At 68.1% G+C, this 57494-nt stretch carries 48 protein-coding genes and 1 pseudogene (1 of these 49 running past the window's edge); 27 read left to right on the top strand and 22 right to left on the bottom strand.

Features of this window, described 5'->3' with window-relative positions; all coding sequences use genetic code 11:
• Positions 1 to 487, bottom strand: the 5' portion of a protein-coding gene (locus tag LGM56_RS06335) for a Crp/Fnr family transcriptional regulator (protein ID WP_179254903.1). It extends 296 nt beyond the left edge of the window; the window shows 487 of its 783 coding nt (coding positions 1-487); the start codon lies at positions 485 to 487; its stop codon lies off the left edge, out of view.
• Positions 488 to 1409: 922 nt separating this feature from the next.
• Between LGM56_RS06335 and LGM56_RS06330 the strand changes: the two genes are divergently transcribed.
• From LGM56_RS06330 to polX, 4 genes are all read left to right on the top strand, one after another.
• Positions 1410 to 2198 (top strand): Crp/Fnr family transcriptional regulator, encoded by a 789-nt coding sequence (locus tag LGM56_RS06330; RefSeq protein ID WP_089497114.1) that lies wholly within the window; start codon positions 1410 to 1412, stop codon positions 2196 to 2198.
• 2 nt (positions 2199 to 2200) lie between these two features.
• Positions 2201 to 3616 (top strand): undecaprenyl-phosphate glucose phosphotransferase, encoded by a 1416-nt coding sequence (locus tag LGM56_RS06325; protein WP_226203600.1) that lies wholly within the window; start codon positions 2201 to 2203, stop codon positions 3614 to 3616.
• Between the two features lie 384 nt (positions 3617 to 4000).
• Positions 4001 to 4393, top strand: a complete 393-nt coding sequence (locus LGM56_RS06320) for a TraR/DksA family transcriptional regulator (RefSeq protein WP_089458062.1) — start codon at positions 4001 to 4003, stop codon at positions 4391 to 4393.
• A gap of 153 nt (positions 4394 to 4546) precedes the next feature.
• Positions 4547 to 6316: a DNA polymerase/3'-5' exonuclease PolX gene (polX, locus tag LGM56_RS06315; protein ID WP_226203598.1), complete on the top strand. Its 1770-nt coding sequence runs from the start codon at positions 4547 to 4549 to the stop codon at positions 6314 to 6316.
• Between the two features lie 54 nt (positions 6317 to 6370).
• Here the strand turns inward: polX and ald are convergent, their stop codons facing one another.
• On the bottom strand, positions 6371 to 7486 hold the full coding sequence (gene ald / locus LGM56_RS06310) for an alanine dehydrogenase (RefSeq protein WP_226203596.1): 1116 nt from the start codon (positions 7484 to 7486) through the stop codon (positions 6371 to 6373).
• Between the two features lie 338 nt (positions 7487 to 7824).
• Between ald and LGM56_RS06305 the strand changes: the two genes are divergently transcribed.
• On the top strand, positions 7825 to 8241 hold the full coding sequence (locus LGM56_RS06305; protein WP_226203594.1) for a DUF3995 domain-containing protein: 417 nt from the start codon (positions 7825 to 7827) through the stop codon (positions 8239 to 8241).
• Between the two features lie 9 nt (positions 8242 to 8250).
• Here LGM56_RS06305 and LGM56_RS06300 read toward each other — a convergent pair whose 3' ends face one another.
• Positions 8251 to 8838: an RNA 2'-phosphotransferase gene (locus LGM56_RS06300; protein WP_226203592.1), complete on the bottom strand. Its 588-nt coding sequence runs from the start codon at positions 8836 to 8838 to the stop codon at positions 8251 to 8253.
• 603 nt (positions 8839 to 9441) lie between these two features.
• Between LGM56_RS06300 and LGM56_RS06295 the strand changes: the two genes are divergently transcribed.
• The 4 genes from LGM56_RS06295 to LGM56_RS06280 all read left to right on the top strand — a co-directional run bounded on the left by LGM56_RS06295 (position 9442) and on the right by LGM56_RS06280 (position 15294).
• Positions 9442 to 10179, top strand: a complete 738-nt coding sequence (locus LGM56_RS06295) for a gluconate 2-dehydrogenase subunit 3 family protein (protein WP_089427651.1) — start codon at positions 9442 to 9444, stop codon at positions 10177 to 10179.
• Positions 10179 to 11957: a GMC family oxidoreductase gene (locus tag LGM56_RS06290; RefSeq protein ID WP_089427650.1), complete on the top strand. Its 1779-nt coding sequence runs from the start codon at positions 10179 to 10181 to the stop codon at positions 11955 to 11957. The genes LGM56_RS06295 and LGM56_RS06290 overlap by 1 nt, the downstream gene beginning before the upstream one ends.
• Entirely contained in the window at positions 11954 to 13366 is a 1413-nt protein-coding gene (locus LGM56_RS06285) for a c-type cytochrome (RefSeq protein ID WP_226203590.1), read from the top strand. The genes LGM56_RS06290 and LGM56_RS06285 overlap by 4 nt, the downstream gene beginning before the upstream one ends.
• A gap of 209 nt (positions 13367 to 13575) precedes the next feature.
• Complete coding sequence (locus LGM56_RS06280) at positions 13576 to 15294, top strand: cation:proton antiporter (RefSeq protein WP_226203588.1); 1719 nt, start codon at positions 13576 to 13578, stop codon at positions 15292 to 15294.
• Between the two features lie 211 nt (positions 15295 to 15505).
• On the opposite strand, the gene LGM56_RS06275 is transcribed toward LGM56_RS06280, so the two are convergent.
• Positions 15506 to 17404 carry a peptidoglycan D,D-transpeptidase FtsI family protein gene (locus tag LGM56_RS06275; protein WP_226203586.1) on the bottom strand — a complete coding sequence of 633 codons (1899 nt, stop codon included), beginning with the start codon at positions 17402 to 17404 and terminating at the stop codon, positions 15506 to 15508.
• Between the two features lie 409 nt (positions 17405 to 17813).
• A complete protein-coding gene (locus tag LGM56_RS06270; protein WP_089474731.1) occupies positions 17814 to 18158 on the bottom strand; it encodes a DUF3564 family protein in 345 nt (114 codons plus the stop codon).
• A 651-nt stretch (positions 18159 to 18809) separates the two neighbouring features.
• Between LGM56_RS06270 and LGM56_RS06265 the strand changes: the two genes are divergently transcribed.
• A complete protein-coding gene (locus LGM56_RS06265; RefSeq protein WP_226203584.1) occupies positions 18810 to 20021 on the top strand; it encodes an SDR family oxidoreductase in 1212 nt (403 codons plus the stop codon).
• 55 nt (positions 20022 to 20076) lie between these two features.
• Here LGM56_RS06265 and hpaR read toward each other — a convergent pair whose 3' ends face one another.
• Positions 20077 to 20517 carry a homoprotocatechuate degradation operon regulator HpaR gene (gene hpaR / locus LGM56_RS06260; protein WP_039356885.1) on the bottom strand — a complete coding sequence of 147 codons (441 nt, stop codon included), beginning with the start codon at positions 20515 to 20517 and terminating at the stop codon, positions 20077 to 20079.
• Between the two features lie 152 nt (positions 20518 to 20669).
• Between hpaR and LGM56_RS06255 the strand changes: the two genes are divergently transcribed.
• From LGM56_RS06255 to hpaI, 7 genes are read left to right on the top strand one after another with little or no spacing between them, the layout of a single operon-like run.
• Entirely contained in the window at positions 20670 to 21359 is a 690-nt protein-coding gene (locus tag LGM56_RS06255; RefSeq protein ID WP_226203582.1) for a fumarylacetoacetate hydrolase family protein, read from the top strand.
• On the top strand, positions 21356 to 22120 hold the full coding sequence (locus LGM56_RS06250) for a fumarylacetoacetate hydrolase family protein (protein WP_226203579.1): 765 nt from the start codon (positions 21356 to 21358) through the stop codon (positions 22118 to 22120). Before LGM56_RS06255 ends, LGM56_RS06250 begins: the two co-directional genes overlap by 4 nt.
• A gap of 22 nt (positions 22121 to 22142) precedes the next feature.
• On the top strand, positions 22143 to 23606 hold the full coding sequence (gene hpaE, locus LGM56_RS06245) for a 5-carboxymethyl-2-hydroxymuconate semialdehyde dehydrogenase (RefSeq protein ID WP_226203577.1): 1464 nt from the start codon (positions 22143 to 22145) through the stop codon (positions 23604 to 23606).
• 42 nt (positions 23607 to 23648) lie between these two features.
• Complete coding sequence (hpaD, locus tag LGM56_RS06240) at positions 23649 to 24497, top strand: 3,4-dihydroxyphenylacetate 2,3-dioxygenase (RefSeq protein ID WP_226203575.1); 849 nt, start codon at positions 23649 to 23651, stop codon at positions 24495 to 24497.
• Positions 24498 to 24530: 33 nt separating this feature from the next.
• Positions 24531 to 24923 (top strand): 5-carboxymethyl-2-hydroxymuconate Delta-isomerase, encoded by a 393-nt coding sequence (locus LGM56_RS06235; protein WP_226203573.1) that lies wholly within the window; start codon positions 24531 to 24533, stop codon positions 24921 to 24923.
• Positions 24924 to 24943: 20 nt separating this feature from the next.
• Positions 24944 to 25747 carry a 2-oxo-hept-4-ene-1,7-dioate hydratase gene (gene hpaH, locus LGM56_RS06230; RefSeq protein ID WP_089427639.1) on the top strand — a complete coding sequence of 268 codons (804 nt, stop codon included), beginning with the start codon at positions 24944 to 24946 and terminating at the stop codon, positions 25745 to 25747.
• A gap of 12 nt (positions 25748 to 25759) precedes the next feature.
• A complete protein-coding gene (hpaI, locus tag LGM56_RS06225; protein WP_226203571.1) occupies positions 25760 to 26566 on the top strand; it encodes a 4-hydroxy-2-oxoheptanedioate aldolase in 807 nt (268 codons plus the stop codon).
• Positions 26567 to 26647: 81 nt separating this feature from the next.
• On the opposite strand, the gene LGM56_RS06220 is transcribed toward hpaI, so the two are convergent.
• The gene (locus tag LGM56_RS06220) at positions 26648 to 27439 is read right to left on the bottom strand and encodes an AraC family transcriptional regulator (RefSeq protein WP_226203569.1); all 792 of its coding nucleotides are present in this window, start codon (positions 27437 to 27439) and stop codon (positions 26648 to 26650) included.
• Positions 27440 to 27534: 95 nt separating this feature from the next.
• Between LGM56_RS06220 and LGM56_RS06215 the strand changes: the two genes are divergently transcribed.
• Both LGM56_RS06215 and LGM56_RS06210 read left to right on the top strand, forming a co-directional pair.
• Entirely contained in the window at positions 27535 to 27786 is a 252-nt protein-coding gene (locus LGM56_RS06215) for a hypothetical protein (RefSeq protein WP_089497096.1), read from the top strand.
• 46 nt (positions 27787 to 27832) lie between these two features.
• Entirely contained in the window at positions 27833 to 28798 is a 966-nt protein-coding gene (locus LGM56_RS06210; protein WP_226203567.1) for a quinone oxidoreductase family protein, read from the top strand.
• A gap of 175 nt (positions 28799 to 28973) precedes the next feature.
• Here the strand turns inward: LGM56_RS06210 and LGM56_RS06205 are convergent, their stop codons facing one another.
• The 5 genes from LGM56_RS06205 to LGM56_RS06185 form a co-directional block, all read right to left on the bottom strand.
• Positions 28974 to 30065, bottom strand: a complete 1092-nt coding sequence (locus tag LGM56_RS06205; protein ID WP_226203565.1) for a porin — start codon at positions 30063 to 30065, stop codon at positions 28974 to 28976.
• Between the two features lie 129 nt (positions 30066 to 30194).
• Positions 30195 to 31262 (bottom strand): ABC transporter ATP-binding protein, encoded by a 1068-nt coding sequence (locus tag LGM56_RS06200; protein WP_089458085.1) that lies wholly within the window; start codon positions 31260 to 31262, stop codon positions 30195 to 30197.
• On the bottom strand, positions 31255 to 33027 hold the full coding sequence (locus LGM56_RS06195) for an ABC transporter permease (protein WP_226203563.1): 1773 nt from the start codon (positions 33025 to 33027) through the stop codon (positions 31255 to 31257). The genes LGM56_RS06200 and LGM56_RS06195 overlap by 8 nt, the downstream gene beginning before the upstream one ends.
• 120 nt (positions 33028 to 33147) lie before the next feature.
• Positions 33148 to 34248, bottom strand: a complete 1101-nt coding sequence (locus LGM56_RS06190) for an ABC transporter substrate-binding protein (protein ID WP_226203561.1) — start codon at positions 34246 to 34248, stop codon at positions 33148 to 33150.
• A 219-nt stretch (positions 34249 to 34467) separates the two neighbouring features.
• Positions 34468 to 35958, bottom strand: coding sequence for a PLP-dependent aminotransferase family protein (locus LGM56_RS06185; RefSeq protein ID WP_226203559.1), 1491 nt, complete (start codon positions 35956 to 35958; stop codon positions 34468 to 34470).
• Positions 35959 to 36060: 102 nt separating this feature from the next.
• On the opposite strand from LGM56_RS06185, the pseudogene LGM56_RS06180 reads away from it, so the two are divergent.
• The 3 genes and pseudogenes from LGM56_RS06180 to LGM56_RS06170 all read left to right on the top strand — a co-directional run bounded on the left by LGM56_RS06180 (position 36061) and on the right by LGM56_RS06170 (position 39702).
• Positions 36061 to 37298 (top strand): annotated as a pseudogene (locus tag LGM56_RS06180) (multidrug effflux MFS transporter).
• A gap of 123 nt (positions 37299 to 37421) precedes the next feature.
• A complete protein-coding gene (locus tag LGM56_RS06175) occupies positions 37422 to 38102 on the top strand; it encodes a response regulator (protein ID WP_089497090.1) in 681 nt (226 codons plus the stop codon).
• Positions 38103 to 38283: 181 nt separating this feature from the next.
• Complete coding sequence (locus tag LGM56_RS06170) at positions 38284 to 39702, top strand: sensor histidine kinase (RefSeq protein ID WP_226203557.1); 1419 nt, start codon at positions 38284 to 38286, stop codon at positions 39700 to 39702.
• 84 nt (positions 39703 to 39786) lie between these two features.
• On the opposite strand, the gene LGM56_RS06165 is transcribed toward LGM56_RS06170, so the two are convergent.
• From LGM56_RS06165 to LGM56_RS06130, 8 genes are all read right to left on the bottom strand, one after another.
• A complete protein-coding gene (locus LGM56_RS06165; RefSeq protein WP_226203555.1) occupies positions 39787 to 40653 on the bottom strand; it encodes an MOSC domain-containing protein in 867 nt (288 codons plus the stop codon).
• An 83-nt stretch (positions 40654 to 40736) separates the two neighbouring features.
• Positions 40737 to 41690, bottom strand: coding sequence for an ABC transporter substrate-binding protein (locus tag LGM56_RS06160; RefSeq protein WP_226203552.1), 954 nt, complete (start codon positions 41688 to 41690; stop codon positions 40737 to 40739).
• Positions 41691 to 41727: 37 nt separating this feature from the next.
• On the bottom strand, positions 41728 to 42912 hold the full coding sequence (locus LGM56_RS06155) for a c-type cytochrome (protein WP_226203550.1): 1185 nt from the start codon (positions 42910 to 42912) through the stop codon (positions 41728 to 41730).
• A gap of 50 nt (positions 42913 to 42962) precedes the next feature.
• Positions 42963 to 43790, bottom strand: coding sequence for an ABC transporter ATP-binding protein (locus LGM56_RS06150; RefSeq protein ID WP_226203548.1), 828 nt, complete (start codon positions 43788 to 43790; stop codon positions 42963 to 42965).
• Positions 43784 to 44890: an ABC transporter permease gene (locus LGM56_RS06145; protein ID WP_226203546.1), complete on the bottom strand. Its 1107-nt coding sequence runs from the start codon at positions 44888 to 44890 to the stop codon at positions 43784 to 43786. Before LGM56_RS06145 ends, LGM56_RS06150 begins: the two co-directional genes overlap by 7 nt.
• Before the next feature lie 4 nt (positions 44891 to 44894).
• Positions 44895 to 45929 (bottom strand): ABC transporter substrate-binding protein, encoded by a 1035-nt coding sequence (locus LGM56_RS06140; protein WP_226203544.1) that lies wholly within the window; start codon positions 45927 to 45929, stop codon positions 44895 to 44897.
• A gap of 32 nt (positions 45930 to 45961) precedes the next feature.
• Positions 45962 to 46801, bottom strand: a complete 840-nt coding sequence (locus LGM56_RS06135; RefSeq protein ID WP_226203542.1) for a class II aldolase/adducin family protein — start codon at positions 46799 to 46801, stop codon at positions 45962 to 45964.
• A gap of 33 nt (positions 46802 to 46834) precedes the next feature.
• Entirely contained in the window at positions 46835 to 47920 is a 1086-nt protein-coding gene (locus LGM56_RS06130; protein WP_089442602.1) for an LLM class flavin-dependent oxidoreductase, read from the bottom strand.
• Positions 47921 to 48226: 306 nt separating this feature from the next.
• Between LGM56_RS06130 and LGM56_RS06125 the strand changes: the two genes are divergently transcribed.
• Positions 48227 to 49579 carry an acyl-CoA dehydrogenase family protein gene (locus LGM56_RS06125; RefSeq protein ID WP_226203539.1) on the top strand — a complete coding sequence of 451 codons (1353 nt, stop codon included), beginning with the start codon at positions 48227 to 48229 and terminating at the stop codon, positions 49577 to 49579.
• A gap of 73 nt (positions 49580 to 49652) precedes the next feature.
• Here the strand turns inward: LGM56_RS06125 and LGM56_RS06120 are convergent, their stop codons facing one another.
• Positions 49653 to 50627: a LysR family transcriptional regulator gene (locus tag LGM56_RS06120; protein WP_226203537.1), complete on the bottom strand. Its 975-nt coding sequence runs from the start codon at positions 50625 to 50627 to the stop codon at positions 49653 to 49655.
• Positions 50628 to 50644: 17 nt separating this feature from the next.
• Between LGM56_RS06120 and LGM56_RS06115 the strand changes: the two genes are divergently transcribed.
• A complete protein-coding gene (locus tag LGM56_RS06115) occupies positions 50645 to 51211 on the top strand; it encodes a cysteine dioxygenase (RefSeq protein WP_089497081.1) in 567 nt (188 codons plus the stop codon).
• 116 nt (positions 51212 to 51327) lie between these two features.
• Complete coding sequence (locus LGM56_RS06110) at positions 51328 to 52956, top strand: rhodanese-related sulfurtransferase (RefSeq protein WP_226203535.1); 1629 nt, start codon at positions 51328 to 51330, stop codon at positions 52954 to 52956.
• A 57-nt stretch (positions 52957 to 53013) separates the two neighbouring features.
• Here the strand turns inward: LGM56_RS06110 and LGM56_RS06105 are convergent, their stop codons facing one another.
• The gene (locus LGM56_RS06105) at positions 53014 to 54159 is read right to left on the bottom strand and encodes a glycerophosphodiester phosphodiesterase (RefSeq protein WP_226203533.1); all 1146 of its coding nucleotides are present in this window, start codon (positions 54157 to 54159) and stop codon (positions 53014 to 53016) included.
• A gap of 375 nt (positions 54160 to 54534) precedes the next feature.
• On the opposite strand from LGM56_RS06105, the gene LGM56_RS06100 reads away from it, so the two are divergent.
• Complete coding sequence (locus LGM56_RS06100; RefSeq protein ID WP_226203531.1) at positions 54535 to 55599, top strand: phytoene/squalene synthase family protein; 1065 nt, start codon at positions 54535 to 54537, stop codon at positions 55597 to 55599.
• 490 nt (positions 55600 to 56089) lie between these two features.
• Positions 56090 to 57304 carry a porin gene (locus LGM56_RS06095; RefSeq protein ID WP_226203529.1) on the top strand — a complete coding sequence of 405 codons (1215 nt, stop codon included), beginning with the start codon at positions 56090 to 56092 and terminating at the stop codon, positions 57302 to 57304.
• Positions 57305 to 57494: the final 190 nt, after the last annotated feature.

Here is a 57494-nt window from a genome sequence, read left to right as displayed (position 1 = left end):
GCACGTGATGACGGCTGCAGAACGTGATCTGCGAGACCTGCGCCATCAGCAGCCGCACGCAGATGAACACGAGATGACGGATTACCGGCGAGGCGTCGAACGCCGCGGCGAACATGCGCCGGTCGAGCCGGTAGACGAAACCGTCGCGGCAGGCCACGGCGCGACAGGGCATCCGGCCGCTGCCGCCGATCACGTCGTCGCACACCACGCTCTCGCTGCCGATCTCCGCGACTTCCAGCGTCATGCCGCCGGACGACACGTACTGCAGCGAAATCGCGGTCGTGACGGGCAGGTAGACCGCGGTGAGCATTTCGCCGGGCTCGCAGAGCACTTGCCCCGATTTCAGGTGGACGAGTTGAAGGTGCGGGGCCAGCGTCGCGAGTTCGTCGCGGTCGATGGCCGCGAGAAAGCGGTTCGCGTCGAAGCTGTGGGAAAGCTCGATCATGCCGTTCGCGTATGCGACGGCGTCAGGGGCCTGGTGAGTCACGGCGCATCCTCGTAGGGTGGCGGTCACGCGTCGTCGCGGCGATATCCCGGGAATGGGGAATTCGCACGATCGTGCGGACTTGTGTTCGTCAAAAATGGAGTGACGATACTGGCAAAAAGGCTAGCACGCCATTGAAATCGATCAATTGCATATTGCGTCATTTCACAAAGTTTGACGATTTAGGCCGGCTGCAGACGTTATCCGGATTTAGTGAATCATTACGGTGGAATTAATCATCCGGAAATGGAATGGGGCGCCTGTCATTCATTCGATGTCAACCGGGAATCAATTCTTCGGCGATGTGCGTCGTGTAACGAAACTGGTTGTCGGGCATTGAACACTCTTTGACAAATAAATGGTTCCAGCAATATTACTCATGGAAATCAATGGTTTGACGACGGAGTGTGCGGTGGCGTACAAAGCGGAAAATTAGTGCGTCGATTCAGATTTGAGACAGTTTCAAACGACCGTGTGAGGCGTGGTGCCGCAGCGGAGCGGTGTCCGGTACATCACGGAAACAATTGAAAATCGACTGTAAGTATATGAGCGGCAAGCCAGGTAGCCCGGTCGCACCGGCCTTGGGTCAACGCGAGGGAATTGATCAGTCAAATGGCGCGCAGTGTCCGCCGCCGGGAAGAGTGTCCGGAAATGAGACGCTTTTTTTGTCTTTTTGCCGGTAATTCGGTCGATCTAATTCCGGCGTGATTCATATATTAAGGACGGGCATGGTTTGGCACGTAAATCGCTTATTCGGGCTGGCGCGTTGAAACGGGACGGTCGACTCGATCCGGCGGCGAGAAGCCGATGGTCGGTTGGAATCAGGGTTGTGGCCGCAACTCCAGTCAACGTCCGGGCGCGCATCGCGATAACGAATTCCGTGCACGCGGCTGCAGGCGGTGCGGACGATAAAAGGGATACAGACATGCTTCATCTTCACTCGAGCTACTCGGCGAATGCCATCCTCGATGCCCTCCCCGAGGACAGCATCCGCACCATCGCACCGCATCTCGAACTGGTCAGGATCAAGGCCGGGATGCTCGACCGGGTCGGCGAGCCGATGCGCCACGTGCATTTCCCGACGACGTCGATGATGTCGGTGCAGCATTTGATGGAGGACGGTGCGATGGTCGAGGTGGCACAGGTCGGCCGCGAAGGCGTGGTCGGGCTGGCGACGATGGTCGGTGGCGCCGCGGCGTCGCAACGGGTCGAGGTCCGCATCGGCGGGATGGCCTATCGCGTGCCGAGCTGCGTGGTGCGTGCCGAATTCGAGCGCTCGCCGGAAACCTACCGGCTGCTGCTCAACTACTGCCAGGCGGCGATGGCACAGATCTCGCGCAGCGCGCTGTGCAACCGGCATCATTCGGTCAGCGAGCAGCTCAGCCGCTGGCTGCTGCTTGCACATGACCGCATCGACGGCGACGAACTGGCCGTCACGCAGCAGACGATCGCGAACATGCTCGGCGTGCGGCGCGAAGGCGTGACGGAAGCGGCAGGCAACCTGCAGGAAGCCGGGCTGATCCGGCAGCGCCGCGGCCGCATCACGGTGCTCGACCGCGACGGCCTCGAACATCACGCGTGCGAATGCTACAACCTGATTCGCGCGGACTATCGCAGGCTGCTCGGCACGCGCGGGACGGCGAGGCCGACACCGACACCGGTTCGGCCCCGCATGCCGGACGCGCATCGCGGGTTCCCGGCACATGGTGCGTGACGATGCTATCGAAGTCCGGTGGGACGAATTCGCTGCGGCGTTCTGTGATCGCAGTTACCGACGCCGTGCTCGTGCTGACAGGCGCGCTTGCCGCGCAGGCGGCATCGGGCCTTGCGTGGCGCGAGCTGTCCGACGCGCAGCGCGGCGCGATTGCGCTGCTGTGCGTGCTGACCGTGGCCTTGCTGCCGCGCTATCTGCGCACGGTGCGTGGCGGCATGGCGCCGCAAGGCGGCACGCATGCACTGACGCAGACGATGGTGGCGCTCGTCTGCGCGAGCGTGCTGACGGTGACCGCCGCGATGTGGATCATGAATCGCGGCGGCACGATCACGACACCCTGGATCGTGCGCACGGTGCTGGCCGGCGACGTTGCGTTGCTGCTCGGCCGCGCCGCGCTGCTGGCGCTTGCGCTGACGCGTGACGACCCGCGCGCGCGGCAGCGCCGCGTCGCGGTGGTCGGCGCAACGGCGTACGGGCGTGTCGCGGTCGAGCGGATGCAGCTGGCGCCGCAGGGGCCTTTCGTGGCGGCGTGCGTATTCGACGACGATGCCCAGGCTGCCTCCGGCGGCATCGGTGGCGTGCCGGTGATCGACGACTGGAACGCGTTGCGCGACCTGATTCGCGGCGGCGACATCGACGAGGTCTGGCTCACGCTGCCGATGTCGCACGAGTGGCGGATCCAGCGCATCGTCCGCGAGTTGCGCGACGAGTTCGTGGAACTGCGGCTGTTGCCCGACGTGCGGCAGATGGCGGTGGTCGATCGCTCGGCGACCGACGTGCTCGGCATGCCGGCCATCAACCTCGCGACCACGCCGCGTTCGGCGCCGGAGCTGTGGGCGAAGTTCGCGTTCGACCGGCTGTTCGCATTCGGCGTGCTGATTCCGTTGCTGCCGCTGCTGTCGCTGCTGGCGATCGCGGTCAAGCTGTCGTCGCCGGGGCCCGTGTTGTTCAGGCAGCGCCGCAAGGGTGTCGACGGCCGGGAGTTCGACATTCTCAAGTTCCGGACGATGCGCGTGCATCGCGCCCAGCCGGGCGTGCTGCAGCAGGCGTCGCGCAACGATTCGCGCATCACGCGCGTCGGCGCGTTCCTGCGACGTACGTCGCTCGATGAACTGCCGCAGTTCTTCAACGTGCTGTTCGGGCAGATGTCGGTGGTCGGCCCGCGCCCGCACGCGATCGAACACGACGACCTCTATCGACAATTGATCGACTGCTACATGTATCGCTACCGCGTGCGGCCCGGCATCACCGGATGGGCCCAGGTGAACGGCTATCGCGGTGAAACGCGCAAAGTCGAGGCGATGGAGGCACGTGTGAAGTTCGATCTGTTCTACATGCAGCACTGGAGCTTTTGGTTCGACATGAAGATCATCCTGCTGACGGTCGTGCGCGGCTTCATCGGACGCAATGCATTCTGAGGATCACGAATGATTGAGGAGGCGCCGCGCGAGCGATCGTCCCGACAGAGTCATGCCGGTTCGTGCGCGCGGCCGAAGTGTTGTGGTCGTGCCGGAATTTGCTGCGCTGCGGTCGTGCCGGCGCGCGTCCGAGCGTGCACCGCAGGTCCGGATTACGCGTCCGGCCCCAGTTTCCGCACGGCTGCCGCTGCCTGACCGGCACGCTGATTCCGGTCAACACACGCGTGTTCAATGGGTTTATCCTGCGTCGAATGCGTCCGGCGCTTCGTGTCGCCGGGTGCACATTCGGACACGGTGGCAGGCGGTGACGCCGGCTCGCCGTGCACCGGTGCGACACCGCGTGCCGCCATGCGCCGCGCGGAACCCGGAACAGGAGAGACGGCCATGGCGCTCGACCCACAACAACGGCAGACGCTGAAACAGCGGCTGAACGAGAGCGAGCAGACGTTGCGTGCGGAGATCCGCGCCAGCGAAGACCAGCGTGCGTCGGAATCCTACGCAGACCTCGCCGGCGCGGCGCCGGACGAGGGCGACGAGGCCAATGCGGATCTGTTCGTCGACGTCGATCATGCGTTGATCGGCATGAAACTGACCGAGCTGCGCGCGATCGGCCGCGCCCAGCAGCGGATGCGTGACGGCAGCTACGGCGAGTGCATCGACTGCGACGGCTCGGTCGGCTACGAGCGCCTGCTGGCGCGCCCGGCCGCCGAACGCTGCACGCATTGCCAGTCGATCTACGAGCGGCACTACGCCACCACGCCGCGCGCCTCCCTCTGACGCCGACGTCGTCGCCATCACGGCGCCGCGCACGCGGCGCGGCCGGCGTACGATGATGAACGGGCGCCCGGCGGCGTCAGCATGCGGCGCCGGGCGGGCAGACGCCGTCGCGTATGCGCGGCGCCATCCACGTGGAAGGGAGCCACGCCGATCATGCCGATCCACAATGCCGAGTGTGCGACCGTGTTCGCCGAGATCGCCGACATGCTCGAAATCCAGGGCGCCAATCCGTTCCGGGTGCGTGCCTATCGCAACGCAGCACGGACGATTGCCGACTACGGGCGCGATATCCCGACGATGATCGCAAACGGCGACGATCTCGGGAAGATTCCGTCGATCGGGCCCGATCTCGCGTCGAAGCTGCGCGAGATCGCCGCGACCGGCACCTGCGAACTGCAGCAAACGCTGCGTCACGCGCTGCCGGGCGCGATCGTCGAGCTGCTCGACGTGCCGGGGCTCGGCGCGAAGCGCGTGAAGGCGCTCCATGACGCACTGCACGTCGATTCGCTCGAGCAGCTTCGCGCGGAAGCGAAGAGCGGGCACGTGCGCGAGTTGCCGGGCTTCGGCGCGAAAACCGAAGCGCATCTGCTCGAAGCGATCGACGACCGGCTGAAACGCGAACCTCAACGTTTCCTGCTGCCGGATGCGACGCACGCGCTGCAGCCGCTGCTCGAACGCCTGCGCGCGATCGCGGGCGTCGGCAAGGCCGTGCCGGCCGGCAGCTTTCGCCGCCGCCGCGAGACGGTCGGCGATCTCGACATCCTCGTCACCGCACGTGATCCGGTGGCCGTCGCCGACGCGTTCGTCGCCTATGGCGAGGTCGTGCGCGTGCTCGCGCACGGCAAGACGAAGTCGAGCGTCGTGCTCGCCGGCGGGTTGCAGGTCGACCTGCGCGTCGTCGATGCCGATGCGTTCGGCGCGGCGCTCGTCTACTTCACCGGATCGAAGGCGCACAACATCGCGTTGCGCAGGATCGCGCAGGCCGGCGGGCTGAAGATCAACGAATACGGCGTGTTTCGCGGCGAAGAACGGATTGCCGGCGCGACCGAGGCGTCGGTCTATGCGGCGATCGGGTTGCACGACGTGCCGCCCGAGTTGCGCGAGGATCGCGGCGAGATCGACGCCGCGCGCGCGGGCACGCTGCCGGCACTGGTCGAGCGCAAGCACGTGCGCGGCGACCTGCACGCGCATACCGACGCGTCGGCCGGCCGCGACAGCCTGCGTGCGATGGCCGATGCGGCCCGCGCACGCGGGTTCGCGTACCTGGCCATCACCGACCGGGCGCCGCAGGCCGGCGGCAGCCGCAGCGACTTCGACTGGCTTGCCCGGCAGCTCGACGAGATCGATCGTCTCAACGCGTCGTTCGACGATCTCGTGCTGCTCAAGGGCGTTGAGGCCGGCATTCGCGAGGATGGCAGCCTCGATGTGCCCGATGCGATGCTCGGCCGGCTCGATCTCGTGGTCGGCGCGGTACGCGACGGCTTCGAACTGTCGCGCGACGCACAGACCGCGCGCATGCTGCGCGCGATGGACCATCCGTATTTCTCGATTCTCGCGCACCCGACGGGCCGCGTGCTCGGCGAGCGCGATGCTTGCGAACTCGACGTGCCGCGCGTGATCACTCACGCCGCGGCGCGCGGTTGCTTCGTCGAACTCGATGCGCAGCCGCGGCGGCTCGACCTGTCGGACGTCTGGTGCCGCGAGGCCGCGAAGGCCGGCGTGCCCGTGGCGATCGGCTCGGATGCGTGCAGCGCGGACGAACTCGACCATCTTGCGTACGGCGTCGATCAGGCGCGACGGGGCTGGCTCACGCGGCCCGACGTGCTCAACACGCGCACGCTCGCGCAATTGAGGCCGCTGCTGGCACGCACGATGGGAGCGGGCGGCGCGTCGAAGCGCAGCGGCGGCGCGAAGGGCGCGTGAACGCAGCCGCCGGCGCGTGCCGTCAGCGGCCGGCCGGTCATGATTGCGGTCGCGTCATGCCAGTACGCCGGCCGCCGGCACATAGGGCAGGCCGAGCGCCAGTGCTACGGCTTCGTACGTGATGTGTCCGTCGCACACGTTCAGGCCCGCGCGCAGATGCGGATCGTCGATCATCGCCTGCTTCCAGCCCTTGTCGGCGAGCGCGAGCGCATGGGTGAGGGTCGCGTTGTTCAGCGCGAAGGTCGACGTGCGCGCGACTGCGCCGGGCATGTTCGCGACGCAGTAGTGCACGATGCCGTCGACGACGAAGGTCGGGTCCGCGTGCGTCGTCGCATGCGAGGTCTCGAAGCATCCGCCCTGGTCGATCGCGACGTCGACGACGACCGCTCCCGTGCGCATCGTCGCGATCATGTCGCGCGTGACGAGCCGCGGCGCCGATGCGCCCGGCACGAGCACGGCGCCGATCACGACGTCGGCATCGCGCACGGCTTCGTCGATCGTGTGTGCATTCGAGCAGACGGTCGCGATCCGGTTGGCGAAGACGAGGTCGAGCTGGCGCAGCCGGTTCACGTTGGTATCGAGCACGGTGACGCGTGCGCCGAGGCCGACCGCCATCTGCAGGGCGCCGGTGCCCACCACGCCCGCGCCGAGCACGACGACATGCGCGGCCGGCACGCCGGGCACCCCGGCCATCAGCAGGCCACGCCCGCCGCGCGGGCTTTCGAGATGGGTCGCCGCGACCTGGATCGACATGCGCCCGGCCACCTCGCTCATCGGTGCGAGCAGCGGCAGGCCGCCACCCGGGCCCGTCACGGTTTCGTACGCGATGCAGACGGCGCCGGACTTCACGAGTGCGGCCGCCTGGTCGGGATCGGGCGCGAGATGCAGGTACGTGTAGAGGATCTGGCCGCGTCGCAGCATCGCGCATTCCGCCGGCTGCGGCTCCTTGACCTTGATGATCATGTCGGCGCGCGCGAAGACTTCGTCGGCGCCGTCGCAGAGCGATGCGCCCGCGGCCGTATAGTCGCGGTCGAGCAGGCCGATCGCCGTGCCCGCGCCGCGCTGCACCAATACGCGATGGCCGTGCCGCGTCAGTTCGCGCGCGCCGGCCGGCGTGAGGCCCACGCGATATTCGTGGTTCTTGATCTCTTTCGGCACACCGATCAGCATGAGTCGCCTCCATGGCCTTCGTTATCGTTTTCGTGCAGGTGTGCAACGCGGCGAACGATGCACGTGCGGCCGATCGCGCAGAGGCGTATCGACCGCAGTACTGGAATATCAGGGTAGTAGTGCGCGGAGGGAAGTCAAGCGGCCGGACCGCGTGCAGCGGCGCGCGCCCTGCATCGCAACATGCGCGGTTCCGGGTGGCGCGTTGCGACCGGAGGTCGCAATGCACGTGGTGCCGGGTTTCGGTATCGTCACGTGTGGCGCGGATCGAGGCCGCGCGCCGGAACGTTGCCGGCAACCCATCGCGATAACGAGACAACGACACGAGGACATTGACTCACATGACCGGAGCGTATTTCAGCGTGCCGACGCTTTGCGCAATCGCGCTCGTTCACGTCTACTGGGCGTTGGGCGGGCGGCGCGGCAAGGGGGCGGCCATTCCGGAGCAGGACGGCGAGCCGCTGTTGCGGCCGACCGCCGTCGGCACGCTCGCGGTCGCGGTGGCGTTGCTGGGCGGCGCGTGCGTGGTTGCCGCGCGTGCCGGCTGGCTGGGGCCGAATGCCTATCCCGGCACGATCTCGTTCGCGGTCGTTGCGTTCGCACTGATCTTCGCGGTGCGGGCCGTCGGCGATTTCCGTTACGTCGGCTTCTTCAAGCGGATTCGCGGGTCGCGTTTCGCACGCATGGACACGCTGTATTACTCGCCGCTTTGCGCGGCGCTGGCGCTGTCCATCGCGTCGATGTTCTGGCCGTGGTGAGCGCGCGTCTCAGCGCGCGGGCCCGTCGATCTCTTTAAGGCATTCCGCCGGCACGGTGTCGGTCAGCCATACGCCGTTTTCCGCGACGAAGAACGTGTGGTCTTGCCGATGCATGCGCAGCGCATCGACTTCGAGTATCACGGGCACGCCGTAGCGTGTGCCGACGGCCAGCGCCGTCCGGATGTCCGGCGACAGATGCACGTGATGACGGGCGCCGGGTTTCAGCCCTTGCACCCGAATCGAATCCAGGAAGCGCGTCGCCGTGCCGTGATACAGGCGCTCGGGCGGCTGCGCGGTGGGATAGCGGCGCTGCACGACGGGCGTCGAATGGCCTTGGACCGCACGGATGCGACGGCCGTCGTCGGAAAGGGCGAAGCGCTGCTTGTCGTTGGTCGCGCAGACGGTTTCGAGCGTTGCACGATCGAGGTGGAGCCCGCGGCGGGCAGCGCCGGTAAGCAGTGCGTCGATATCGGCCCAGCCTTCCGGGTCGAGTTGCAGCCCGATCGACTGCGGTGCGTGGCGCAGCAGGTAGCTGAGATATCGGCTGATGCCGGTCGCGTCGGTCGCCGGCAGTTCATTGTTCTGGTGTGGTTTCATCAGACGCGGAGGCTACCAGAGCACCCCGCAAAAGGGCACGCCCGGTACCCCGCGTAGCTGGAAAGAGACAACCTTTGGCGCCGCTCGCCACACAACAATCGTCTACCTGACGCCCCTCATCAGTCGGCGTTCACGCGATCCTTGCCGATTCCGACTCCCCGATTTTTCAATTGTTGCGATTTTCGATGCATTGAATTGCACTGATACGACACTCAATGGAACCGGTTCCATTTATAATTCGCGGCACTTGTCGCCGGGCCCGAAAGAGGGTCGTGCACGTTGCGCTTGCTGTCGGCAAACGCGGCGTCTAAGTTGAATGAGGGTCATGAGCGATGAGGGGCAGATGCGGGCAATTGCCGGCATTTGTCAGACGATAAGGCTCGTGAAGAAGCCGATCCGTGCAGCGCAACCTGAATTGGCGCGATGCGCGGCTGCATGAAGGCGCTGCCGTGCATGGCATGGCCGGCGCCTGCAGCGAGGTTGTTCGCAACACAGACGAAAGAACAGGACGGCCAGCCGCATGCGGCATGGCTGCCATGCCGGACATGCCGCATGCGGAGTGCGCGCGTCCGGGTCCCGATCCCCAACGATCAACATCCGACCATGTCCACGCCACCTGACAAACCCAACTCGCGCCGCCGTTTCCTGCGCACGTCGGTCGCGCTCGTGCCGATCGCGTCGGTCGCCGGCTGCGACCTGCGTTCGTCGTCGCCTTCCGCGACGACCGGCAACGCGCCCGGTGCATCGGCCAGTGCCGAACGCGCGCCGTACAAGCCGACCTTCTTCGATGCGAAGGAATGGGCGTTCGTCCAGGCCGCCGTCGACCGGCTGATTCCGGCCGACGCCGAAGGGCCCGGCGCGCTCGAATCGGGCGTGCCCGAATTCATCGACCGCCAGATGGAGACGCCGTATGCGCACGGCGCCACCTGGTACATGCAGGGGCCGTTCCAGCAAGGCGTGCCCGAGCTCGGCTACCAGCTGAAGCTGGTGCCGCGCGACATCTACCGGCTCGGTATCGCGGCGGTCAACCGTTATTGCGAGAAGACCCACGGCAAGGCGTTCGCGGATCTCGACGCGCCGACGCGCGACACCGTGCTCGGCGCGCTGGAGAAGGGCGGCGCGCAGATCGACGACGTGCCGCCCGGCGTGTTCTTCGGCCAGTTGCTGCAGAACACGCGCGAAGGTTACTTCTGCGATCCGGTGCATGGCGGCAATCACGACATGGCCGCGTGGAAGATGATCGGCTTTCCGGGCGCGCGCGCGGACTTCATGGATTTCGTCAACCAGAACGGCAAGTCGTATCCGTACGGCCCCGTCTCGATCAACGGGGAGCGCAGCTGATGGCCGCAGAGAAAAAACCGCATGTCGATGCGGTGATCGTCGGCTTCGGCTGGACCGGCGCGATTCTCGCGAAGGAACTGACCGAAGCGGGCCTGAACGTGGTCGCGCTCGAGCGTGGCGAGTATCGCGACACCTATCCGGACGGCGCGTATCCGAACACGATCGACGAGCTGACCTACAACATCCGCAAGAAGCTGTTCCTCGACCTGTCGAAGACGACCGTGTCGATCCGCCACGGCCTGCAGGACACCGCGCTGCCGTACCGGCAGCTCGCCGCGTTCCTGCCGGGCGAAGGCGTGGGCGGCGCGGGGCTGCACTGGTCGGGCGTGCATTTCCGGATCACGCCGGAAGAGTTGCGCCTGCGCAGCCACTATGAAGAGCGCTACGGCAAGAAGTTCATTCCCGAAGGGATGACGATCCAGGACACGGGCGTGACCTACGAGGAGCTCGAGCCGCATTTCGACTTCGCCGAGAAGGTGTTCGGCACGTCGGGGCAGGCGTACAAGGTCGGCGGCAAGGTGGTCGGCGACGGCAACGTGTTCGAAGCGAACCGTAGCGACAACTTCCCGCTGCCCGCGCAGCTCAATACCTATTCGGCGCAGCGCTTCTCCGATGCCGCCAAGTCGCTCGGCCTGCATCCGTACCGGCTGCCGTCGGCGAACACGTCGGGGCCGTACACGAACCCGTACGGCGTGCAGATGGGCCCGTGCAACTTCTGCGGCTATTGCAGCGGCTACGCGTGCTACATGTACTCGAAGGCGTCGCCGAACCTGAACATCCTGCCCGCGCTGAAGCAGGCGCCAAACTTCGAGCTGCGCTCGAAGTGCCACGTGCTGCGCGTCGACCTCGACGATACGAAGAAGCGCGCGACGGGCGTGACCTACGTCGATCCGGCCGGGCGTGAAGTGCACCAGCCGGCGGATCTCGTGATCGTGGCCGCGTTCCAGTACCACAACGTGCACCTGCTGCTGCTGTCGGGCATCGGCAAACCGTACGACCCGATCTCGGGCGAAGGCGTCGTGGGCCGCAATTTCGCGTACCAGAACCTGTCGACGATCAAGGCGTTCTTCGACAAGGACACCTACACGAATCCGTTCATCGGCGCAGGCGGCAACGGCGTCGCGGTGGACGATTTCAACGCGGACAACTTCGACCACGGCCCGCTCGGTTTCGTCGGCGGCTCGCCGCTGTGGGTGAACCAGGCCGGCGTGAAGCCGATCAGCGGCATCGCGACGCCGCCCGGCACGCCGCAGTGGGGTTCGGCGTGGAAGAAGGCGGTGAAGGACAACTACGCGCACACGATCTCGATGGACGCGCACGGCACCAACATGTCGTATCGCGACGTGTATCTCGACCTCGATCCGACCTATCGCGATTCGTACGGCCAGCCGCTGCTGCGGATGACGTTCGACTGGAAGGACAACGACATCAAGATGGCGCAGTACGTGACCGGGCAGATGAAGAAGATCGCGGAGGCGATGGGGCCGAAGGCGATCAGCGTGTCGACGCGCGAGTTCGGCAAGCACTTCGATTCGCGCGCGTACCAGACGACCCACCTCGTCGGCGGCGCGATCATGGGCACCGACCCGAAGACGAGCGTGCTGAACCGCTACCTGCAGTGCTGGGACGTGCACAACGTGTTCGTGATGGGCGCATCGGCGCTGCCGCAGGGCATCGGCTACAACCCGACCGGGATCATCGCGGCGCTGGCCTACTGGTCGGCACGTGCGATCCGCGAGCAATACCTGAAAAACCCCGCCCCGCTGGTGACCGCATGAAGAGGACGATGAACCACAACGTCGCGCGCCGGATGTCGCGCGCGCTGGCGGCCGGTGCGGCCTGGGCCGCGTTCGGCTTCGCGGGCACGGCGGCGTTCGCGCAGCCGGCAACTCCCGCGGCGGCTTCCGGCCCGGCGGCCGCACCCGCGGCCCAATCCGCCGACGCGGCGCTCATCAAGCGCGGCGAATATCTCGCGCGGGCAGGCGACTGTATCGCGTGCCACACCGCGAGCGGCGGCAAGCCGTTCGCGGGCGGGCTGAAATTCGACACGCCGATCGGCGGGATCTACTCGACGAACATCACGCCGGACCCGAAAACGGGCCTGGGCGGCTGGACCGTCGAGGACTTCACGCGCGCCGTGCGCGAAGGCGTGCGCAAGAACGGCGACACGATGTATCCGGCCATGCCGTTCCCGTCCTACGCGCGCCTGACCGACGACGACATGAAGGCGCTGTACGTGTACTTCATGCACGGCGTCGCACCCGTCGAGCACGAGAACCGCGCGGTCGACATCGTGTGGCCGCTGTCGATGCGCTGGCCGCTCGGGATCTGGCGCAAGATGTTCGCGCCGACCCCGAAGCCGTTCGACGCGGCGCCGTACACCGATCCGGTGGTCGCGCGCGGTGCGTATCTCGTGCAGGGTCTCGGCCACTGCGGCGCGTGCCATACGCCGCGCGCGCCGACCATGCAGGAGCGCGGGCTGACCGACGCGGACGGCCCGGACTTCCTGGCCGGCGGCGCGGCGATCGACGGCTGGGTGCCGACGAGCCTGCGCGGCGAGCCGCGCACGGGCCTCGGCACGTGGACGGAAACCGAGATCGTGCAGTTCCTGAAGACGGGCCGCACGCTGCGCACGGCCGCGTTCGGCGGAATGACGGACGTGGTCGGCCACAGCATGCAGCACATGACCGACGACGACCTGAACGCGATCGCGCGCTACCTGAAGACGCTGCCGCCGCGCGTGCAGGGCGAGCAGCCGCACGTGTACGACGCGGCCGCCGCGAAGGCGCTGCAGACCGGTGACGCGAGTAAGCCGGGCGCGGCCGTCTATCGCGACAACTGTATGGCCTGCCACCGCAGCGACGGCCACGGCTACACGCGGGTGTTCCCGGCGCTGGCCGGCAACCCGGTCGTGCAGGGCGACGATCCGACCTCGCTGATCCACGTCGTGCTGGAAGGCAGCGCACTGCAGGGTACGCGCACCGCGCCGTCGACGTTCACGATGCCGCCGTTCGGCTGGCGCCTGTCGGATCAGGAAGTCGCGGACGTGTCCAACTTCGTGCGCACGAGCTGGGGCAACACGGGGGCTGCCGTGACGGCCGCGCAGGTCGCGAAGGTGCGCAAGAGCGTGCCGTCGACCCGGCCCGAACCGCCGCCGGGCGCGCGGTTCCCGCAGGCGTCGCGCTGACGGGGCGGCGGGGCGCCAGCCCCGCCTGTCCGATGTGCTTCAAGGCGCCGCCGTATCCGCGCGGCGCCTTTTGTTTCGCCGGGGGTTGCACCCCGCAAAGGCGCGCCAATGCGTGAATTTTTCGCGGCGGCGCGCCATTTTTCCGCCTCATCCCTTATCCTTTCGTTCTTGAACCTTACTAAATAGTTACAAGAACTTCGGGAGGGGGGATGCCTCATGACGTCAGCCTGATTGCGTTGCTCGCGGCCGGTTTCGGTCTCGCGATGGTCTTCGGTTATTTCGCGTCGCTGTTGAAAATGCCGCCGCTCGTCGGCTATCTGCTCGCCGGGATCGTGATCGGCCCCGGCACGCCCGGCTTCGTCGGCGACCTGTCGCTCGCGCAGCAGCTCGCCGAAGTCGGCGTGATGCTGCTGATGTTCGGCGTCGGCCTGCATTTCTCGCTCGGCGATCTGCTCGCGGTGCGCAAGATCGCGCTGCCGGGCGCGATCGTCCAGATTACGGTGGCCACGCTGCTCGGCGGCGGGCTCGCGCTCACGTGGGGCTGGAGCATCGGCGCGGCGCTCGTGTTCGGGCTCGCGCTGTCGGTCGCGAGCACGGTGGTGCTGCTGCGTGCGCTCGAAGGGCGCGGGCTGGTCGAGACGGTCAACGGGCGCATCGCGGTCGGCTGGCTCGTCGTCGAGGATCTCGTGATGGTGCTCGTGCTGGTGCTGCTGCCGCCCGTCGCGGGGCTGCTCGGCGGCACGCCGCCCGGCGACGCGCAGGCGGCCGGCGGCAGCGTGTGGGGCACGCTCGGCGTCACGATGCTGAAGGTCGCGGCGTTCATCGCATTGATGCTGGTGGTCGGCAAGCGCGTGTTTCCGCGCATTCTGTGGCTCGTCGCGCGCACCGGCTCGCGCGAGCTGTTCACGCTGTGCATGATCGCGGCCGCGGTCGGCATCGCGTTCGGCGCGGCGAAGCTGTTCGACGTGTCGTTCGCGCTCGGCGCGTTCTTCGCCGGGATGATGATGCGCGAGTCGGAATTCAGCCGGCGCGCGGCCGACGAGACGCTGCCGCTGCGCGATGCGTTCTCGGTGCTGTTCTTCATCTCGGTCGGGATGCTGTTCGACCCGAAGATCCTGCTCGCGGAGCCGCTGCACGTGATCGAGGTCGCGGCGATCGTGGTGATCGGCAAGACGCTCGCGGCGGTCGCGCTCGTGATCGCGTTCCGCTATCCGCTGAATACCGCGCTGACGGTCGGCGCGGGGCTCGCGCAGATCGGCGAGTTCTCGTTCATCCTCGCCGGGCTCGGCCGCGCGCTCGGGCTGCTGTCGGCCGAGGGGCAGAGCCTGATTCTGGCCGTCGCGCTGATCTCGATCGCGATGAACACGCTGCTGTTCGCGATGATCGATCCGGCGCTCGCGTGGATCCGCAAGCATTCGGCGTTCGCGCGCAAGCTCGAGGCCCGCGACGATCCGCTCGCCGCGCTGCCGATGTCGACGCCGCAGACGCACCTGACCGGGCAGGTCGTGATCGTCGGCTACGGCAAGGTCGGTACCCGAATCGCGCACGCGCTGGACGAGCGCGGCATCGCGTATGTCGTCGTCGAGCAGAATCGCGAGCTCGTCGAGAAACTGCGTGAGGACGGTGTCGCGGCCGTGTCGGGCGACGCGATCGAGCCGATCGTGCTCGTGCAGGCGCATATCGCGCGCGCCGGGATGCTGGTCGTCACGCTGCCCGACGTGTTCGACGTGCGGCAGATCGTCGAGATCTCGCGCACCTTGAATCCGGCGCTCGAGGTCGTGCTGTGCACGAACAGCGGCGACGAGGCGTCGCTGCTGTCGAACGAGGGGATCGGCACCGTGTTCATGGGCGAGACCGAACTCGCGCGCGGGATGACCGAGCATGTGCTCGGCAGGATGACGAAGCCGGCGGTCGCAGCTTCGCATTGACGGCGCGCGGCATCGTGGGCAGGGCGCGGCGGCCCGGGTGGGCCGAGGCGCGTAAAAATGGCAGGAGGCGACGGCGGGAACGCTCAAATGATGCGCTGCGTTCCTGGATCGAATGACGGTGCCCGATGACGGGGAAGTCCGAGGCGGCGACGAGGCCGTCGGAGCGTGACGCGCGCGCCGGGACGGCGGCACGTCGCGCGGGCTGCGCCGATCAACCCGCCGCCGGGTTTGCCTGCGCCGGCGCGCTCGATGGCGAGGCAGTCTTCAGGGATGCGGCGGTTTTCGGCGCTGCGGCTGTCTTGGCCTGCGTCGCCGCCGCTTTCGGTGCAGCCACCGTCTTTTGCGGCGCAACGGCCTTCGCCGGCGGCGTCTTCTCGGGCTCGACCGGCGCGTCGGGCGGCACGCCGAGCAGTTGCAGCGAGCCGCTCGTGACCGACGCGAACACCGGGCCGGCCACCGTGCCGCCGTAGTAGCCCTTGCCGCGCGGCTCGTCGATCATCACCGCGACGATCAGGCGCGGGTTGCTCATCGGCGCCATCCCGGCGAACAGCGCGCGGTACTTGCCCTTCGCATAGGTCGCGCCGACCTGCTTGCGCGCGGTACCCGTCTTGCCGCCGATCCGGTAGCCGTCGACGCGCGCGCGGCGCCCCGTGCCGCCTTCGCCGACCGCCATCTCGAGCATCGAGCGGATCGCCGCGGCTGTTTGCGGCGACGTCACGCGGTGGCCGCGATGCGCGTCGATCGTCTGCTGGTCGGTACCGTTCTTCAGCAGCGACACCGGGTGCAGCGTGCCGTCGCCGGCATAGGCCGTGTAGGTTTGCGCGATCTGCAGCAGCGACATCGACAGGCCGTAGCCGTACGCCATCGTCGCCTGCTCGATCGGCCGCCAGCGCTTGTAGCCGCGCAGCCGGCCCGACGCGACGCCCGGGAACGTGAGTTCCGGCGCGCGGCCGATTCCGTATTCCTGGTATTTGTTCCAGATCGTTTCGGCAGGCAGGTTCAGCGCGAGCTTCGCGAGCGCGACGTTGCTCGACTTCTGCAGCGCCTGCGACACCGTCAGCGACCCGTGATTCGACGTGTCGTGGATCACGGCCGGGCCGATCTTGTAGGTGCCCGGCGACGTGTTGATGATCGTGTTCGGCGTGACCTTGCGCTCGTCGATCGACAGCGCGACGACGAGCGGCTTGATCGTCGAGCCCGGCTCGAACGTGTCGATCACCGCGCGGTTGCGCAACTGCTGGCCGGTGAGGCGCGCGCGGTCGTTCGGGTCGAAGGTCGGATAGTTCGCGAGCGCGAGGATTTCGCCGTTCTGCGCGTCGAGCACCACGACGCTGCCGGCCACCGCGTTGTTCTCGACCACGGCCGCCTTGAGCTGGCTGAACGCGAGCTGCTGGATGCGGCGGTCGATCGTCAGTTCGATCGTTGCGCCGTGCTGCGCCGGGACGAGCGGGCGCGTGTCCGACACGATACGGCCGAGCCGGTCGCGGATCACCTCGCGCTGCCCGGACGTGCCCACCAGGCGCGCATTCGCCGCGAGCTCGACGCCTTCCTGCCCCTTGTCCTCGACGTTCGTGAAGCCGACCACGTGCGCGGCCGATTCGCCTTCCGGGTAGAAACGCTTCGAATCGGCGATCTGCGTGATGCCGTCGATCGCGAGCTTGTCGAGCTTGCCCGCTGTTTCCGCGTCGACCTGCCGCTTGAGCAGCACGAACGTCTTGTCGTTGCCGAGGCGCCGCTTGACCTCGACGAGCGGCATGTCGAGCAGCTTCGAGATCTGCGGGTAATCGGTGTCGGCGACCTGCTTCGGGTTCGCCCAGATTTCATAGGTCGACAGGCTGACGGCAAGCATCGCGCCGTTGCGGTCGACGATGCGCCCGCGCGTCGCATCGAGCTCGATCGTGCGCTGGTAGCGTTTCTGACCCTGGCCGACGTAGAACTCCTTGTTCGCGACCTGCACCCAGAAGGCGCGGCCGATCAGCGCGGCGAACGCGAGGAACACGATGATCACGATCAGCTTCGAGCGCCACATCGGCAGGCGTGACGCAAGCATCGGATGCTTGGTCGCGGCCGCGTACGGATCGGCGGGGTGGGTCTTCTTTTTCACGCTCATGCAATGGCCGGGTCGGGCCGCCCGGGGGCGGCGAGTCAGTCTGAATAATGCGATTGTAATAAATGAGTAATCGCCGTGTGGGGAAAGTATGTTCCGGCCCCGAGAAAACGCGGGTATCGGCGCGCTGACACCGGGTGAAAAAGGGGGAGTGAGCGACATTTTCCCGAAGCAGGTGACGATGAAACTCGGGTGACTTGCGACGTGCAGAACGGGGGGCGGCCGGGGATTTCAGGTATGGATCGAGGCCGGTCCCCCGGTGTGCGATCAATTGACCGGCCCGCGGTTATTTCTTTAAACCGGAAAATGAAAAACGCCCCGAAGTGGGGCGCCGTTAATGCTGAATATCGAAATGAATATCGCTGAAACCGGAATAAACCCGAAAACCGCAGACGAATTACATCGATAATTTCTATCGGGCGACGGAAATGAATTCCCGGTATTCCGGCTCGCTCGTGCAACGATCGACAGCCTGCAGTCGCCACGCGCCGGGGTGATTGCCGGCGAGCACCGCGGGGCCCTGTTCGCGCTGGGTCGCATCGAACGACAGTCCCTTCAACTGGCACACGGCATTCCCGCTGTCGGCCGCGCAGAGCGCCATTGCGCCCTCGACGTCGCGGACCTTGCCCCAGGTCGGAAGATCCATGCCCTGATGTGCCTCGCGCGACCACAGGCCCTCGTCGGTATCGACCCACAGTACCGCGAAGGCATGCCGGGTTGCCGATTCGCTGCCATTAATCCGAATGGTGAGGCGCATTGTGATCGTCTCCTAAAAAAATGACACATTCGACCGTTTTGACTTGATCAGTCTAGATAGACTGGTGTGAAACGCAAGTGATAATCCGCAATAAATTCATAGCGAGTCCATTGCGATTTCAGATGGAACGACGTCTGACGATTCATGGTTATTCCGGCCGGGCACGCGCAAACACATGCGTACCGGCGATCGCGGTGCCGATGGGGGGCGGCCGATCATCGAGACATGGGATGACAGGGCCGCGAGGCGCGTCGATCTGTCGCGCAGGACCCGCCGGGGAAACCGGGCCGACCGGGGCGGCACCGCACCGTCGAAACGCGGGCCGGTCGGATGTTGGGGCAGGTTGACGGCGCGCCCGGTACGACACACTCCGACAATCCCATACAAATCGGCACACTTTCACGAAACTTTCGGGACAGACTTGCCTGCGGTCGGGCCCCACACTGGAATCTTCCCGATCCAGTGCCGCGGACGCCCGTCCTCGGCGGCTGCCGCCGCCTCGTGCCAGAGACGCGATCGACGCGATCGCGGGCCGCACGCCCGATCGGGACGGCCGGGGCGCGCGTCAGGCCCCGGCCCGGCCGGTGAGCCGTGCGCAGCCCGCAACCGCGGGCGTCGCGCCGCCCGGCCGACTCTTCGAAGGAGAATATCGTGCTGATCTGGAAAACCGCGTTGTCGCTCAACTGGCGGACGAGCCTCGTGTCGCCGGCCAGCGCACCGGTCGCGGCGGCGAACGTCGGGCGGCTGGTGCTGACCGGCGCAACCGGCTTCATCGGCAGTACCGTGCTGACGGCGCTCGTCAATGCGGGGCTGCTCGAGCGCATCGTCTGCGTCGTGCGGGCGCAGGATCGCGGCCACGCCGTCGCGCGGCTGCGCGAAGCGGCGCTGCGCGCGGGGCTGGCGCCGTACTGGGCGTCGCGCCTGACCGATGCGAACGTGATCGTCGGTGCGCTCGGCGACGTGTGGCAGGGCGCCGACGCGCCGCGCCTCGCCGCCGCGACGCACGTGATTCATTGCGCAGGCCATGCGTCGCCGGCCGACGGCGCGCACCTGCGCGCCGACATCGCCGATGCGGTGCGCTTCGCCGAGCGCTTCGCCCGGGCGCCGCGCCTGCAGCGCTTCGTGTACGTCGGCACGGCCTATGCGCATGCGGGCCGCGGCGGCATCGTGCAGGAAGAAGCCGCGGCCGCTGCGGCGAACGACGGCGCGCGCGACGCAGAAGGCCTGCCGGGCGCGGTGCTCGCGGCGGACTACCTGCATGCGAAGGCCGAGACCGAGCAGCGGCTGCGGGCGCTCGGGCTGCCGCTCGTCGTGGTGCGGCCGTCGCATGTGGTCGGCCACACGGTGCTCGGCACGCGGCCCGCGCCGAATTCGTTCTGGATGTTCCGGCTCGCGCATGCCGCGCGCCGCTTCACCGCGCGGCCGATGACCCGCATCGACATCGTGTCGGTGGACGACGTGGCGCGTGCGACGATGCTGCTGGCCGTCAAGCCGACGCTCGCGCACGACCTGTATCACGTGTCGGCCGGCGACGAGGCGCCGCAGGTCGCGCAGATCGTGCGTGCGATGGACGAGGCGGCGGGGATGACGGGCGCGCCGCGCTACGCGGCGTGTGCGCCGGCCGAGTTGCCGCTCGTGGTGCGCGATGTGCTGGGGCGGACCGATCCGGCACTCGAACGGGTGATCGGCCGGGCACTGCAGCGCTGCGGGGAATTCGCGACGGTCGATCGCGTGTTCGACAACCGCCGCGTGCGCGACGAAATCGATTTCGAGCCGCTGCCGTTCATCGACTACGTCGAGGAATGCATGCGCACGTCGCGCGGCGTGGCCGTGACCGAGCTGATCCGCGGCACGGTGCACTGATCGCCCGCGCCGCACCGGCGCCCGTTCCCGCGGTTGGCGGAAACGGGCGCCGTTTTCACGTGTTGCCGCCGAGCTCGATGAGCCGGTCGAGCGCGCGGTAGATGTCTTCGAGGCCGTCCTGGCCGAACCGCGATTCGAGCTGCCGGTACTGCTCGTCGATCCGCGGACCGATTTCCGTGACCAGTTTCCTGCTTTGCGGTGTCAGGCTGACCAGCAGCCGGCGCTGATCTTCCTGCGCGCGCGTGCGCGTGATCAGGCCGTCGCGCTCCATCCGTTCCAGCACGCCGGTCAGGCTCGGGCTCAGGATGCAGCAGCGCCGCGCGATCTGTCCCGCTTCGAGCGCCTGCGCCGGTTCGCCGTCGAGCACGCGGATGATCCGCCATTGCTGTTCGGTCAGCGCGAATTCCTTGAGAATGGGGCGAAACAGACCCATCAGCGTTTCGCGGGCCTCGAGCAGCAGCATGGCCAGGTTGCGGTGGTCGAGCGTACGGTTCATCGGGGAGAGCGGAGGACGGGGACGCATCAATCTTAACAGCCGCGGGTAGTGAATTTCGCGTATCAGGGTAATCGAGGTTGCCAGCGTTCGATTGTTTACTTAAGATATTAACTATTGACGATGCGCCGCGACGCGCGGCAGGGGAATGACGCATGGAGCTGTCTTGCACGACCGCCGCGGCGCCGCCGTTGCCGGTCGCCATCGGTACGGTCTACGGTGCGCTGCTCAACGAGCGCGCGGCGCTCGACGCGCTCGGCGATGCCGTTAACGCACCGCCTTACGGCCGCCCGCCGCAGGCGCCGATCCTGTACATCAAGCCCGCCAACACGCATGCGAGCGACGGCGCGGCCGTCGTCGTGCCGGCCGGCGTCGACGCGCTGGAGATCGGTGCGTCGGTGGCCGTCGTGTTTGCTCGCCGCGCGACGCGCGTGCCGGCCGAACGCGCGCTCGACTATGTGCACGGCTTCACGCTCGCAAGCGATGTGTCGGTGCCGCACCCGGATTACTACCGTCCGGCCGTGCGCTTCAAGTGCCGCGACGGTTTCTGCCCGCTGGGCCCGGCCATCGTGCCGGCGTCTGCGCTGGGCGAGGTCGACGCGATCGGCCTGACCGTGCGGATCGATGGCGAGGTGGCCGTGTCTGCCTCGACGGCCACGCTGATTCGGCCCGTGCGTGAGCTGATCGCCGACGTGACGGCGTTCATGTCCTTCGACGCGGGCGATGTCCTGCTGCTCGGCGTTGCCGGCGGCGCACCGCGCGCCCGCGCGGGCAGCACGATCGAGATTTCGGCCGCCGGCATCGGCACGTTGCGGCACACGCTGATCGCGGAGGAAGCACGATGAAGACGGCGCGCGTGATCTACAACGGCGCACTGCATGCGGCCGAACCGGCCGGCGACGGTGCGATCCGCCTCGATACGGGGCGCGTCGTCGCGGAAGAGGCGGTCGAATGGCTGCCGCCCGTCGCACCGCGCACGACGTTCGCGCTCGGCCTCAACTACGCCGACCACGCGAAGGAACTCGCGTTCAAGGCGCCGAGCGAGCCGCTGATCTTCCTGAAGGGGCCGAACACGTTCATCGGCCACCGGTCGCGCACCGTGCGCCCGGCGGATGCCGCCCACATGCATTACGAGTGCGAACTGGCCGTCGTGATCGGCCGGCCCGCGCGCAACGTGAGCCGCGCGCAGGCGCTCGACTACGTGGCCGGCTATACGGTCGCGAACGACTACGCGATCCGCGACTATCTCGAGAACTACTACCGCCCGAACCTGCGCGTGAAGAACCGCGACACCTGCACGCCGCTCGGCCCGTGGTTCGTCAGCCGCGACGAGATCGGCGATGCGGGCGACCTGACGCTGCGCACGACGGTGAACGGCCAGGAGACCCAACGCGGCAGCACGCGCGACATGATTTTCGACGTGCCCGCGCTGATCGAGCACATCAGCGGCTTCATGACGCTCTCGCCGGGCGACCTGATCCTGACCGGCACACCCGAGGGGCTGGCGGACACGAAACCGGGCGACGAGGTCGTGACCGAGATCGAAGGGATTGGCCGGCTCGTGAACACGATCGTCGGCGAAGCAGACTACTATCGCGCCGGCTGAGCCCGTCGCCCAAGGAGAGAGCATGACCATCAAGCACTGGATCGACGGCCGCGAAGTCGAGAGCCGCGAGACGTTCACGACGCTGAATCCCGCGACGGGCGAGGTCATCACCGACGTCGCGTCGGGCGGCGAGGCCGAAGTCGATGCGGCTGTGCGCGCCGCGAAGGAAGCGTTCCCGAAATGGGCGAACATGCCCGCCAAGGAGCGCGCGAAGCTGATGCGCAAGCTCGGCGAGCTGATCGAGAAGAACGTGCCGATGCTCGCGGCGCTGGAGACGCAGGACACCGGCCTGCCGATCGCGCAGACGAGCAAGCAGCTGATTCCGCGCGCGTCCGAGAACTTCAACTTCTTCGCGGAAGTGTGCGTGCAGATGAACGGCCGCACTTATCCGGTCGACGACCAGATGCTGAACTACACGCTGTACCAGCCGGTCGGCGTGTGTGCGCTGGTGTCGCCGTGGAACGTGCCGTTCATGACCGCGACGTGGAAGACGGCGCCGTGTCTCGCGCTCGGCAACACGGCCGTGCTGAAGATGTCGGAACTGTCGCCGCTGACGGCCGACCAGCTCGGCCGCCTCGCGCTCGAAGCCGGCATTCCGCCCGGCGTGCTCAACGTCGTGCAGGGTTATGGCGCGACGGCCGGCGATGCACTCGTGCGCCATCCGGACGTGCGTGCGGTGTCGTTTACCGGCGGCACGGTGACCGGCAAGCGGATCATGGAGCGTGCCGGTCTCAAGAAGTATTCGATGGAGCTCGGCGGCAAGTCGCCGGTGCTGATCTTCGACGACGCCGATTTCGATCGCGCGCTCGACGCGTCGCTGTTCACGATCTTCTCGATCAACGGCGAACGCTGCACGGCCGGCTCGCGGATTTTCGTGCAGCGCACGATCTACGACCGCTTCGTGCAGGAATTCGCGCGCCGCGCGAACAACCTGGTGGTCGGCGATCCGTCCGATCCCGCCACGAATCTCGGCGCGATGATCACGCGCCAGCACTGGGAGAAGGTGACGGGCTATATCCGCATCGGCGAGCAGGAAGGCGCGCGCGTGGTCGCGGGCGGCGCGGACAAGCCGGCGGGCCTGCCCGACCATCTGCGCAACGGCAACTTCGTGCGGCCGACCGTGCTGGCCGACGTCGACAACCGGATGCGTGTCGCGCAGGAAGAGATCTTCGGGCCGGTCGCGTGCCTGATCCCGTTCGAGGACGAGGAAGAAGGGCTGCGGCTCGCGAACGATACGTCGTACGGGCTTGCCTCGTACATCTGGACGCAGGATGTCGGCAAGGTGCATCGCCTCGCACGCGGCATCGAGGCCGGGATGGTGTTCGTGAACAGCCAGAACGTGCGGGATCTGCGCCAGCCGTTCGGCGGCGTGAAGGAGTCGGGCACCGGGCGCGAGGGCGGCGAATACAGCTTCGAGGTGTTCGCGGAAATCAAGAACGTGTGCATCTCGATGGGTTCGCACCACATTCCGCGCTGGGGCGTGTAACGGGCGACGGCAGCACGAAAGAACCATACGGAGACTTGAACGATGGGCAAACTGTCCCTCGCCGCGAAAATCACGCACGTGCCGTCGATGTACCTGTCGGAACTGCCCGGCAGGCATCACGGCTGCCGCGAAGCGGCGATCCGCGGCCATCAACTGATCGGCGAGCGCTGCCGCGCGCTCGGCGTCGACACGATCGTCGTGTCGGACGTGCACTGGCTCGTCAACGCCGGCTATCACGTGAACTGCAATGCGCAGTTCTCGGGCACGTACACGAGCAACGAGCTGCCGCATTTCATCCGCGACATGCAGTACGCCTATCCGGGCAACCCGGCGCTCGGCCGGCTGATCGCCGAGACGGCCACCGAGCGCGGGATCGCGACCCGCGCGCACGAGATCGACAGCCTCGAACTCGAATACGGCACGCTGGTGCCGATGCGCTACATGAACGCCGACCAGCACTTCAAGGTCGTGTCGATCGCCGGCTGGTGCATGTGGCATCAGCTCGACGAAAGCCGCCGCTTCGGCGAGGCGCTGCTCGAAGCGATCGAGAAGAGCGACTCGAACGTCGCGTTCCTCGCGAGCGGGTCGCTGTCGCACCGATTCAACGACAACGGCAGTCCCGAGGAATCGATCCACGAGATCAGCCGCGAATTCTTCCGGCAGGTCGACCTGCGCGTGGTCGAGCTGTGGAAGCAGGGGGACTTCAAGACCTTCTGCGCGATGCTGCCCGAGTACAACACGAATTGCCACGGCGAAGGCGGGATGCACGACACCGCGATGCTGCTCGGCTTGCTCGGCTGGGATCGCTACGACAAGCCCGTCGAGATCGTCACCGACTATTTCGCGAGTTCGGGCACCGGGCAGATCAATGCGATCTTTCCGCTCGCCTGAGCGCTGCGCCACGCCTTCGACAGGAGACCCGCCATGCCCCATATCGTCGTCGAATACACCGCGAACATCCGCGACGACGCGCGCATTCCCGCGCTGCTGCGCACGATCAACGCCACGCTGATCGCGCAGGGCGGCGTGTTCCCGACGGGCGGCATCCGCTCGCGCGCGATCGAGCTGCAGGACTATTGCGTGGCCGACGGCACGGAGGACGATGCGTTCGTCCACGTGACGCTCAAGATCGGCTCGGGCCGTACCGACGAGCAGAAAAAGGCCGCGTGCGACGCCCTGTTCGACGCGATCAACGCGCATTTCGCGGAGTTGTACGCAAATCGCTATCTGGCGCTGTCGATGGAACTGACCGAGTTCAGCGAAAGCGGCTCGTACAAGCACAACAACATCCATGCCCGCTACAAGCGGGCCGGCTGAACCCCATTCCCGATCCGACCATGCTCGAACCCGCCATCATCGACCAGCTCGCGCAGCGTCTGCACGACGCCGAGCGCGAGCGCAAGCAGATCCGCCAGATCTCGCTCGACCATCCCGACATCACGATCGACGACGCGTACGCGATCCAGCGCACGTGGGTCGCCCTCAAGCTCGCGGAAGGCCGCACGCTGAAGGGCCATAAGATCGGCTTGACGTCGAAGGCGATGCAGAACACGTCGCAGATCGACGAGCCGGACTACGGCGCGCTGCTCGACGACATGTTCTTCGCCGACGGCGGCACGATTCCCACCGGCCGCTTCATCGTGCCGCGCGTCGAGGTCGAGCTCGCGTTCGTGCTCGGCAAGCGGCTCACCGGCCCGGACTGCACGATCTTCGACGTGTACGACGCAGTCGACTACGTGGTGCCGGCGCTCGAGATCATCGACGCGCGCAGCCAGTCGATCGACCCCGACACGAAGCGGCCGCGCAAGGTGTTCGACACGATCGCCGACAACGCGGCGAACGCGGGCGTCGTGATCGGCGGGCGGCCGGTGAAACCGCAGGACGTCGACCTGCGCTGGGTCGCGGCGATCATGTCGCGTAATGGCGTGGTCGAGGAAACGGGCGTTGCGGCTGGTGTGCTGAACCATCCGGCGAACGGCGTTGCGTGGCTCGCGAACCGGCTGGCGCGCTTCGATGTCGCGCTGGAGCCTGGGCAGATCGTGCTCGGCGGTTCGTTCACGCGGCCGTGCGCGGCGCGGCCGGGCGACACGTTCAGCGTCGACTACGGCCCGCTCGGGACGATCCAGTGCTACTTCGAATGAGGTGAGCGAGCGATGCAGATTCCTTCGAATGTATTCAAGGCCGCGCTCGCGTGTGGCGACGCGCAGATCGGGCTGTGGCTCGGGCTCGCGAATCCGTACAGCGCCGAGGTGGTTGCGGGCGCCGGTTTCGACTGGCTGCTGATCGACGGCGAGCATGCGCCGAACACGGTGCCGACGATTCTCGCGCAACTTCAGGCGATCGCGCCGTATCCATCGCATCCGGTCGTGCGCGTGCCGTGGAACGATCCGGTGATCGTCAAGCAGGTGCTCGACCTCGGCGCGCAGACGTTGCTGGTGCCGATGGTGCAGAGCGCCGACGAGGCGCGCGCGGCGGTGGCGGCGACGCGTTATCCGCCGCATGGCATTCGAGGTGTCGGCAGCGCGCTGGCGCGTGCGTCGCGGTGGAATCGCGTCGGTGACTACCTGCATCGCGCGAACGACGAGATGGCCGTGCTCGTGCAGGTCGAGACGCGGGCGGGACTCGACGCGATCGATGCGATTGCGCGGGTCGAAGGTGTGGACGGCGTGTTCATCGGGCCGGCGGATCTCGCTGCTGATCTCGGGCATCTCGGCAATCCGGGGCATCCGGATGTGCAGGCGGCAATTGACGGCGCGATCCGGACGATCAAGGCGGCCGGCAAGGCGCCGGGGATTTTGAGCGCCGATGAGGCGGCTGCGCGGCGCTATCTGGAGGCGGGGGCGTTGTTCGTCGCGGTCGGGGTGGATACGACACTGCTGGCAAGGGGCGCGGAGCGGTTGGCTGCGCTGTTCAAGGGGGAGGGGGAAGCGGCCGTGAAGAAGGGCGACGGGACGTATTGACCCGATGGCAGAGGCTGGCGTGTTCCGTCTACCGGGCGCGAGCCTTCCGCACGGCGGATTCGCATCTGCAGGTCGCCACGCTCATTCCTCTCCACGGCGCCCTGTTTCCATATACCTCCCCGGCGTCGTCCCCAACGCGCGCCGGAACATGTCGATGAACGCGCTCACGTTGTCGTACCCGAGATCGAGCGCGATCGTCGTCACCGGCACGCCGTCGGCAATGCGCTCCAGCGCCCGCAGCAGCCTGGCCTGCTGACGCCACTGCGCGAACGTCAGCCCTGTCTCCGCGACGAAGCGGCGGCTCATCGTCCTCGCGCTGATGCCGGCCCATTCGGCCCATTCCTCCAGCCGCCGGTTGTCCGCTAGATCGGCGGCAAGCGCATCGGTGATCTTCATCAGCCGCGGATCTTGCGGCCGCACCAGCCCCAGCGCCTCGATTTCCGATGACGCGATTTCATCGAGGATCACGTCGGCGATCCGCGTCCGAGCGGCATCCAGCGCCGAACCCTCCCAACTCGCCGCCCGCTGCACGGCCTCGCGCAGCAGCGGCGTCGTGCGGATCGCGCGCGGCGTATCCGGCAGCGCCGCGCAGCGTGCTTCGGCAACGAACGCCGACCAGCCGGAAATCGGTCCGAACGAGCGCAGCGAATGCCGGCAATGCGGCGGAATCCAGATTGCATGGATCGCCGGCACGACCCAGTCCTGATCGTCGAGACCGATCGTCAGCAGCCCGCTCAGCGCGCCGACGAGCTGGCCGCGCGCGTGCGAGTGGGGTGGCGTCACGCGAGGATCGCGTTGCGACAGGACAGCCGCGACGACGAACGGACCGTCGTCGGACGTGACGAATCGGGCGGGCAGGAGGGGATCGGACATGGCCGGATAGCGGTATCGAATGGCCGTTATACCGGAGATCGGCCGAATTCGCACGCCTACACTGCATCCATCGATGACAACCGGAGTACGACACGATGCGAGCCGAACAGATGCTTCCCGACCATGCCGACCGGATCGAGGCCGACGGAACGACGATCCGCAAGGGCACCGTCGGCGCGTTCCTGGTCAACGCGCGAGTGCTGACCGACCCGAACGCCGCGCCTGCCGACCGGGCGCGCGCGGAAGCCGACACGATCGACGCGTTGCCCGCGTTGCGCGCACTTGGCCTGTTCGACGTGCTGGACGTACGCGATCCCGCGCTGCGCGCGTGGCTCGAAGCGCATTGACACGCGCCGGAACTGTCGATCGAGTATCCCGATTCAAGGAGTCACCATGAAAGCAGCAGTCGTAACGGGCGCCGGCGAGCGTCCCGTCCATATGGATTTCGAAGCACCGCGCGCGATGCCGGGCCATCGCCTGATCGACGTGACGGCGTCCGCGCTGAGCCGGATCGCGCAGGGGCGGGCGTCCGGCACGCATTACTCGTCGGACGGGCGTTATCCGTTCGTAGTCGGCGTCGACGGCGTGGGCCGCCTCGACGACGGTCAGCGCGTCTATTTCTTCGGCGCGCCCGCACCGTTCGGCGCGATGGCCGAGCGCACGATCGTGCCCGATGCGCGGTGCGTGCCGTTGCCCGACGCGCTCGACGACTTCACGGCCGCGGCGATCGCGATTCCCGGGATGTCGTCGTGGGCCGCGCTGACCGAGCGCGCCCGGCTCGTCGCGGGCGAGACGGTGCTCGTCAACGGCGCGACGGGTACGTCGGGGCGGCTGGCGGTGCGGATCGCGAAGCATCTCGGCGCCGCGAAGGTGATCGCGACTGGCCGCAACGCGGCCGCGTTGCAGGCATTGCTGAACGCGGGCGCGGATGCCGTCGTGTCGCTGCAGCAGGACGACGCGCATTTGGCGCGTGCGCTCGAGCCACACTTCCGCGCAGGCGTCGACGTTGTGCTCGACTATTTGTGGGGTGCCAGCGCGCAGACGCTGCTGGTTGCTGCGGCGAAGGCAACGCCCGAAGGCCGCCGGCTGCGCTTCGTGCAGATCGGCTCGATCGGCGGCGCGGATGTGCTGTTGCCGGGCGCGGTGCTGCGCGCGACCGCGATCGAGCTGATGGGTAGCGGCCTCGGCAGTGTGTCGCTGCCGCGCCTGCTGGCGTCGGTGCGCGGCGTGTTCGACGCGGCCGGGCCAGCTGGCCTGACAATCGAGACGCGGGCGGTGCCGCTGGCGGACGTCGGCGTGCATTGGGGCGATACGAGCAGCCTCGTGCGATCGGTGTTCACGATGGGCGAGGGCAGATGAAGAAGCGGCGGTGCACCGCGTGGCCGAACGCACGGCGGGCACCGCGTACGCACGTGATCTCTTCACGATACCGATGGGTCCGGCGAGCACGCTTCGTGCAACAGCCAAGCGTACGGTGGCCCGTCGCGAGCGAACGGGCGGCGCAACGCGCGCGCCGCCACCCGCCGTATCAGCCTCAGAACCGCTGCTGAATCCCGGCCGTCACTCCGACCTGCGTGGTGCCGTACCCGTTGACATCGCGCGATACACCGACCTTCTGCCCATGCTGCCCGATCGCAAACGCACCGGCTGCGTACAGCACCGTGCGCTTCGACAGCGCGTATTGCGCGCGCATCGACACGAGCGTCGGATCGGCATCGGTGCCGCCCTTGATGTTCTGGTGATACACGGCGCCGATCAGCGAGAACGTCGGCGTGAACTGATACGAGCCGCCGACCCAGTACATGTCGCTCAACTGGTTCGCGGCGCTCGTGCGATACGTGCGCTTGTAGTTGCGATAGCCGGCCATCGTCTTCAGGTTGCCGAAGTCGTAGCTCAGGCCGGCATGAATCCCCTGGATATAGTTGACCGCATCGGCCGGCGTGACGCTGTCGGCCGCGCCGTTCTGCCGGTCGAACGCGACCACCGCGGCGAACGGGCCTGTTTCGTAGCCGGCCGCGAAGTCGTATTTCGAGCTGGTCTTCATGCTGCCCGGCACGTTGCCGAAGCCGTACAACGCGCCGAACTTGAAGCCGCTGAATTCACCGTCGTAGCGCACCGCATTCGACGAGCGCGTGAACATGCCGTCCTTGCGACCGCCGGTCGCCATCGACGACGAGGCCCACGAGTAGTTCTGCGAATAACCCATCGGGTCGAACGGCATCATGTAGTCGTACGTGACGGTGAAGTTGCGGCCGAGCGTCAGTTCGCCCCATTTGCTTTTCAGGCCGACCGTCGCGCGGCGCGCGAAGATCGAGTCGGGGCCGTCGTCGGACGCGCCGTTTGCGAGGTCGATCCCGCTTTCCAGCCGGAACACCGCCTTCAGCCCGCCGCCGAGATCCTCGACGCCGCGCAAGCCCCAGCGCGACGTGTTCTTGTTGCCCGACTTGAGCTTGACGGAATTGCCGCCTTCCGGCGCCGCGTGATTGGCGAACTCGATGCCGGCGTCCATGATCCCGTAGATCGTGACCGACGACTGCGCGTGCGCGGCCGGCACGGCGATACAGACTGCCGCGGCCGAACCGGTGAGGACTACTGTTCGAATCGAACGTTCTGCGCGTGACTTCATTTTGACGGTGTCTCCTTGGTTTTTGTGGGCGGGTTGAAACAGAAAACGGGTACGCGTCGCGCCGATGCGGTCGCGAAGGGATGTGTGCGCGAATGCATGCGCGGCGGCGCGTGGGCCGCCGCGACGGGGTCAGCCCGCTTTCGCGAACGCCCAGCAGTCGTTGGCCGGGAATTCGATCCAGTGCTTGCCCGCTGCACGCGGCACGTGACCGAATGCGCGCAGGCGCATTTCGCCGCAATGGAACAGGTATTCCCAGCGGTCGCCGAGATACATCGACGTGACGAGGTCGGCCTGCAGCCGGTTCGCACCCGGGCCGTCAGCGACCTGCACACGCTCGAGGCGGATCACGGCCTGCGCGTCCTGGCCCGGCGCGAAGGTGTCGCGGGCGAGCGCCTGCAGTTCCCAGCCGTCGCCGGCGAGCGTCACGCGTTCGCCGTCAATGGCCGCGACGCGCGCGTCGATCCGGTTGTTGCTGCCCATGAACTCGGCCGTGTACAGCGAGCGCGGCGCGCCGTACAGCTCGGCCGGCGTGCCTTCCTGCTCGATGCGGCCGTTGCGCAGCAGCAGGATGCGGTCGGACATCGCCATCGCTTCGGTCTGGTCGTGCGTCACGCACAGGGCCGACAGCCCGAGCGATACGATCAGCTCGCGCAGCCATGCGCGCGCTTCCTCGCGCAGCTTCGCGTCGAGGTTCGACAGCGGCTCGTCGAGCAGGATCACCGGCGGGTTGTAGACGAGCGCGCGCGCAATCGCGACGCGCTGCTGCTGGCCGCCCGACAGCTGATGCGGAAAGCGTTCCGCGAGATGGCCGAGGCCGAGCTGGTCGAGCGCGCTCTGCACGCGGCGCTTCTGTTCGGCCGGGGCGACGCGGCGCAGCTTCAGCCCGTAGCCGACGTTGTCGGCGACGGTGCGGTGCGGCCACAGCGCATACGACTGGAACACGAGGCCGAGCGAGCGCTGCTCGACGGGCAGGTCGACACGCTGCGCGCCGTCGAAGAACACGCGGTCGTCGAGCTGGATGCGGCCGTCGGACGGCTGTTCGAGGCCGGCCACCGCGCGCAGCAGCGTGGTCTTGCCGCTGCCCGACGCGCCGAGCAGGCACACGACTTCGCCGGCCTTCAGTTCGAACGACACGCCCTTGAGGATCGGATTGGTGCCGTAGCTGAGGTGCAGGTCGTCGACGATGAGCTTATCCATGAAGTTTCACTCCGAAACGCAGGGCCACGCCGAGACCGGCGCCGACCATCGCAATGTTGATGACAGAAAGCGCGGCGACCTGGTCGACGGCGCCGGTCGCCCACAGCGACACGAGCAGCGCGCCGATCACTTCGGTGCCGGGCGACAGCAGGTAGACGGCCGTCGAGTATTCGCGCTCGAAGATCATGAAGATCAGGAGCCACGCGGCGAGCAGGCCGAAACGCACGAGCGGCAGCGTCACGTCGAGCGACACGCGGCTGCGCGTCGCGCCGACGCTGCGGCCGGCTTCCTCGAGCTCGGGGCCCACCTGCAGCAGCGCGCTCTGGATGAGCCGCATCCCGTACGCGAGCCACACGACCGTGTACGCGATCCAGATGCTCCACATCGAGTTCTTCAGCTCGCGCAGGCCCGGGACGAACAGGAAGATCCACAGGAACGCGAGACCGGCGAGCAGGCCAGGCACCGCGCGCGGCAGCAGCACGAGGTAGTCGAGCAGCTTGGTCGCCCAATCGGGGCGGCGGTGGCCGGCGAACGCGACCAGCGAGTAGAAGCCGATCGCGAGCGCGCCGCCGATCACGCCGATGCCGAGCGTATTGACGATCGCGCGCACCAGGTTGTCCTGCTCGAACAGTTCGATGAAGTTCGACAGCGTGAGCACCTCGGCGAGCGCGACGCCTTCGCCCCAGTTGGTCACGAACGCGCGCAGCACGATGCCCGAGATCGGCACGATCACGGTCAGCATCAGCCACAGCGCGACGATCGCGAGCGCGACCCAGCGCCATACGCCGAGCGGCAGCACGGTCGCGCGGCCGGCCTTGCCCTTCACGGTGACGAAGCGGTTCGCGGTCTTCAGCAGGCGGCGCTGCAGCAGCACGAGCGGGAACGTGATCGCGACGATGCACACCGCGACCGCGGCCATCAGGTGATACGACGGCACGCCGAGCTTGTTGGTCAGCTTGTACAGGTAGGTCGCGAGCACGAGATGGCCTTCCGGATCGCCGAGCACGAGCGGCAGCCCGAACACCTCGAAGCCGAGGAAGAACACCAGCACGCCGGCGAACAGCAGCGCGGGCATCGTCATCGGCAGGCTCACGTCGAGCGCGACGCGGAACGGGCGGGCGCCCGTCACGCGCGCGGCTTCCTCGACGTCCGAGCCGAGGTTGCGCAGCGCGGCCGACGAGTACAGGTACACGTGCGGCACGTGCGTGAGGCCGACGATCATAGTGATCGCGAAGACGGAGTACACGTTCCAGGGCACGCTTTGCACCCCGAACAGTGCCTTGAACCACACCGAGTAGAAGCCGACCGGGCCGGCCGCGACCACGTAGCCGAACGCGAGCACCATCGGCGACACGAACACCGGCGTGAGCAGCAGCGGTTCGAGCCAGCGGCGGCCGGGCAAGTCGGTGCGCACCATCAGGAACGCGAGGATGCCGCCGAGCGGGATCGAGATGAACAGCATCCCGCCGGCGATGATGAACGAGTTCTTCACGGCCGACCAGAAATCGGGGTCGCTGAAGACGAAACGGAAGCCTTCGATGCCGAGCGTCTTGTTCGCATCGAAGAACGGTGCGGACAGCAGGCTCTGGAACAGGATGAAGCCGAGCGGCAGCGCGACCGCGATGGTCAGTACCGCGACGACGATCCAGCGCAGCATGCCGGCGAGCGGCTGCAGGCTGCTGACCGGTAGCGCGGGAATCGCGTCGCGCGGGCCGGTGGCGTGCGGAACGGCAGGCACCGATCCGCGTGTGCTGGTTGAAAGCATGAGTTCGCCCCTGCGGCCATCCGGATGGCCGCCTCTAGGAAGTCGGTATGGGGAAGGGGCCGCCCGCGCGACGTGGCGGGCGGCCATTGGCCGGCCGAAGCCGGTCAGTGGATCAGCGGATCAGCCCTTGATCGCCTGCTGCCATTGCTTCAGGAACGCGAGCCGCTTCGACTGGTCCAGATAGACGAGCAGGCCGGTGCCGATCTGGATCGGCTTCAGCGAATCGCCGAGTTCCTTCGTGAGGCCCGCGGCCGACGTTTCGCCGGTCACGTCCGTGCGGATCGCGTACAGGTTGGCCTGGTTCGCGATCAGCGTCTGGCCGCGTTTCGACAGCAGGTAGTCGACCCACAGCTTCGCGGCGTTCGGATTCTTCGCCTTCTTCGAGATGGTGGTGAGGCGGCTCACGATCTGTGTGTAGTCCTTCGGAAACACGTAGCCGATCGACTTGTCCTTCTTTGCCTTCGCGTACGCGTACGATCCGAAGATGTTGTAGCCGATCAGGTTCTCGCCCGACGAGATGCGCTCCATCATCGCGCCGGTGCTCGACTGCAGCTTCGGGCCGGTCGCGCCGATCGCCTTCACGAGTTCCCACGTGACCTTCTCGTTCAGGTGCGCGTCCTGCGTCAGCGCGTTGAAGCCGACGCCGGATTTCTCGACGTCGTACGTCGTGAGCTTGCCCTTGAACTTGTCCGGTTGCGACGCGAGCAGCTTGATCAGCTCGGCGCGCGTCTTCGGCACTTCGTTCTCGGGGATCAGGCGCTTGTTGTAGACGATCGCGAGCGGCTCGAACGTCGTGCCGTAGGCCTGCTTCTGGTACTGCGCCCATTGCGGCAGGTTCGCGCTTTCGGGGGAATCGTACGACGCCATCAGGCCGTCGTTGACGAGCTTGACCTGCAGGTCCATCGCCGAGCTCCACAGCACGTCGGCGCTGGTGCTGCTCGCCGCGTTCTCGCTGATGTAGCGGTTGTACAGCTCGGTGCTGTTCATGTCGTTGTACTCGACCTTCACGCCGTACAGGCTTTCGAAGTCCTTGATCAGCGGGCGCACGAGGCCCGTGTCGGTCGTCGAGTAGACGATCAGCTTGCCTTCCTTCTTCGCGGCGTCGATGACGCTCTGGTAGCTCCCCGGATACCCGGCCGGAACCTGCGCGGCGGCGCTGCCGGCGGCAGTGCCCAGAACGACCGCCAGCGCGGCGGCGAGGTGCTTCGGTGCAAACGGCATGTCTTCCTCCAGTTACGTCTAGGTGTTGTTCGAGTGGAGCGGATGTTAATTGCGGCGCACTTTCAGCCCGCTTTCATTTCTGTTCACAATCGTGTCGTTCGTGTCATGGATTTCCCGAGGTCGAAGCGGCGGCGGCAGCGCGTTTCGCAGCGCGCGGCACGGCTGGACAAGGGAGAGCGGCGGGTTGCCGCGGGGCGCGGCAACGATGACAGGCGAGGACTATGCGGGTTGCGCGAGCAGCTTGCCGAGCAGCCGGCCGCCATGCCGCGCGTGCGCGGCCGTCAGCGCGGAATACCCGACGACCACGCCCGCTTCGCACCGGGCGCTTCGACAGAATCCGCGGATCGGCTGCAATTCGACGCCGTCCGCCTGGGCTTGCGCGACGTACGTCGCGTCGTCCATCCCGGGCGGCAGCCACAGCACGAAATGAAAGCCCGCGTGCTCGCCGGACACCGTGTACCGCCCGCCCGCGTGTTTCGCCAGCTGGTCGAGCACGAGGTCGCGCCGCTGGCGGTACGCGTGACGCGCGGCGCGCAGGTGCTTCGCAAAATCGCCGTGCGCGATGAAGCGGGCCAGCGCCAGCTGCGGCGCCACGCCGACCGAGCGCGCGGTCGCATGCCACACGGCCGACAGCGCCGGCCGCAGTTTCGCGGGCACGACCATGAAGCCGATCCGCAACCCCGAGAACAGCGTCTTGTTGAACGAGCCGCAGTAGATCACGCGATCGCACGCGTCGAGTGATTTCAGCGCGGGCAGCGGCGCGGTCTGGTAGCTGAATTCGCCGTCGTAGTCGTCCTCGATGATCCATGCGCGGGTGCGCTGCGCCCAGTCGAGCAGTTCGAGCCGGCGCGACACCGACATCGTCACGCCGAGCGGCGCCTGATGGGCAGGCGTCACGTACGCCGCGCGCGCCTCGGGATAGCGGTCCAGCGACGCAGTGTCGATGCCTTCCCGATCGACCGGCACGTCGATCACGGTCGCGCCCGCGATCGTGAAGATCTGCCACGCCGACGCATAGCCGGGATCCTCCATCAGCACTGTCGAGCCGGGCGCGAGCAGCGTGCGCGCGACGAGGTCGATCGAATGGCGGATGCCGGTCGTGATGAAGATGTCGCCGGCGTCGCACGGGATGCCGCGGTATTCGCGCAGGTAGGCGGCGATTTCGTCGCGCAGGCTTTCGACGCCTTGCGCCGGCGTGGCACCGAGGTCGTGCGCGGTCGCGGCAAGCAGGCTGGCCCCGAGCGCCTTCTTCCATTGCTGCATCGGCAGCAGGCCGGGATCAGCAAGCCGCGCGACGAACGGGACGCCCGGGCGCACGCCTTGTTCCGGCGCGACGTCGTCGGTCGGGCGCACTGGCGCGGGGCGTGCGTCGGAAGGGGGAAAGCCATTGGTGTCGCGCGATTGCGCGGCCGCGCGCAGATAGCTGTCCGGCACCACCGCGCATACCCGCGACCCCGACCCTTGCGTGCGGGCGATGTAGCCCTCGGAGCACAGCCGGTCGTACGCCGCTTCGACCGTCCCCCGGGCGACGCCCCAGCGCGCGGCAAGCGTGCGGCTGGACGGCAGCGGGCTGTCGCCGGGCAACAGGCGTTTCAGGATCGCGTCGCGCAGCGCGTCGGCGATGCATTCCTGCTTCGACTGCGGACTGCCCGCGGACAGCCCGGCCGGGCACGGCAGATCAAGCGGAATCGCGGCTTTGCCTCTCGGCATAGTGGTCTATTCAGTCACGGATTTAATGGCCCTTCAGCTTATATCACTTTGACCTTAGATTGCTGTCGACCCCATCAATCCGACCGGAGACGAGCTCACCGCATGAAAACGCGTTCATTACCCCAGTGGGGCTGGCTCTCCTGTTGATGCTCGTCGTGTGCCTGCCGCGGGTCACGATCGATGCATACCTGCCATCGCTGCCGGCGATGGCGGACGCGCTGCACGGCACCGATGCCCAGTTGCAGCTCACGCTCACCCTGTACATGGTCGGCTACGCGCTGTCGATGCTGGCGTCGGGGCCGTTGTCCGACCGCTATGGCCGCCGTCCCGTCCTGCTCGGCGGCCTGTGCCTCTACGTGGTCGCAAGCGTTGCCTGCGCGTGGTCGACCACCGTCACGGCGATCGTCGCCGCCCGCATCTTCCAGGCGTTGGGCGGCTGCAGCGGAACGGTGATCGGGCGGGTGATCGTGCGCGAGCGCTTCCCGACGGCGATGCAGGCCACGATGCTGGGCCGCATCTCGGCCGGCATGGCGCTGTCGCCGGTGATTGCGCCGCTGGCCGGCAGCGCGGTGGCCGAATGGCTCGGCTGGCGCGGCGTGTTCGGTTTGCTGGCGGCGGGCGGGCTGATCGCAACGGCGATGGTGCTGCGCTACCTGCCGGAGACGCGCGAACGCGACGGACGGCCAGCATCGGGCGCGGGGCTTCTGCGGACGTACGCGGGCCTGCTGCGCGAGCGCAGTTTCCTGCGCTACTCGCTCGCCATCAGTTTCGCTTACTGCACGTACTACCCGTTCATCGCGGAATCGTCGACGCTGTTCCAGCGGCAGCGCGGCGTATCGGGCCCGGTGTATGCGGCGATCTTCGGCCTGACCGTGCTCGGCTACCTGATCGGTTCGAACCTGTTCGCGCGGACCGGCACGCGCTGGAAGGCCGATTCGGTCATTGCGGCGGCGGCGGGCGTCAATCTGGCCAGCGCCGCCGTGCTGTGGATCGGCGGTGCGATCGCGCCGACGGCGGTCGCGGCGCTAGTCGTCCCGATGTTCTTCGTGATGATCGCCGTCGGGATCGCGATTCCGGCCTGCCAGTTCGCGGTGATGCAGCCGTATACGACGATCGCCGGGACGGCGTCCGGGCTGTTCTTCTTTATCCAGATGGCGATCACGGCCGCGTGCGGCGGCGTGCTGGCATGGCTGTCGGACGGCACCGCGCGCCCGATGATCGTCGTCACGGCCGGCGCGAGCGCCGCATTCCTGGCGGTGGCGGTCGGCCTGCGCGAGCCGCGCCGGGCAGACGACGGTTCGTGCTTCGCCACGCGGAATCGTCCCGCCGCCGAGCGCTGAGCGACGGACGGCGCGCCGGCCGACGCGCGCCCGCACGGGCGGCGCAACCCGTGTTTCCGCGAGGCGTCGCGATGGAAAGGATCATGTAATGTAGCGGCCTGTCGCTGATCTTACGGAATCCCCATGCGTGTGCTGCTCGTCGAAGACAATCCGAACCTCGCCCAGTCGCTGAACGATGCGCTGAGCGCGGCGCGCTTCGCAGTCGACCACATGGCGGACGGCGAGGCGGCCGACCACGTGCTGCGCACGCAGGATTACGCGCTGGTGATTCTCGACCTCGGGCTGCCGAAGCTCGACGGGCTGGAAGTGCTGCGGCGGCTGCGCGCGCGCCGCAATCCGGTGCCGGTGCTGATCCTGACCGCGCACGGATCGGTCGAGGATCGCGTGAAGGGGCTCGATCTCGGCGCCGACGACTATCTGGCGAAGCCGTTCGAACTGACCGAACTGGAGGCACGCGCCCGCGCGCTGATCCGCCGCAGCCTCGGCCACGAGCATTCGCGGGTCGAATGCGGGCCGCTTTCGTACGACAGTATCGACCGCAGCTTCCAGCTTGCGGGTGAGCCGTTGTCGCTCACGCCGCGCGAGCGCTCGGTGCTCGAGGTGCTGATCCTGCGCAACGGCCGCGCGATCAACAAGGAAACGCTGTCGGAGAAGATCTTCGGGCTCGACGAGTCGGTGAACGCCGACGCGATCGAGATCTACGTGTACCGGCTGCGCAAGAAGCTCGAGAACACGGGCATCGCGATCGTCACGCTGCGGGGGCTCGGTTATCTGCTGGAAGCGAAGGCGGAGACGGCTGAATGAGCCGCCGCAGCGCTCACGATCTTTGCGCGGAACGGGTGGGCACGTTGACGCGCCATGCCGGATCGACACGTTCGCGGCCCGCCAACGACACGCACGCCCTTCACGGCCGGCCGCGCGGGCGCCGAGTGGTGCGGGGTGCATGTTCCGCCATGCCCCATGGGCCCGCCTGGCAGGAGGCCGAGTGACCCGCACGAACCTGCGCACCCAGGTCGCGCTGTGGCTGCTGCTGCCGCTGCTCGGGCTGCTCGCGCTCGACTCGTGGCTCACGTACCAGCGCGCGATGAGCGCCGCGCACGTCGCGTTCGACCGCACGCTGTCGTCGTCGCTGAAGTCGATCCGCGAAGGCGTGCGGCTCAACGACGGCGAGATCGAGGTCGACCTGCCATATCTCGCGCTCGAAATGCTCGAGTCGAGCGACGGCGGCAAGGTCTACTACCTGATCCGCGAGGACAACGGCCACACGATCACCGGCTACCCGGACCTGCCGCTGCCGCAAGGGCGCGACGCAGGCGACGGCGCGTTGTTCGTCACGCGTTACTACGACGTCGTCTATCGCGGCGAGCAGTTGCGGATGGCCGCGCTGCGCATCCCGGTGCACGACGTGCCGACCGCGCAGTCGCGCATCGTGTGGGTGATGGTCGGCGAGACGATCGAGGCGCGCCAGGCGCTCGCGCGCGAGATCCTGGTGGGGTCGCTGCTGCAGGAAGGATTGCTCGTCGTGCTGGCGCTCGGCATCGTGTGGCTCGGCGTCGGGCGCGGGCTGCGGCCGCTGAACCGGCTGTCGGCGACGGTCGCCGCGCGCAGCGAGGACGATACGACGCCGCTCGATACCGGCGCGGTGCCGAGCGAACTCGCGCCGCTCGTCGAGTCGATCAACCAGTACATCGGCCGCACGCAGCGGATGCAGGTCGCGCGGCGCCGCTTCTTCGCGGACGCGGCCCATCAACTGAAGACGCCGCTCGCGGCCGTGCAGGCCGGTGTCGAGCTCGCGTTGCGGCCCGACGAGCAGCCGCGCGCGAACGGGCACCTGCGGCGTGCGAACGGTGCGGTGCGGCAGGCCGCGAAGATCGTGCAGCAACTGCTGTCGCTGTCGCGGCTCGATTCGGACAGCGGCCATGCGGTCGCGCACAAGCCGGTCGCGCTGCACCGGCTCGCGCGCAGCGTGACGCTCGACTGGTCGCCGGTCGCCCGCGCGCGCGACATCGATCTCGGTTTCGAGCACGAGGCCGATATCGACGTGCACGGGCAGTCCGACCTGCTCGGCGAGATGATCGGCAACCTGATCGACAACGCGATCCGTTATGCGGGCGACCGCGCGGTGATCACGGTGCGCGTATCGCGCGATGGCGAGCATGCGCGGCTCGACGTCATCGACAACGGGCCGGGCATTCCGGCGGACGAACGCGACGCGGTGTTCGAGCGCTTCCATCGCGGCAGCAAGACGCAGACGGTCGAAGGGACGGGGCTCGGGCTGTCGATCGTGCGCGAGATCGCACGCGTGCATCAGGGCAGCGTGACGCTGGCCGATGCGGCCGGTGGCGGGTTGGTCGTGACGATCTGGCTGCCGGCGGCGAACGACGCCGCGCCGCGCGTTGCGTGATGGCGATCAGCTATGCGGGAAGCGGTGGCCGAGAGTCGCGGCTTCCCGGCAGTGAAAGGGGGCGAGCGGTTCCGCGCGCCCGGCTCAATCGCCGAACCCGATCTCCGCTTCCAGCGACTGGCCGACTTCGAGCCACGTGCCCGCGCCTTCGACGACGATCGCATTGATGCCGAACGTCAGCGCACCGCCGTAGTTCGGGTTCGCGCGATAGGTCTGCATCGTGTCGGTCGGCTCGTGTGGCCATTGCGGATTCGGCGCGCCGCTCACCTGGTCGATCGTCGGCATCGGGCAGCGCGTGCACAGCTTCACGAGGCGCAGCCGCACTGGCGTCTCACCGCGGGCGTCGAGGTGCTCGACGAAATCCTCTTCGTACGCGTCGAGATCCGACACGACGATGTTCGGCCGGAAGCGGTTCATCGGAATCGCCGGCGCGCCTTTCGCCGTGAGCCGCGCGTTCAGGTCGTCGAGCGACGCCTGGCCGATCACGAGCAGCGGATACGCATCCGCGAACTGCGTATGCGTATCGATGTCGCTGGTCCAATCGCGGTCGCAGCCGCGGCGGGCGTCGGCGCCGAAGCGCACGAGCTTCGTCGGCAAGCCGAGGAATTCGGTGAACCACGCGGCCGTTTCGGCGCCCGTGTCGATCGCGTCGACGGTGTCGCGCCATACGGTCGCGGCCATCTTCGGGTTGGCGGGCGTCGCATCGCCGTCGAGCGGCGTGCGGATTTCCGGCATGCCCGGCGCGTTCAGCACGAGCGCATCGTGCTCGAGCGTCGGGCGGATCAGCGCGAGACGCGGGTGCGTGCGCTGCGTGAGCATCCGTCCTTGCGGATCCGTGATCAGCCAGTGGCGGTCGTACGCGAGGCCCGTTTCGAGCAGTTGCGCGCGCGACAACGCGATGCCGGCGCAGGATTTGATCGGGTAGACGAAGAGTTCGGCGATGGCTGGCATGACGCTGGCTGGAGGCGAATGGCGAGACTGCGATTGTGCCAGATCATGCCGCAGCCGTTTGGTGCGCGCCGTCGCGCGGCCGGTCATGCGAGCGGGAAGCCGGAGTCGAACGTCGTGCGCACGTCGAGCGGCTGGCGCAGCAGTCCCGCTTTCAGATAGAAGTCGGCCGTGCGTTGTTGCTCCGCGATGACCGTCGCGTCGATCGGCAGCCAGCGCGTGTTGCGGCGCTCGAACTGCAGCTTCGCGGCCGCCGGCGGAATGCCGATGATGCGCGCGAGTGCGGCGGAATACGCATCGACATGGCGGTACGACCAGGTCTGCGCGCGGACGACGCGCCGCAGGAAATCGTGCAGCACGTCGCGCTTCGCCGCGATCGCCGCGTCGGTCGCCGCGAGGTAGCTGAGGCCCGACCACAGTCCGCGGCCATTGACGAGCACGCGCGCGCGGCCGCTCGTTTCGGCGAGCGCGGTATAGGGTTCCCAGGTCGCCCACGCGTCGATCGAACCGGTTGCGAGCGCCAGCATCGTGTCGGCCGGCGGCAGGAAGCGGAACGACACGGCGTCGGGCGGCAGGCCGGCTGCATCGAGCGCCTTCAGCGTGACGAAATGGCCGATCGAGCCGCGCGTGGTGCCGATGCGTTTGCCCTTCAGGTCGGCCGCGCCTTTCAGCGTCGCGTCGGGTTGCACGAGCACCGCCGTGCCGTACGGGTCGGAACGGTTCGCGCCGATCACCTTGATGCGTGCGCCCGATGCGAGCGCGAAGATCACCGGTGCATCGCCGATCGGGCCGCAGTCGACGGCGGCCGCGTTCAGCGCTTCGGCGAGCGGCGCGGCGGCCGGGAACTCGGTCCACGCGATGTCGTACGCCAGGCCGTTCAGTTCGCCGGCCGCTTCGAGCAGCGCGCGCAGCCCGCCTTTCTGGTCGCCGGCGCGCAGCAGCGGCCGCGAGCCCGATTGCGCGTGCAGGGCAGCCGGGGCCGCGGCGATCGTGGCGAGGGCGCTCGCCTGTGCGAGGAAATGGCGTCGGGTCGGATTCATCGTGAAGCTCGGTCGGAAGAGAAGTTCAGGGGTTCATTCAATGCGGAAGCCCGGCCTGCACATCGCGTACGGGTTCGGTGTCGACGCGCAGCAGCAGCGCGGTCAGCGGATCGCCGGTCGCTGCCGGCACGGCCGGTCGTGCGATGGCGTCCGAGCGGCACAGCAGGTCGGCATCCGACCAGCCGGCGCTGCCCGGCAACGCGCGCGCCCGCAGCCAGCCGCGCCGATCGGCGAGCAGTTGCGTGCCGGCGAGCGCGTCGGGCGCCACGCCGGCGATCGTCGCGAAGGCGCGCCACGCGTCGGGCGTCGACGCGACGCAATCGGCTCGCGCGGCGCCGGTTGCCAGTGCCACGGGCGCGCCGCGTGCCGTGACGAGCAAGGTTTGCCAGCGCGCGTCTTCTGGCGGCGGCGTCGCGCCCGGCGCGAGCGCGACGACGCGCACGCGCTGGCCGTCGCGCCAGCGTTCGAGCGGCTGGGGCGCGGCGGCGCCGCAGCGCACGTCGAGCGCCGGCAGCGGGACCGGCAGGGGCCACGCGCCTTCCGCCTGCGCGCCGCTGCCCGCGGCGAGCGCTTTCAGGTAGTCGAGCACGGCCCAGGTGTCCTCGGGGCCGAGCGTCGCGGCGAAGCCGGGCATCGTCGACGCGCCGTGTTCGTCGCGCGTGCCGTGGCGCACGCGCCAGAACAGCTCGCCGTCGAGACGCCGGGCGAGCAGCGCGCCGGCGAAAGTCGGCGGCCAGTGCGGGAGCGCGGCCGCGAGCGGTCCTTCGCCGCGTCCGTCCGCGCCGTGGCACGCCGCGCAGTGCTGCGCATACAGATGCGCGCCGCGCATCACGTTCGATACGGAAAACGGCGCGGGATCGCGCTGGAAACTCGTCGGTACGGCAGGCGAGAGCCACAGTGACGACGGCGGCCACGGCGCGAACCATGCAACGGCAAGCGCGGCGACTGCCGATACGACACGCCACTTGCGCGAAGCGAGTGCGATGCCCGCGAGCACGACCGCCAGCACCGTCGCCGCCCCGGCGAACGCGAGCTGCCGCGTGAGTCCCGCGTCGATGCGCAGCGTTTCGAGCGCGATGCGATGGGCCCACGGCCACGCGGCTTGACCGTCGGCGTCGCCCGTCAGCCCGATCGCATGCAGCACGCGCGCCAGCGCGATTTGCGCGCGATACAGCCCTTGCAGAAACAGGAGCGCCCAGTCGGCGAACGTCGGCGCGTTCATCGGCTACGGCCGCGCCGCGCGGCGGCCCTTCGTCGAACGGTACCGCGCATCTACCAGCTCGCATCGAGCCCGAGATGCCGCAGCGCGTCGTGACGCAGTTCGGCGAGGCGCGGGTCGCCGCGATGGCGCGGATAGGGCAGGTCGACGTGCAACTCGGCGACGATCCGCGCGGGGCGCGGCCCGAACACGATCACGCGCTGCGCGAGGAACAGCGCTTCCTCGACATCGTGCGTGACGAGCAGCGCGGAGAAGCCGTCGCGTTGCCACAGCCCGGTGAGCTCGGCCTGCATCGTGAGCCGCGTCAGCGAATCGAGCTTGCCGAGCGGCTCGTCGAGAATCAGCAGGCGCGGATCGTTGACGAGCGCGCGGGCCAGCGCGACCCGCTGCGCCATCCCGCCGGACAACTGATGGGGGAACACGTTCGCGAATTCCTGCAGCCCGACGCGCGCGAGCGCATCGTCGACGCGATGCTGCGACGCGCGCGCCACGCCGCGTGCCTCGAGGCCGAGCGCGACGTTCGCACGCACGCGCCGCCACGGGTACAGCGTCGGGTCCTGGAACACGACGATGCGCGACGGATCGGGTTGCTCGATCGGCACGCCGTCCTGCGCGATCGTGCCTTGCCGCGCGGCGTCGAGGCCCGCGACGAGGCGCAGCAGCGTCGACTTCCCGCAGCCGCTCGGGCCGAGCAGCGCGACGAATTCGCCGGCCGCGACCGACAGCGTGACGTCGTCGAGCACCGGCAGCGCACCGCCGGGGCCGTCGAACGCATGGCTCACGCGGCGGATGTCGATGCGCGCGCCGCGCGGCGCCGTGACGGCGGGCGCAGCGGCAACGGACGATGCAACGGACGATTCGAGTACGGCGGCGCTCACCATTTGACGGTTCCTTTCTGCCAGGCGAGCACGCGGTCGCGCACCGCGAACAGCAGCGCGATCAGCCCGGAAAACAGCAGCGCCATCACGATCAGCGCCGCATACATGTTCACGTACGATGCCCAGCCCTGCGCCCAGCTCAGGTACCAGCCGAGCCCCGACTTGACGCCCATCATCTCGGCGACGACCAGCACCGTGAACGACGCGCTCAGCCCCATGAAGATGCCGACGAACACGTGCGGCAGCGCGGCCGGAATCGCGACGCGCAGCACGAGGAAGCGCGCGTTCGCGCCGAGCGTGCGCGCGACGTCGTAATACTGCTTGTTGACGCTCGCGACGCCCGACCACGTGAGCACCGCGACCGGGAAGCCGGTTGCGAGCGCGATCAGGAACGCAGCCGCCGAATAGCTCGACGGGAAGAAGTAGAACGTGAGCGGCAGCAGCGCGGTGGCCGGCACGGGGCCGAGCACGCGCAGCACCGGATGCACCCAGTAGCCGATCCGGCGCGACCAGCCAATCGACACGCCTACGGCAAAGCCCACCGCGACGCCGTAGGCAAAGCCGAGCGCGAGCAGCTTCAGCGTGTTGCCGGCGCTGCCGGCGAGGCGCGGCCAGTCGTCGACGTAGACCTCGATCAGCGCCTGCGGCGGCGCGAAGAACGGGGTCGGCAGCCAGCCGGTTTTCGCGGTGACGATTTCCCATACGGCGAGCACGAGCGGCAGCGCGACGAGCCATGGGCCGGCCGGGCGTACGCGCGCGAGCCGCGTGCGCGTCGCGGGGACGAGATGGCCGAGCGTCGCGGCGGCGAGCAACAGCGCGGCGATCGTCCACGCGCCGACGGCGAATTCGTCGGTGTACGCCCAGTCGCTGAAACCGACGACGCGGTTCGGCCACAGTTGCGTGAGGGCGCCGAGCGCGCCCCATGCGAGCGCGGCGGCGATGCCGGTCGGCCAGATGCGCGCGCGGCGGGCTTCGGCGGCCAGCGTGGCTTCGCAGGCGATGCACGCGACGCGCGACGCGGGTGCGGGCGCGGATGCGGCGGCACTGCCGCCGGAAGCGGCGGACGCGGTACGTGCGGCGGGCGCGTGTTCGATCGTCGACATCGCGTCACCCCAGCACGTTCGCATAGACCTGCTGCGCGAAGCGCTGCGGGTCGGTGCTCTTCTTCAGCACGCTGATGCGGCGGAAGTCGTCCGCGTAGAACGCGATTTCCTGCTGCAGGTCGACGTTGGTCGGGTGGTGGTTGTAGGTGAGCGTCGCGTAGAGCTTGCGCAGGTCATCGGGGTTGATCTTCGGCGAATACTTCGCGAACACCTTCGCGGCTTCGTTCGGGTTGTCGTGCGTGAACTCCGTGGCCTGCACGATCGAGCGCGCGAGCGCGGCGGCCGACGGCCGGTCGTTGCGCACGAGGTCGCCGCGCGCGCCAATCACGCAGCACACCTTGCGCGCGTATTCGCCGGACAGGTTCGTCGCCAGCTCGGTGTATGCGCCGTTGCTGCGCTTCTCGAGCAGATAGAGATTCGGGTCGCCGTCGGCGATCGCGTGGATCTCGCCCTTGTCGACCGCCACGCCGAGCAGGTCCGCCGGATACTGCCGCCACGTGATGTCGCGCTCGGGATCGATCCCGTTCTTCGCGAGCAGGATCGAGAAGAAATGCTTGCCGGGCGCGGCCAGATCGCTGACGCCGACCGTCTTGCCCTTCAGCGCCTGCAGCGTCGTCACGCCGGCCGCCTTCGCGCCGACGAGCCGCACGCAGCCGCCGTGCGAGCTGCCGATGATCTTCACGTCGAAACCGGCTTCGAGCGGCTTCAGCCAGCGGTGGATCATCCCGACTGCCGCATCGGCCTTGCCGGTCGCGATCGATTCGAGTAACTGGTCGGTCGAGCCGCTGTAGTTGATCAGATCGACCTTCAGGCCGTTCTTCTCGAAGAAGCCGCGCTCCTGCGCGACGACGATCGGCGTCAGGCAGAACGCGTTCTGGTTCCACGCGAACGTGAGCTTCTTCAGCGGCGGCGCGGACCAGGCCTTGCGGCCCAGCGTGATCGCGGGCGCGGCGAGTGCGACGGCGCCGGCCGCGCGCAGCAGCTTGCGGCGCTTGTCGTCGTGCGCGTCGTCGTGTGAGGGTGCGGTGGTTCGGGTCATGTGGTCTGGTCTCCGGTCGTGCGGAAAGGCGCTCAGTCGAGCAGGTCGGGTTCGTCGGCGACGACGCGCGCGAACAGGCTGTCGAATGCGTGCAGCGCGCCGTCGGGGCCGCCGATCTGGCCGTGCGTGTGGCGCGCGGTCGCGTGATCGATCGGTTGCGGCGTGCCGGCCGCCTCGGCCAGCAACTGCGTATGCGCGGCGTTGTCGAGCGCGATGTACCACCACGCGGCGGCCTCGACCGTCGGGCCGGCGCTCAGGATCCCGTGGTTCTTCAGGATCGCGCCCTTGTGCGTGGTGCCGTCCGGCTTCGCGAGCGCGTCCGCGATCCGTGCGCCTTCGCTCGTGTCGACGACCATCCCCGTGAAGTCGTCGAACAGCGCGTGGTCTTCGTAGAACACGCAGGCATCCTGCGTGAGCGGATCGAGCAGGCGGCCGAGCGTCGACCACGCCTTGCCGTACGTCGAGTGCGTGTGCGCGGCGGCGACGACGTGCGGATGCGCTTCGTGGATCGCCGCATGGATCGCGAACGCGGCCTTGTTCAGCGGCCGCGTGCCGATCGCGGTTTCGCCACGCGCGTTGACGAGCAGCAGGTCGGACACCTTGATCTGCGAGAAATGCACGCCGAGCGGATTCACCCAGAAGTGGTCGGGCAGTTCGGGGTCGCGTGCGGTGATGTGGCCGGCGAGCCCCTGCGCGAAGCCGAAGCGGGCAAACAGGCGGAATGCGCCCGCGAGCCGTTCCTGACGGTGACGGCGCTCGGCGGCGACGTCGATGCGCGGTGCCGGCGGATCGAACCAGAAATGCTGACGCGGCGCTTCGGCGAGTTCGAGACCCGATGTCGTACGGATAGGCGAGGCAAGGACGGCGGACATGATGGCGGATAGCTCCAATAGGTTCCGTTGGGCTCAGGCCGCGCGGCGTGCCGCGTCGCGGGCGGCGACGGCGCTGCGCACGCGCGGAATCAGTTCGCGGCCGTAGTCGATCGCGTCTTCCAGCGGATCGAAGCCGCGGATCAGGAACGTCGTGACGCCGAGGTCGTAGTAGTCGAGCAGGGCGTCGGCGACCTGTTCGGGCGTGCCGACGAGCGCCGTCGAATTCGAGCGTGCGCCGGTGAGTTTCGCGATCTCGGTCCACAGCCGCTTGTCGACGCGCGAGCCGCGTTCGGCCGCGGCGAGCAGGCGGCGCGCCCCTTCGCTCTGCTGCGGGCCGCCGGCGCCGAGGCCGGCCGCTTCGCGCAGCCGGCGCGTTTCGTCGAGGATGCGATGCGCGCGCGCCCAGGCTTCGTCCTCGGTCGCGGCGAGGATCGGGCGGAACGACACGGAGAAGCGCACCTGGCGGCCGTGCTTCGCGGCTTCGGCGCGCACGCGCGTCGTCAGGTCGCGCACCTGGTCGAGCGATTCGCCCCACAGCGCGTAGACGTCCGCGTGCTTGCCGGCCACTTCGAGCGCCGCTTCCGATGCGCCGCCGAAATAGATCGGCACATGCGGCTGCTGGAACGGCTTCACTTCCGAAAAGCCCTGTTTGAACCGGTAGTGCGCACCGTCGTGATCGAACGGCTGCGCTTCGGTCCAGATTCGCCGCAGGATGCCGAGGTATTCGTCGGTGCGCGCATAGCGCGCGTCGTGGTCGAGGAAGTCGCCGTCGCGCTGCTGTTCGCTGTCCGAGCCGCCGGAGATGAAGTGCACGGCGAGCCGGCCGCGGCTGAACTGGTCGAGCGTCGCGATCTGCCGCGCGGCGAGCGTCGGCGCGGTGAAACCCGGGCGATGCGCGAGCATGAAGTGAATGCGCTCGGTCGCGGCCGCGGCGAACGCGATCGTCAGCGTCGCCGACGGGCCGGTCGAGTGGTGCGGCACGAGGATCCGGTCGAAGCCGGCCGTCTCGTGGGCGCGTGCAAAGTCGCGCACGTAGTCGGGATCGACCACGGGGCCGGACGCCGGATGGATTTCCGACTGCTTCTGGCTCTGGATCATGCCGATGAATTCGACGCTCATCTGGGTCTCCGGTGCAGGGACGTCCCGGCGCATGGCCGGGCAGGAATGGAGCGCAGGTTAACGCCGGGATCATGCGAAACGGAAATAATCAATCCCGAATTGAATATCAGATTTGCATGGTTTGGGCGAAGGTGCGCTGCGCATACGCTGTGGGCTCACGAAAGATCGGGCGCGCGGGCGCCAGCGAATCGGGCGCCGCGCGTGACGGATCGCCGGCTTCATCAGAAACCGCGCCGCGCGGCGATCGATTGCCGCGATTGCCGCCTGTCCGTATTACTTTGCGTATTGCCCAGGGAATCCGTCTCGATGTCCGCCAGCCTTGCCGCTTCCTCACCAGCGCAGCCGCCGCGTTCGCTGCGCCTCCTGTCCACCGACGATGCCGACGCCGACGACGCCCGCGTCGCCGCGTTGCTCGATCGCCTCGCGCCGGAGCTGGCCGCCGACGCGGCCCGCAACGACGCTGACGGCCGCTTTCCGCACGCGAACTTCGCGCGGCTACATCGTGCGGGGCTGATCGCCCAGGTCGTGCCGCGCGAGCATGGCGGCGCCGGTGCGACGCTCGCGCAGGCGAGCCGGATCGTGGCCGCCGTCGCGAGCGCCGACCCGGCGACCGCGCTGGTGCTGACGATGACTTACCTGCAGCATCGCGCGCTCGGCCGCGCCGACAACCGCTGGCCGGCGCAGGTCCGGCGGGCGGTATTCGACAGCGCGGTCACCCAAGGCGCGCTGATCAACGCGCTGCGCGTCGAGCCCGCGCTCGGTTCGCCGTCGCGCGGCGGCCTGCCGGAAACCATTGCGCGGCGCGACGGCGACGGCTGGCGGTTGTCCGGCCACAAGCTGTACAGCACCGGGATTCCGGCGCTGCGCTGGCTGGCCGTGTGGGCGCGCACCGACGAGCCGGCGCCGCGGGTCGGCGTGTTTCTCGTGCCGCGCGACCGCGAGGCGGACGGCGATCGCATCCGCGTGATCGAAAGCTGGAATCACCTCGGCCTGCGTGCGTCGGGCAGCCATGAAGTCGTGTTCGACGACGTGCGGCTGCCGGCCGATCACGCGGTCGACGTACGCGCACCGGACGCATGGGCCGTGTCGGCGGCGACTCATGCGGATGCCGACGCGCAGGCCGATCAGCAGGCGTGGATGGTCGCGCTGCTCGGCAGCCTGTACGACGCGGTGGCGCGTGCGTCGCGCGACTGGCTGGTCGGGTTCGCGACGACGCGTGCGCCGAGCGGGCTGGGCGCGCCGCTGGCGACGCTGCCGCGCGTGCAGGAAGCGGTCGGCGAAATCGAGGGCTGGCTCCATGCGAACCGTGTGCTGCTCGACGATCACGTCGCGCGCACCGACGCGGGCCATGCGCCGACGGTCACGACGAGCGGCCTCGTCAAGCGGACCGTGACCGAGCACGCGATCCGCGTGGTCGAGCAGGCGTTGAAGCTGTCGGGCAATCACGGGCTGAGCCGCGCCAATCCGCTCGAGCGCCACTATCGCGACGTGCTGTGCAGCCGCGTGCACACGCCGCAGGACGATGCAATCGCGGTGGCGGCGGGGCGCGCGGCGCTCGAAGCGGCGAGCCGGAGTGAGGTGAAGCGCGCAGCGAAGGGCGAAACGGAGTCGGGCGGGGCGTCGGTCAACGGGATCGAACGCGGCCGCAACGATGCGTGATGGGAGCCGGGCGGGCGCGGGCGTCAATCGGGCGGCGCGATTCCAACAATTCCGACGCCGCCCGATGGTCCGGTCAAGCCGCCTTGCCGTGCGCCTGCTCCGGCAACGCGAACGCGGTGCGCGCATGCGCGGCAACGGCGGCGAGCGGCGCGTCGAAGCGGGCCGCATCGTGCCGGCGCAGCAGCCACAGATCGATCTGCGGCTTGAAATCGGCGAGCGGCACGATGTCGAGCGCATCGCGCAGCGGGCTGCCTTCGACGAGCGGCAGCGGCATCAGTCCGATGCCGAAGCCGTTCGCGACGCTCTGCAGCTGCAGGTCGCGGCCGTAGGTGTCGAGTGTGACCGGCATCGGCAGGCGCTGCGCGTCGAGCGCCCGCCGCAAGCCCGCGCGAAAACCGCAGCCGTCCGGATTGAGCACCCAGCCACGCGCGTGGCAATCGGCGAGCCGGTAGCTGCGGCGCGGCCAGTCACCCTTGCGGCCGACCGCGACGAGCCGGGTGGCCAGCAGCCGTTCGCCTTCGACCTGCGCCGGCAGCACCATTTCGCGCGCGAGGAACACGAGCGCCGCATCGAGTTCGCGCCGGGCGACGCGCTCGACGAGCATGCCGCCCCAGGCGGTCGTGACCTGCGTCGCGAGCGCGGGCCACTGCGCGGCGAGTTCGGCGATCAGCGCGGGCAGCATCAGCTCGCCGAGGCCCTGCGTGAGCCCGATCCGGAATTCGCCGGCAGGCGGCTGCTCGCCGGCCGTCAGCTCGCGCAGCGCATCGACTTCGCGCAGGATCGCGCGACACTGCTCGAACACCCGCCGGCCGATGTCGGTCGGGCGCGGCGGCTTGGTGTTGCGATCGAGCAGGGTCACGCCGAGCGCTTCCTCGAGATTCTGGACGCGCCGCGTGATCGCGGGCTGCGTCATCCCGAGCTCGGCCGCGGCCTGGCTCAGGGTCTGGCAGCGGACGACCGCTGCAAAAGCGTCGATATCGCTAATTTTCATGTTTGTTCTGCATGGTCTTTCGGGTGCATCATGACGATCCATCATATTCGGCATCATATTCGAGGAGTCAGCCGATGAGTACGCTTTCGTTGCATCAGACGCCGCTGCGGCCGTTCGTCGACGGTCTGGGTGCGCTGCTCGCGTCCGGCGCGAACGAGGCGCGCATCCTCGACGAGGGCGGTGCGCTGCTCGCCGCGCTCGTCGAACACGACGACTGGTTGCCCGACGCATTCGCGCAGCCCGACCCCGCGCGCTATCGGCAGTACCTGCTGTATCTCGACCCGGACGAGCGGTTCTCGGTCGTCAGTTTCGTGTGGGGGCCCGGCCAGACGACGCCGATCCATAACCACACGGTGTGGGGGCTGATCGGGATGCTGCGCGGCGGCGAGTTCTCGCAGCCGTACCGGTTCGACGCGGCGGGCAAGCCGGTGCCGGCGGGTGACGCCGTGCGGCTGCAGCCCGGCGAAATCGAGGCCGTGTCGCCGCGCATCGGCGACGTCCATCGCGTGACCAACGCGTTCGACGATCAGGTATCGATCAGCATCCACGTGTACGGCGCGAACATCGGCAAGGTCGAGCGCGCGGTGTTCCTCGACGACGGTACCGTGAAGCCGTTCGTGTCGGGTTATTCGAATGCCTGATGCCTGATGCAACGCCCGCACGCGCGGGCGGCTTCCGGCACGCGCCGGCAGGCCCGAGATTCATCCGTTCCGCTTTCTTCACCAACCTCAACGCATTCAATCAACACAGAGACACCGTGACGCAATCCGCCGACTCCACCTCCCGCTTTCCCGTCGCGTCGTACCAGGACGTGCGCGCACGCCTGCTTGCCCGCGACGAGATCGCGCTGATCGACGTACGCGAGGAAGATCCGTACGCGCAGGGCCACCCGCTGTGGGCCGCCAACTTTCCGTTGTCGAAACTCGAACTCGACGCGTGGACGCGGATTCCGCGTCGCGACACGCCGATCGTCGTGTTCGGCGAAGCGGGCGGCGAGGACCTTGCGCCGCGCGCGGCCGCCAAGCTCGCGCAACTCGGCTACACCGACGTGCGGCTCCTCGACGGCGGCCTCGCGGGCTGGCTCGCCGCGGGCGGCGAACTGTTCATCGACGTGAACGTGCCGAGCAAGTCGTTCGGCGAATGGGTCGAGGCCGAGCGGCATACGCCGTCGCTGTCCGCGCAGGAGGTGCAGGCGCTGATCGACGCGAAGGCCGATGTCGTGATCGTCGACGCGCGCCGTTTCGACGAATACCAGACGATGAACATCCCGACGTCGACGAGCGTGCCGGGCGCGGAGCTCGTGCTGCGCGTGCGCGCGCTCGCGCCGAACCCGGCGACGCAGGTGATCGTCAACTGCGCGGGCCGCACGCGCAGCATCATCGGCACGCAGTCGCTCGTCAACGCGGGGCTGCCGAATCCGGTCGCCGCGCTGCGCAACGGCACGATCGGCTGGACGCTCGCGGGCCAGACGCTCGAACGCGGCGCCGCGCGACGCTTTCCGGACGACATCGACGCGACGCAGCGCGCCGACGCACGCCGGGCGGCGCGCGCGGTGGCCGAACGCGCGGGCGTGCCGCGCATCGCGCTCGCGGACGTTGCCTCGCTCGACGTGCCGGGCCGCACGCTGTACCGCTTCGACGTGCGCACGCCGGAGGAATACGAAGCCGGCCATCTGCCGGGCTTCCTGAGCACGCCGGGCGGCCAGCTCGTGCAGGAGACCGACCATCATGCGGCCGTGCGCGGCGCGCGGATCGTGCTCGCCGACGACGACGGCGTGCGCGCCGACATGACCGCGTCGTGGCTCGCGCAGATGGGCTGGGACGTGCGAGTCGTCGAACCGGAGGGCGGCACGGCGAAGTTCGGCGAGCGCGGCCAGCCGCCGCGCGACGTGCCGGCGACGCCGGCCGTGGCGGAAGTGTCGTCCGCGACGCTCGCGGGCTGGCTGAAGGAGGCCGCGCCGGGCGAGCTGGCGATCGTCGACGTGACGGCCAGCGCGAACTACGTGAAGCGGCATATCCCGGGGGCGTGGTTCGCGGTGCGTGCGCAACTGCGCGACGCGCTCGCGGCGATTCCGCCCGCGAAGCGCTACGTGTTCACGTGCGGGTCGAGCCTGCTGGCGCGGTTCGCGGCGGACGACGCCCGCGCGCTCCTGCCCGCTTCGGCCGACATCTCGGTGCTCACCGGCGGCACGGCCGCATGGATCGACGCCGGGCTGCCGCTCGAAAGCGGCGAGACGCATCTGGCCTCACCGCGCGTCGACCGCTACCTGCGCCCGTACGAAGGCACCGACAACGCGGCGGCTGCGATGCAGGCGTATCTCGACTGGGAGTACGGACTGGTCGATCAGTTGAAGCGGGACGGCACGCATCACTTCAACGTGATCTGACCGAAACGGTGCACCCGGGCGCGGCGCGTCGTGCGTCGCGCCCGGTCAGCGCGCCTGTCAGCGCTTGAACGTATCGACGGCCGTGCGGCCGACGGCCGGATCGTCGGTGAAGAAGCCGTCGATGCCCGCGCGCAGGTATGCCTGGATCTCGCGCACCGAGCCGGCCGTGTTGCGCGTGGCCGGCGTGCCGCCATCCTTCAGCAATGCGGGCAGGAAGTTGTTCTCCGGGCGGAACGTGTACGGATGCACGACGAGGCCGGCCTCGTGCGCGTAGCGCACGTACGGCGTCGGCTGCTGCAGCGTGCCGTCCGCGGCGACCGCGATGATCGACGTCTTGTACGGGCCGACGCCGTTCGCATAGGTCGCGATCTCGCGCATGCCGTCGCGCGTCGACAGGTCGCCGTAGGTGCGCTTGTCGTTCGCCTTCACGAAGTCGTACGGGCGCTGGGCGGCTTCGTCCATCAGCTGCACGAGCTTCCAGTTCGGCTGGCTCGACTTGATCCGGTTGCGGATCGTCTTCAGGTTCGCGACCTCGAACGACTGGATGTAGACGGTCGCCGTGCGTGCCGTGTACGAATCCTTCAGCAGCGCATCGACGAGACGGTCCTCGAGCGGCAGGCCGATCGACTGGAAGTAGGTCGGATGCTTGGTTTCCGGATACAGGTGGATCGTGCGGCCGGTCTGCGCGGACATCTGCTTCGCGAGCGCGACGATCTCGTCGAAGGTCGGGATCTCGAACTGGTCGTTGTACGCGGTGTTCGCGGGGCGCACCTGCGGAATGCGCTCGCGGGCGCGCAGCGTCTTCAGCTCGGCGAGCGTGAAATCCTCGGTGAACCAGCCCGTCAGCGCCGCGCCGTCGATCGTCTTGGTCGCCTTGCGGCTCGCGAACTGCGGCAGCGTCGACACGTTCGTCGTGCCCGAGATCTCGTTCTCGTGACGCGCGACGAGCACCCCGTCGCGGGTCGACACGAGGTCGGGCTCGATCACGTCCGCGCCGTCCTCGACCGCCTTGCGGTACGACGCGAGCGTGTGTTCGGGGCGCAGCGCGCTCGCGCCGCGATGGCCGACCACCTGGACCTTCGCGGAAATCGGCTGGGTGGGATCGGACGCGACGTCGTCGTCGCCGCCGCACGCGGCGAGCAGGAACGCGGCGGCACAGGCGAACGGGACGTAGCGCAGGGAGGTCGGGCGCTTGAAGAGCATGTCGATGAACCTTCGAAACGAGAGTCGGAAAGGGGCGATCGATCCGGCGATGCGGCTGTCGTGACGTGTCGCACGGAGTCGAATGGGACGCGATCGTCGCACCGAATAATTACATATGTATTACTCGCGCCTTTCCGTTCTCTATTTTTAGGGCGCGATGCCCGCGGCAGGGCGGTTGACCGCAGTCTGGCGTGTGGGGTATTCCGGCCGTCTCGGGCAGGCTGCGCGCCGGATGCACTAAACTTGCGGGAATTTTGCATCGACGCGCCGGGGCCGACGCCCGTCTGGCACGACGATGCGGCGACTCGCGGGCCGGCGCGGGCGCCCGGCGCCCGTGTGCGTCCGGGGCCCGCGCCAGCCGATTTTTCCCGACCCATGACGACTCGAACCGATTCCGCTTTCCTGCTCGGCGACCTGCTGAAGAACGTTTCCCGCTCCTTCTACCTGACGCTGCGCGTGCTGCCCGACGGCATGCGCGACCCGGTCGGCCTCGCGTACCTGCTCGCGCGCGCGGCCGACACGATTGCCGACACGGCGCTCGTCGCACCTGATCGCCGGGCGGCGTTGTTGACCGACCTGCGCGACGAAGTCGAGCGGCTCGGCGACGGCGTCGCGCTGTCGCGGGCGCTCGAGGACGTGACGCGGATGCAGACCGATTCGCACGAGCACGTGCTGCTCGGCTCGATCGAGCCGATGCTCGCGCTGCTGCGCACGCAGCCGGACGCCGACCGCGCGTCGATCCGCAAGGTCGTCGCGACGCTGACGGCGGGGATGGTATTCGACCTGCGCACGTTCCCCGACGAGCAGTCGGGGCGCGTCGTGTCGCTGCCGACGCGCGGCGAACTCGATCGTTACACGTATCTCGTGGCCGGCTGCGTGGGCGAGTTCTGGACCGACATGACGGGCATGCATACGCGGGCCGCGCGCCGCTGGAACCTGCCGGAGATGTGCGAGAAGGGCATCCGTTTCGGCAAGGCGCTGCAGATGACCAACATCCTGCGCGACTGCGGGAAGGACCTGCGCATCGGCCGGTGTTACCTGCCCGACGACGTGCTGGGCGCGCACGGGCTCGGCGTCGCCGACCTGATGGCGCCCGAGGCGTCGGCGCGCGCGCGCGGCGTGCTCGTCGACCTGCTGCGCGTGACGCTCGACCAGTATCGCGACGCGGGCCTGTATACGCTCGCGATCCCGCGCCGCTTCGTGCGGCTGCGGCTCGCGTGTCTGTGGCCGATCATGATCGGCCTCGAAACGCTCGAGTTGCTGGCCGGCAACGATGCGTGGCTCGATCCGGCAAAGCCGGCCAAGGTGCCGAGAAAGCGCGTCTACCGGATCATGGCGTCGTCGCTCGCGCTGGTCGGCTCGAACGCCGCGATTCGCGCGCGCCTGACCGCGCTCGCCGATGCCGTGAGCGCGCATCTCGCGCAGCCGGCCACGCGCTGATTCGCACTGAACGATGCCGGCGCGACAGGGGCCGGCATCGCCCCTCGGCCCGCGTTCGCCGGGCCATCATCGTCCGCTTCTTCACGCCTCGACTAAAAACGTTTTCATTATTTCGTGTCGCGAAACGTGGGTGTCATGAACGTCAGCGATCCTTCGCGGCGGCGTGAGTCGTGGCGTCAGTCACGGTCGCGCATTTGTAAGATGTATCTTGCCGAAGGCATCTGACGACATCCGACGGTCGCGTTGCACCCGTAAAAATGTAAAGCTAGGGTTTTCACCGGGAAATGCCGGGCAAGCCCGCCGCGTAAGCGTTTTCAGGTGTTATGTAACCGCTTGGTGAACCCCTGCGTTGCGTCGATCATACGATGACCGACTGCACGTGTTGGGAAATAATCGGTAATCCGTCAGAATCCCGTCGGCATGTACTCGCACATGTGTCAGTCATAAAACCACACCAGAAAAGAAATCATTCTTTGAGGACGGAGAATCAATGAAAAAGCGCGTCGCTTTCGCCATGACGGCAGTGGGCCTTGCAGCCGCTACCGCCGCCCACGCCCAGAGCAGCGTGACCCTGTACGGTATCGTCGACAACGGTCTGGCTTGGCAGAACAATTCGTCGGCCGTCGGTGCGACCACGGGTGGTCACTCGAAGGTGCAAATGTCCACCGGCGTGTGGGCAGGCAGCCGCTTCGGCCTGAAGGGCAGCGAAGATCTCGGCGGCGGCACGAAGGCGATTTTCCAGTTGGAAGCCGGCGTCAACACGGCTAACGGCTCGTCGCAGTGGACCAACGGCATCTTCACGCGTCAGGCGTGGGTTGGCCTGACCAACAGCACGTACGGTACGCTGACGGCCGGCCGCCAGTACACCGCGTACTACACGCTGCTGTCGCCGTACAGCCCGACGACCTGGCTGACCGGCTATTACGGCGCACACCCGGGCGATATCGACTCGCTGGATACGAGCTACCGCGCGAACAACTCGCTCGTCTACATGTCGCCGAAGTTCTACGGCTTCACGGTCGGCGGTTCGTACTCGTTCGGCGGCGTCGCAGGCGCGACGAACCGCGGCTCGACGTGGAGCGCGGCGATCCAGTACCTGAACGGCCCGGCAGGCATCGCGGTCGGCTATCAGAAGGTCAACAACGCGACGCTCGGCGGCGGCGTGTGGGGCGCGAACTCGACGGTCCAGAACGGCCTGACGGCATCGGGCGACGGCAACCAGCCGGCCGTTTCGTCGATCAACAACGGCTATGCCACGGCGCAATCGCAACAGCGTATCGCCGTGACGGCGGGCTACCAGTTCACGCCGGCATGGGACATCTCGGCATCGTACTCGAACGTCCAGTACACGCCGGGCACGGGTTCGGCGTTCCGCAACACGGCCATCTTCAACACGGCAGGCGCCGTGCTGCACTGGAAGGCAGCCGCTCAGTGGGACTTCGCAGCGGGCTACTCGTACACGGCGGCAACGCAGTCGAACGGCATCACCAGCTCGGCCAAGTACCACCAGGTCACGCTGTCGCAGTACTACAGCCTGTCGAAGCGCACGGGCCTGTACGCAGTTGAGGCTTACCAGCATTCGAGCGGCAACACGCTGAACGGCGGCAAGATCATCGCTGCAACGACGTCCATCGGCGACGGCGTGGGCGCAGGTTCGAAGCAGAACCAGATCGGCCTCGGCGTCGGTCTGATCCACCGCTTCTAAATGTCGCGCGGCGCGCGAGCGCCGCTTACGGCATGCGGTTGAAGAACCGGCCTTCGGGCCGGTTTTTTGTTTGCGGTACGTATTAAGTGTATTCCGGTGCCGTCGCCGGCCGGCATCGACCGGATGAGGACGGCGGCGGAAGCCGCGCCAGACAAGCGCACCGCTCATGCGGTGCCCGGCGCGCAGACGG

It is taken from the genome of Burkholderia sp. AU38729 (assembly GCF_020419725.1).
In the GTDB taxonomy this organism is placed as follows: Bacteria; Pseudomonadota; Gammaproteobacteria; order Burkholderiales; family Burkholderiaceae; genus Burkholderia.
The sequence above is the reverse complement of the archived record's forward strand: the minus strand, read 5'-3'. Positions and strand labels throughout refer to the sequence as shown.

Bases quoted from the DNA above. Each gene is read 5' to 3' on its own strand.
- LGM56_RS06135 (WP_226203542.1), bottom strand. From the start codon at position 46,801: ATGTCCGCCGTCCTTGCCTCGCCTATCCGTACGACATCGGGTCTCGAA.
- LGM56_RS06250 (WP_226203579.1), top strand. From the start codon at position 21,356: ATGAAGACGGCGCGCGTGATCTACAACGGCGCACTGCATGCGGCCGAA.
- LGM56_RS06140 (WP_226203544.1), bottom strand. From the start codon at position 45,929: ATGACCCGAACCACCGCACCCTCACACGACGACGCGCACGACGACAAG.
- LGM56_RS06300 (WP_226203592.1), bottom strand. From the start codon at position 8,838: ATGAAACCACACCAGAACAATGAACTGCCGGCGACCGACGCGACCGGC.
- LGM56_RS06210 (WP_226203567.1), top strand. From the start codon at position 27,833: ATGAAAGCAGCAGTCGTAACGGGCGCCGGCGAGCGTCCCGTCCATATG.
- LGM56_RS06195 (WP_226203563.1), bottom strand. From the start codon at position 33,027: ATGCTTTCAACCAGCACACGCGGATCGGTGCCTGCCGTTCCGCACGCC.
- LGM56_RS06215 (WP_089497096.1), top strand. From the start codon at position 27,535: ATGCGAGCCGAACAGATGCTTCCCGACCATGCCGACCGGATCGAGGCC.
- LGM56_RS06190 (WP_226203561.1), bottom strand. From the start codon at position 34,248: ATGCCGTTTGCACCGAAGCACCTCGCCGCCGCGCTGGCGGTCGTTCTG.
- LGM56_RS06255 (WP_226203582.1), top strand. From the start codon at position 20,670: ATGGAGCTGTCTTGCACGACCGCCGCGGCGCCGCCGTTGCCGGTCGCC.
- LGM56_RS06095 (WP_226203529.1), top strand. From the start codon at position 56,090: ATGAAAAAGCGCGTCGCTTTCGCCATGACGGCAGTGGGCCTTGCAGCC.
- LGM56_RS06160 (WP_226203552.1), bottom strand. From the start codon at position 41,690: ATGAATCCGACCCGACGCCATTTCCTCGCACAGGCGAGCGCCCTCGCC.
- polX (WP_226203598.1), top strand. From the start codon at position 4,547: ATGCCGATCCACAATGCCGAGTGTGCGACCGTGTTCGCCGAGATCGCC.
- LGM56_RS06130 (WP_089442602.1), bottom strand. From the start codon at position 47,920: ATGAGCGTCGAATTCATCGGCATGATCCAGAGCCAGAAGCAGTCGGAA.
- LGM56_RS06290 (WP_089427650.1), top strand. From the start codon at position 10,179: ATGGCCGCAGAGAAAAAACCGCATGTCGATGCGGTGATCGTCGGCTTC.
- LGM56_RS06150 (WP_226203548.1), bottom strand. From the start codon at position 43,790: ATGGTGAGCGCCGCCGTACTCGAATCGTCCGTTGCATCGTCCGTTGCC.
- LGM56_RS06330 (WP_089497114.1), top strand. From the start codon at position 1,410: ATGCTTCATCTTCACTCGAGCTACTCGGCGAATGCCATCCTCGATGCC.
- LGM56_RS06325 (WP_226203600.1), top strand. From the start codon at position 2,201: ATGCTATCGAAGTCCGGTGGGACGAATTCGCTGCGGCGTTCTGTGATC.
- LGM56_RS06200 (WP_089458085.1), bottom strand. From the start codon at position 31,262: ATGGATAAGCTCATCGTCGACGACCTGCACCTCAGCTACGGCACCAAT.
- LGM56_RS06105 (WP_226203533.1), bottom strand. From the start codon at position 54,159: ATGCTCTTCAAGCGCCCGACCTCCCTGCGCTACGTCCCGTTCGCCTGT.
- LGM56_RS06220 (WP_226203569.1), bottom strand. From the start codon at position 27,439: ATGTCCGATCCCCTCCTGCCCGCCCGATTCGTCACGTCCGACGACGGT.
- LGM56_RS06125 (WP_226203539.1), top strand. From the start codon at position 48,227: ATGTCCGCCAGCCTTGCCGCTTCCTCACCAGCGCAGCCGCCGCGTTCG.
- LGM56_RS06155 (WP_226203550.1), bottom strand. From the start codon at position 42,912: ATGAACGCGCCGACGTTCGCCGACTGGGCGCTCCTGTTTCTGCAAGGG.
- LGM56_RS06280 (WP_226203588.1), top strand. From the start codon at position 13,576: ATGCCTCATGACGTCAGCCTGATTGCGTTGCTCGCGGCCGGTTTCGGT.
- LGM56_RS06205 (WP_226203565.1), bottom strand. From the start codon at position 30,065: ATGAAGTCACGCGCAGAACGTTCGATTCGAACAGTAGTCCTCACCGGT.
- LGM56_RS06185 (WP_226203559.1), bottom strand. From the start codon at position 35,958: ATGCCGAGAGGCAAAGCCGCGATTCCGCTTGATCTGCCGTGCCCGGCC.
- LGM56_RS06175 (WP_089497090.1), top strand. From the start codon at position 37,422: ATGCGTGTGCTGCTCGTCGAAGACAATCCGAACCTCGCCCAGTCGCTG.
- hpaE (WP_226203577.1), top strand. From the start codon at position 22,143: ATGACCATCAAGCACTGGATCGACGGCCGCGAAGTCGAGAGCCGCGAG.
- ald (WP_226203596.1), bottom strand. From the start codon at position 7,486: ATGCTGATCGGTGTGCCGAAAGAGATCAAGAACCACGAATATCGCGTG.
- LGM56_RS06115 (WP_089497081.1), top strand. From the start codon at position 50,645: ATGAGTACGCTTTCGTTGCATCAGACGCCGCTGCGGCCGTTCGTCGAC.
- LGM56_RS06305 (WP_226203594.1), top strand. From the start codon at position 7,825: ATGACCGGAGCGTATTTCAGCGTGCCGACGCTTTGCGCAATCGCGCTC.
- LGM56_RS06145 (WP_226203546.1), bottom strand. From the start codon at position 44,890: ATGTCGACGATCGAACACGCGCCCGCCGCACGTACCGCGTCCGCCGCT.
- LGM56_RS06120 (WP_226203537.1), bottom strand. From the start codon at position 50,627: ATGATGCCGAATATGATGGATCGTCATGATGCACCCGAAAGACCATGC.
- hpaD (WP_226203575.1), top strand. From the start codon at position 23,649: ATGGGCAAACTGTCCCTCGCCGCGAAAATCACGCACGTGCCGTCGATG.
- LGM56_RS06165 (WP_226203555.1), bottom strand. From the start codon at position 40,653: ATGCCAGCCATCGCCGAACTCTTCGTCTACCCGATCAAATCCTGCGCC.
- LGM56_RS06275 (WP_226203586.1), bottom strand. From the start codon at position 17,404: ATGAGCGTGAAAAAGAAGACCCACCCCGCCGATCCGTACGCGGCCGCG.
- LGM56_RS06235 (WP_226203573.1), top strand. From the start codon at position 24,531: ATGCCCCATATCGTCGTCGAATACACCGCGAACATCCGCGACGACGCG.
- LGM56_RS06270 (WP_089474731.1), bottom strand. From the start codon at position 18,158: ATGCGCCTCACCATTCGGATTAATGGCAGCGAATCGGCAACCCGGCAT.
- LGM56_RS06320 (WP_089458062.1), top strand. From the start codon at position 4,001: ATGGCGCTCGACCCACAACAACGGCAGACGCTGAAACAGCGGCTGAAC.
- LGM56_RS06285 (WP_226203590.1), top strand. From the start codon at position 11,954: ATGAAGAGGACGATGAACCACAACGTCGCGCGCCGGATGTCGCGCGCG.
- LGM56_RS06100 (WP_226203531.1), top strand. From the start codon at position 54,535: ATGACGACTCGAACCGATTCCGCTTTCCTGCTCGGCGACCTGCTGAAG.
- hpaR (WP_039356885.1), bottom strand. From the start codon at position 20,517: ATGAACCGTACGCTCGACCACCGCAACCTGGCCATGCTGCTGCTCGAG.
- hpaH (WP_089427639.1), top strand. From the start codon at position 24,944: ATGCTCGAACCCGCCATCATCGACCAGCTCGCGCAGCGTCTGCACGAC.
- hpaI (WP_226203571.1), top strand. From the start codon at position 25,760: ATGCAGATTCCTTCGAATGTATTCAAGGCCGCGCTCGCGTGTGGCGAC.
- LGM56_RS06295 (WP_089427651.1), top strand. From the start codon at position 9,442: ATGTCCACGCCACCTGACAAACCCAACTCGCGCCGCCGTTTCCTGCGC.